This window comes from Vibrio sp. YT-15 (assembly GCF_033337445.1).
In the GTDB taxonomy this organism is placed as follows: domain Bacteria; phylum Pseudomonadota; class Gammaproteobacteria; order Enterobacterales; family Vibrionaceae; genus Vibrio; species Vibrio alginolyticus.
Map to the genome: position 1 here is coordinate 115,344 of NZ_JAWOQR010000010.1, position 53,654 is coordinate 168,997.

Annotated in this window: 54 protein-coding genes (1 of these 54 only partly in view); 29 read left to right on the forward strand and 25 right to left on the reverse strand. The window is 45.8% G+C overall.

Going from position 1 to position 53,654, the window contains the following annotated elements:
- The 3 genes in view from gspL to R7D93_RS17980 are tightly spaced (at most 7 nt apart) and all read left to right on the forward strand, a layout consistent with a single transcriptional unit that may run on beyond the window.
- Positions 1 to 308, forward strand: the 3' end of a protein-coding gene (gene gspL, locus R7D93_RS17970) for a type II secretion system protein GspL (RefSeq protein WP_213867102.1). The gene continues 895 nt to the left of window position 1, outside the view; 308 of the gene's 1,203 nt are visible here — the last part of the coding sequence; its start codon lies beyond the left edge, outside the window; the stop codon is at positions 306 to 308.
- A gap of 7 nt (positions 309 to 315) precedes the next feature.
- A complete protein-coding gene (locus R7D93_RS17975; protein ID WP_005383002.1) occupies positions 316 to 807 on the forward strand; it encodes a type II secretion system protein M in 492 nt (163 codons plus the stop codon).
- A gap of 1 nt (position 808) precedes the next feature.
- Positions 809 to 1,570 carry a type II secretion system protein N gene (locus R7D93_RS17980; RefSeq protein WP_137281636.1) on the forward strand — a complete coding sequence of 254 codons (762 nt, stop codon included), beginning with the start codon at positions 809 to 811 and terminating at the stop codon, positions 1,568 to 1,570.
- A 303-nt stretch (positions 1,571 to 1,873) separates the two neighbouring features.
- On the opposite strand, the gene cysQ is transcribed toward R7D93_RS17980, so the two are convergent.
- From cysQ to R7D93_RS18000, 4 genes are all read right to left on the reverse strand, one after another.
- On the reverse strand, positions 1,874 to 2,701 hold the full coding sequence (cysQ, locus tag R7D93_RS17985; RefSeq protein WP_005379308.1) for a 3'(2'),5'-bisphosphate nucleotidase CysQ: 828 nt from the start codon (positions 2,699 to 2,701) through the stop codon (positions 1,874 to 1,876).
- A gap of 44 nt (positions 2,702 to 2,745) precedes the next feature.
- Positions 2,746 to 3,315 (reverse strand): ADP compounds hydrolase NudE, encoded by a 570-nt coding sequence (nudE, locus tag R7D93_RS17990; RefSeq protein ID WP_005379309.1) that lies wholly within the window; start codon positions 3,313 to 3,315, stop codon positions 2,746 to 2,748.
- Positions 3,316 to 3,491: 176 nt separating this feature from the next.
- The gene (nfuA, locus tag R7D93_RS17995; protein ID WP_005379313.1) at positions 3,492 to 4,076 is read right to left on the reverse strand and encodes a Fe-S biogenesis protein NfuA; all 585 of its coding nucleotides are present in this window, start codon (positions 4,074 to 4,076) and stop codon (positions 3,492 to 3,494) included.
- A 97-nt stretch (positions 4,077 to 4,173) separates the two neighbouring features.
- The gene (locus R7D93_RS18000) at positions 4,174 to 4,899 is read right to left on the reverse strand and encodes an amidophosphoribosyltransferase (RefSeq protein ID WP_025998648.1); all 726 of its coding nucleotides are present in this window, start codon (positions 4,897 to 4,899) and stop codon (positions 4,174 to 4,176) included.
- A gap of 84 nt (positions 4,900 to 4,983) precedes the next feature.
- Here R7D93_RS18000 and bioH point away from each other — a divergent pair, with 84 nt between their 5' ends.
- Both bioH and R7D93_RS18010 read left to right on the forward strand, forming a co-directional pair.
- The gene (bioH, locus tag R7D93_RS18005; RefSeq protein WP_005384724.1) at positions 4,984 to 5,751 is read left to right on the forward strand and encodes a pimeloyl-ACP methyl ester esterase BioH; all 768 of its coding nucleotides are present in this window, start codon (positions 4,984 to 4,986) and stop codon (positions 5,749 to 5,751) included.
- A gap of 124 nt (positions 5,752 to 5,875) precedes the next feature.
- A complete protein-coding gene (locus R7D93_RS18010) occupies positions 5,876 to 6,340 on the forward strand; it encodes a hypothetical protein (protein WP_005379316.1) in 465 nt (154 codons plus the stop codon).
- Between the two features lie 104 nt (positions 6,341 to 6,444).
- Here the strand turns inward: R7D93_RS18010 and R7D93_RS18015 are convergent, their stop codons facing one another.
- The gene (locus R7D93_RS18015) at positions 6,445 to 8,766 is read right to left on the reverse strand and encodes a Tex family protein (RefSeq protein WP_213867103.1); all 2,322 of its coding nucleotides are present in this window, start codon (positions 8,764 to 8,766) and stop codon (positions 6,445 to 6,447) included.
- Positions 8,767 to 8,995: 229 nt separating this feature from the next.
- On the opposite strand from R7D93_RS18015, the gene R7D93_RS18020 reads away from it, so the two are divergent.
- The 5 genes from R7D93_RS18020 to envZ all read left to right on the forward strand — a co-directional run bounded on the left by R7D93_RS18020 (position 8,996) and on the right by envZ (position 14,230).
- Positions 8,996 to 10,876 carry an ATP-dependent zinc protease gene (locus R7D93_RS18020; RefSeq protein ID WP_086013892.1) on the forward strand — a complete coding sequence of 627 codons (1,881 nt, stop codon included), beginning with the start codon at positions 8,996 to 8,998 and terminating at the stop codon, positions 10,874 to 10,876.
- 117 nt (positions 10,877 to 10,993) lie between these two features.
- Positions 10,994 to 11,485 carry a transcription elongation factor GreB gene (gene greB / locus R7D93_RS18025; RefSeq protein ID WP_176311232.1) on the forward strand — a complete coding sequence of 164 codons (492 nt, stop codon included), beginning with the start codon at positions 10,994 to 10,996 and terminating at the stop codon, positions 11,483 to 11,485.
- 105 nt (positions 11,486 to 11,590) lie between these two features.
- The gene (locus R7D93_RS18030; protein WP_171343037.1) at positions 11,591 to 11,986 is read left to right on the forward strand and encodes a DUF1090 domain-containing protein; all 396 of its coding nucleotides are present in this window, start codon (positions 11,591 to 11,593) and stop codon (positions 11,984 to 11,986) included.
- Positions 11,987 to 12,115: 129 nt separating this feature from the next.
- The gene (gene ompR, locus R7D93_RS18035; RefSeq protein ID WP_005379333.1) at positions 12,116 to 12,835 is read left to right on the forward strand and encodes a two-component system response regulator OmpR; all 720 of its coding nucleotides are present in this window, start codon (positions 12,116 to 12,118) and stop codon (positions 12,833 to 12,835) included.
- Between the two features lie 102 nt (positions 12,836 to 12,937).
- The gene (gene envZ, locus R7D93_RS18040; RefSeq protein WP_017820700.1) at positions 12,938 to 14,230 is read left to right on the forward strand and encodes a two-component system sensor histidine kinase EnvZ; all 1,293 of its coding nucleotides are present in this window, start codon (positions 12,938 to 12,940) and stop codon (positions 14,228 to 14,230) included.
- A 71-nt stretch (positions 14,231 to 14,301) separates the two neighbouring features.
- Here envZ and R7D93_RS18045 read toward each other — a convergent pair whose 3' ends face one another.
- From R7D93_RS18045 to R7D93_RS18105, 13 genes are all read right to left on the reverse strand, one after another.
- Positions 14,302 to 15,690 (reverse strand): uracil-xanthine permease family protein, encoded by a 1,389-nt coding sequence (locus tag R7D93_RS18045; RefSeq protein ID WP_005379335.1) that lies wholly within the window; start codon positions 15,688 to 15,690, stop codon positions 14,302 to 14,304.
- A gap of 232 nt (positions 15,691 to 15,922) precedes the next feature.
- Positions 15,923 to 18,004, reverse strand: coding sequence for an ATP-dependent DNA helicase RecG (gene recG, locus R7D93_RS18050; protein ID WP_205391079.1), 2,082 nt, complete (start codon positions 18,002 to 18,004; stop codon positions 15,923 to 15,925).
- A gap of 253 nt (positions 18,005 to 18,257) precedes the next feature.
- Complete coding sequence (gene trmH / locus R7D93_RS18055; protein ID WP_017820702.1) at positions 18,258 to 18,941, reverse strand: tRNA (guanosine(18)-2'-O)-methyltransferase TrmH; 684 nt, start codon at positions 18,939 to 18,941, stop codon at positions 18,258 to 18,260.
- 52 nt (positions 18,942 to 18,993) lie between these two features.
- A complete protein-coding gene (gene spoT, locus R7D93_RS18060; protein ID WP_005379340.1) occupies positions 18,994 to 21,114 on the reverse strand; it encodes a bifunctional GTP diphosphokinase/guanosine-3',5'-bis pyrophosphate 3'-pyrophosphohydrolase in 2,121 nt (706 codons plus the stop codon).
- Between the two features lie 39 nt (positions 21,115 to 21,153).
- Positions 21,154 to 21,426: a DNA-directed RNA polymerase subunit omega gene (gene rpoZ / locus R7D93_RS18065; RefSeq protein ID WP_005379346.1), complete on the reverse strand. Its 273-nt coding sequence runs from the start codon at positions 21,424 to 21,426 to the stop codon at positions 21,154 to 21,156.
- Positions 21,427 to 21,607: 181 nt separating this feature from the next.
- Complete coding sequence (gene gmk, locus R7D93_RS18070; RefSeq protein ID WP_005379347.1) at positions 21,608 to 22,231, reverse strand: guanylate kinase; 624 nt, start codon at positions 22,229 to 22,231, stop codon at positions 21,608 to 21,610.
- Between the two features lie 448 nt (positions 22,232 to 22,679).
- On the reverse strand, positions 22,680 to 23,903 hold the full coding sequence (locus R7D93_RS18075; RefSeq protein ID WP_169644337.1) for a tetratricopeptide repeat protein: 1,224 nt from the start codon (positions 23,901 to 23,903) through the stop codon (positions 22,680 to 22,682).
- 9 nt (positions 23,904 to 23,912) lie between these two features.
- Positions 23,913 to 24,545, reverse strand: a complete 633-nt coding sequence (locus R7D93_RS18080; protein WP_005379353.1) for an energy transducer TonB — start codon at positions 24,543 to 24,545, stop codon at positions 23,913 to 23,915.
- Positions 24,546 to 24,549: 4 nt separating this feature from the next.
- On the reverse strand, positions 24,550 to 24,957 hold the full coding sequence (locus R7D93_RS18085) for an ExbD/TolR family protein (RefSeq protein WP_005379359.1): 408 nt from the start codon (positions 24,955 to 24,957) through the stop codon (positions 24,550 to 24,552).
- Between the two features lie 25 nt (positions 24,958 to 24,982).
- Positions 24,983 to 25,510: a MotA/TolQ/ExbB proton channel family protein gene (locus tag R7D93_RS18090; protein WP_005379363.1), complete on the reverse strand. Its 528-nt coding sequence runs from the start codon at positions 25,508 to 25,510 to the stop codon at positions 24,983 to 24,985.
- Positions 25,511 to 25,519: 9 nt separating this feature from the next.
- Positions 25,520 to 26,881 carry a MotA/TolQ/ExbB proton channel family protein gene (locus R7D93_RS18095; RefSeq protein WP_225496987.1) on the reverse strand — a complete coding sequence of 454 codons (1,362 nt, stop codon included), beginning with the start codon at positions 26,879 to 26,881 and terminating at the stop codon, positions 25,520 to 25,522.
- 3 nt (positions 26,882 to 26,884) lie between these two features.
- The gene (locus R7D93_RS18100) at positions 26,885 to 27,649 is read right to left on the reverse strand and encodes a DUF3450 domain-containing protein (RefSeq protein WP_005379365.1); all 765 of its coding nucleotides are present in this window, start codon (positions 27,647 to 27,649) and stop codon (positions 26,885 to 26,887) included.
- A 65-nt stretch (positions 27,650 to 27,714) separates the two neighbouring features.
- The gene (locus tag R7D93_RS18105) at positions 27,715 to 30,315 is read right to left on the reverse strand and encodes a TonB-dependent receptor plug domain-containing protein (protein ID WP_047103765.1); all 2,601 of its coding nucleotides are present in this window, start codon (positions 30,313 to 30,315) and stop codon (positions 27,715 to 27,717) included.
- A gap of 820 nt (positions 30,316 to 31,135) precedes the next feature.
- Between R7D93_RS18105 and R7D93_RS18110 the strand changes: the two genes are divergently transcribed.
- The 6 genes from R7D93_RS18110 (at position 31,136) to R7D93_RS18135 (ending at position 37,407) form a co-directional block, all read left to right on the forward strand.
- Positions 31,136 to 32,161: an ABC transporter permease subunit gene (locus R7D93_RS18110; RefSeq protein ID WP_005379368.1), complete on the forward strand. Its 1,026-nt coding sequence runs from the start codon at positions 31,136 to 31,138 to the stop codon at positions 32,159 to 32,161.
- A 1-nt stretch (position 32,162) separates the two neighbouring features.
- Positions 32,163 to 33,206 (forward strand): ABC transporter permease, encoded by a 1,044-nt coding sequence (locus tag R7D93_RS18115; RefSeq protein WP_005379369.1) that lies wholly within the window; start codon positions 32,163 to 32,165, stop codon positions 33,204 to 33,206.
- 38 nt (positions 33,207 to 33,244) lie between these two features.
- On the forward strand, positions 33,245 to 35,071 hold the full coding sequence (locus R7D93_RS18120) for an extracellular solute-binding protein (RefSeq protein WP_047103768.1): 1,827 nt from the start codon (positions 33,245 to 33,247) through the stop codon (positions 35,069 to 35,071).
- Between the two features lie 9 nt (positions 35,072 to 35,080).
- The gene (locus R7D93_RS18125) at positions 35,081 to 35,938 is read left to right on the forward strand and encodes an ABC transporter ATP-binding protein (protein ID WP_080960121.1); all 858 of its coding nucleotides are present in this window, start codon (positions 35,081 to 35,083) and stop codon (positions 35,936 to 35,938) included.
- A gap of 35 nt (positions 35,939 to 35,973) precedes the next feature.
- The gene (locus R7D93_RS18130) at positions 35,974 to 36,813 is read left to right on the forward strand and encodes an ABC transporter ATP-binding protein (RefSeq protein ID WP_005379372.1); all 840 of its coding nucleotides are present in this window, start codon (positions 35,974 to 35,976) and stop codon (positions 36,811 to 36,813) included.
- A 168-nt stretch (positions 36,814 to 36,981) separates the two neighbouring features.
- Complete coding sequence (locus R7D93_RS18135; RefSeq protein WP_025768316.1) at positions 36,982 to 37,407, forward strand: phosphate-starvation-inducible protein PsiE; 426 nt, start codon at positions 36,982 to 36,984, stop codon at positions 37,405 to 37,407.
- Positions 37,408 to 37,462: 55 nt separating this feature from the next.
- On the opposite strand, the gene R7D93_RS18140 is transcribed toward R7D93_RS18135, so the two are convergent.
- On the reverse strand, positions 37,463 to 38,329 hold the full coding sequence (locus R7D93_RS18140) for a YicC/YloC family endoribonuclease (RefSeq protein ID WP_005384776.1): 867 nt from the start codon (positions 38,327 to 38,329) through the stop codon (positions 37,463 to 37,465).
- 184 nt (positions 38,330 to 38,513) lie between these two features.
- Here R7D93_RS18140 and rph point away from each other — a divergent pair, with 184 nt between their 5' ends.
- Both rph and pyrE read left to right on the forward strand, forming a co-directional pair.
- Positions 38,514 to 39,230, forward strand: coding sequence for a ribonuclease PH (rph, locus tag R7D93_RS18145; protein ID WP_031780917.1), 717 nt, complete (start codon positions 38,514 to 38,516; stop codon positions 39,228 to 39,230).
- Positions 39,231 to 39,334: 104 nt separating this feature from the next.
- Entirely contained in the window at positions 39,335 to 39,976 is a 642-nt protein-coding gene (gene pyrE, locus R7D93_RS18150; protein ID WP_026000307.1) for an orotate phosphoribosyltransferase, read from the forward strand.
- An 84-nt stretch (positions 39,977 to 40,060) separates the two neighbouring features.
- Here the strand turns inward: pyrE and R7D93_RS18155 are convergent, their stop codons facing one another.
- The 3 genes from R7D93_RS18155 to coaBC form a co-directional block, all read right to left on the reverse strand.
- Positions 40,061 to 41,011 (reverse strand): Kdo(2)-lipid IV(A) acyltransferase, encoded by a 951-nt coding sequence (locus R7D93_RS18155; RefSeq protein WP_213868859.1) that lies wholly within the window; start codon positions 41,009 to 41,011, stop codon positions 40,061 to 40,063.
- 6 nt (positions 41,012 to 41,017) lie between these two features.
- The gene (gene slmA, locus R7D93_RS18160; protein WP_005379386.1) at positions 41,018 to 41,608 is read right to left on the reverse strand and encodes a nucleoid occlusion factor SlmA; all 591 of its coding nucleotides are present in this window, start codon (positions 41,606 to 41,608) and stop codon (positions 41,018 to 41,020) included.
- A 171-nt stretch (positions 41,609 to 41,779) separates the two neighbouring features.
- On the reverse strand, positions 41,780 to 42,979 hold the full coding sequence (gene coaBC, locus R7D93_RS18165) for a bifunctional phosphopantothenoylcysteine decarboxylase/phosphopantothenate--cysteine ligase CoaBC (protein ID WP_225496985.1): 1,200 nt from the start codon (positions 42,977 to 42,979) through the stop codon (positions 41,780 to 41,782).
- A gap of 193 nt (positions 42,980 to 43,172) precedes the next feature.
- Here coaBC and R7D93_RS18170 point away from each other — a divergent pair, with 193 nt between their 5' ends.
- The 8 genes from R7D93_RS18170 to R7D93_RS18205 all read left to right on the forward strand — a co-directional run bounded on the left by R7D93_RS18170 (position 43,173) and on the right by R7D93_RS18205 (position 49,513).
- Positions 43,173 to 44,846 carry a methyl-accepting chemotaxis protein gene (locus tag R7D93_RS18170; protein WP_213868857.1) on the forward strand — a complete coding sequence of 558 codons (1,674 nt, stop codon included), beginning with the start codon at positions 43,173 to 43,175 and terminating at the stop codon, positions 44,844 to 44,846.
- Between the two features lie 114 nt (positions 44,847 to 44,960).
- Positions 44,961 to 45,635, forward strand: coding sequence for a RadC family protein (gene radC / locus R7D93_RS18175; protein WP_025768320.1), 675 nt, complete (start codon positions 44,961 to 44,963; stop codon positions 45,633 to 45,635).
- A gap of 302 nt (positions 45,636 to 45,937) precedes the next feature.
- Positions 45,938 to 46,174 carry a 50S ribosomal protein L28 gene (gene rpmB / locus R7D93_RS18180; protein WP_005384783.1) on the forward strand — a complete coding sequence of 79 codons (237 nt, stop codon included), beginning with the start codon at positions 45,938 to 45,940 and terminating at the stop codon, positions 46,172 to 46,174.
- Between the two features lie 13 nt (positions 46,175 to 46,187).
- Positions 46,188 to 46,358: a 50S ribosomal protein L33 gene (gene rpmG / locus R7D93_RS18185; RefSeq protein WP_004410866.1), complete on the forward strand. Its 171-nt coding sequence runs from the start codon at positions 46,188 to 46,190 to the stop codon at positions 46,356 to 46,358.
- Between the two features lie 275 nt (positions 46,359 to 46,633).
- Positions 46,634 to 47,110 carry a hypothetical protein gene (locus R7D93_RS18190; RefSeq protein WP_025998646.1) on the forward strand — a complete coding sequence of 159 codons (477 nt, stop codon included), beginning with the start codon at positions 46,634 to 46,636 and terminating at the stop codon, positions 47,108 to 47,110.
- Positions 47,111 to 47,212: 102 nt separating this feature from the next.
- Positions 47,213 to 48,022: a bifunctional DNA-formamidopyrimidine glycosylase/DNA-(apurinic or apyrimidinic site) lyase gene (mutM, locus tag R7D93_RS18195; protein WP_182015995.1), complete on the forward strand. Its 810-nt coding sequence runs from the start codon at positions 47,213 to 47,215 to the stop codon at positions 48,020 to 48,022.
- 86 nt (positions 48,023 to 48,108) lie between these two features.
- A complete protein-coding gene (gene coaD / locus R7D93_RS18200; RefSeq protein WP_005379411.1) occupies positions 48,109 to 48,591 on the forward strand; it encodes a pantetheine-phosphate adenylyltransferase in 483 nt (160 codons plus the stop codon).
- The gene (locus R7D93_RS18205) at positions 48,578 to 49,513 is read left to right on the forward strand and encodes a glycosyltransferase family 90 protein (RefSeq protein WP_225496983.1); all 936 of its coding nucleotides are present in this window, start codon (positions 48,578 to 48,580) and stop codon (positions 49,511 to 49,513) included. The genes coaD and R7D93_RS18205 overlap by 14 nt, the downstream gene beginning before the upstream one ends.
- Positions 49,514 to 49,542: 29 nt before the next feature.
- On the opposite strand, the gene R7D93_RS18210 is transcribed toward R7D93_RS18205, so the two are convergent.
- Genes R7D93_RS18210 through R7D93_RS18220 form a run of 3 tightly spaced genes read right to left on the reverse strand, consistent with a single transcriptional unit; the run spans position 49,543 to position 52,186 of the window.
- Positions 49,543 to 50,331: a glycosyltransferase family 2 protein gene (locus R7D93_RS18210; protein ID WP_005379421.1), complete on the reverse strand. Its 789-nt coding sequence runs from the start codon at positions 50,329 to 50,331 to the stop codon at positions 49,543 to 49,545.
- Positions 50,328 to 51,095 carry a glycosyltransferase family 2 protein gene (locus tag R7D93_RS18215; RefSeq protein WP_005395793.1) on the reverse strand — a complete coding sequence of 256 codons (768 nt, stop codon included), beginning with the start codon at positions 51,093 to 51,095 and terminating at the stop codon, positions 50,328 to 50,330. The genes R7D93_RS18210 and R7D93_RS18215 overlap by 4 nt, the downstream gene beginning before the upstream one ends.
- Before the next feature lie 35 nt (positions 51,096 to 51,130).
- Positions 51,131 to 52,186 (reverse strand): glycosyltransferase family 9 protein, encoded by a 1,056-nt coding sequence (locus R7D93_RS18220; RefSeq protein WP_205461471.1) that lies wholly within the window; start codon positions 52,184 to 52,186, stop codon positions 51,131 to 51,133.
- A 107-nt stretch (positions 52,187 to 52,293) separates the two neighbouring features.
- On the opposite strand from R7D93_RS18220, the gene R7D93_RS18225 reads away from it, so the two are divergent.
- The 3 genes from R7D93_RS18225 to R7D93_RS18235 all read left to right on the forward strand — a co-directional run.
- Positions 52,294 to 52,701, forward strand: a complete 408-nt coding sequence (locus R7D93_RS18225) for a diacylglycerol kinase (RefSeq protein ID WP_005379424.1) — start codon at positions 52,294 to 52,296, stop codon at positions 52,699 to 52,701.
- Between the two features lie 11 nt (positions 52,702 to 52,712).
- On the forward strand, positions 52,713 to 53,423 hold the full coding sequence (locus R7D93_RS18230) for a 3-deoxy-D-manno-octulosonic acid kinase (RefSeq protein ID WP_064353533.1): 711 nt from the start codon (positions 52,713 to 52,715) through the stop codon (positions 53,421 to 53,423).
- 145 nt (positions 53,424 to 53,568) lie between these two features.
- Positions 53,569 to 53,654 (forward strand): NAD-dependent epimerase/dehydratase family protein (locus tag R7D93_RS18235; RefSeq protein ID WP_225497008.1); only part of this gene is annotated, 86 nt, incomplete at its 3' end.

The following is a 53,654-nucleotide window of genomic DNA, read 5'->3' on the forward strand; positions in this document are numbered from 1 at the left end:
CCGTTAGTTACCTCAAACGACAAATGGATGATGAAGAGCGCCGCTTATCTGGTGGAAGTGGTCAGCAGGCAATGTTGTCATGGTTGGCGGCATTACCCGCGACGCTTGGTCAGGTCAGCGACTTGGAGATCACTAGCTTTAAATACGACGGACAACGTGGCGAAGTACGTATTCAGGCTCGTAGTTCAGACTTCCAACCTTTTGAGCAGGCTCGTGTGAAATTGGCAGAGAAGTTTAATGTTGAGCAAGGTCAGTTGAACCGTAGCGATAACGTTGTGGTTGGCAGCTTTGTTTTGAAGCGTTTGTGAGGTGATGATGAAAAATTTAATTTCTCAAGCTCAGGTTTGGTGGAGCAGCATCTCGCAGCGTGAGCAGCGTTTGGTCATGGGATGTGGCGCTATTGCCGTTATCGGTATTATTTATTGGGGTTTATTACAACCAATGAGTCAACGTGCGGAGCTAGCTCAGTCACGTATTCAAAGTGAAAAGCAGTTGCTAGCTTGGGTACAAGATAAAGCGGATGGCATCACTGCACTGCGAAAAAGCAGCGGTGTGAGCTACTCTAGTCAACCGTTGAATCAGTTAGTTTCTTCTTCAGCTCGTCGTTATAAAGTTGAGTTGATTCGAGTACAACCTCGTAATGAGAGCGTTCAAGTGTGGATCAAACCACTCGCGTTTAATCAACTAGTGGATTGGTTACGTTACTTGAAAGAGCAACAGGGTATTGAAGTCGAATTTTTAGATATCGACCGAACAGAGCAAGCGGGCATGATCGATGTAAACCGCCTTCAGTTTAAGCGAGGTTAAGGTGAAGCGAGCAGTACTTTACGTTGTTATCTTTATCGTCTTTTTTTCAGTCAGTCTTTTAATGGGATTACCAGTCTCTTGGGTGTTACAACAAGCACCAACAGTGAGAGGTCTGGACATTCAAGGAGCCAACGGTTCGGTATGGCAAGGTCAAGCTTCTAGTATTCGTTGGCAGCGCCAGAACCTTGGAGAAGTTAATTGGGATTTCCAATGGTCGAGTCTACTGACAGGTAAAGCTGAGTTTGCTGTGCGCTTTGGTCGTGGTAGTGAAATGGACGTTCGTGGGCGCGGTTTTGTCGGCTATAGCTTAAGTGATGGCCCTTATGCCAAAAACTTAGTTGCCTCGATTCCGGCGGTAAAAGTTGTTGAGCAAGCGCGCCTCCCTGTGCCTGTTGGTGTTGATGGGCAACTTGAGCTGAATATTCGTCATGCGACTTATGCTGCGCCTTGGTGTAAGAACGGTGAAGGCACTTTAGTATGGAATGCCAGTGGTATTCAAAGCCCCGTTGGCAGCTTAGATCTCGGTCCTGTGATTGCCGATATAAACTGTCAGGATAGTGTATTGACGGCAACTGGTGAGCAGAGCAGCGAACAAGTCTCTGCGGCGTTCTCAGCAGAGCTGATGCCTAATCAACGATACTCAACCAAAGCGTGGTTCAAACCTGGAGCAGAGTTCCCATCCAGCATGGGGGAGCAATTGAAATGGTTGGGTAAGCCGAATGCTCAAGGTCAATATGAGTTTAATTACCAAGGGCGCTTCTAACCAATCGTGACAAAATCCAATATCTTAAAAGAGCTGCTATTGTGCAGCTCTTTTTGCTTTTGGATCATCGTAAGCTAAAACCTCTATTCGCTGTACATTCGATCTTGATTGGGAATGAGTGAAAGTTTAAAACCATGATTTTTAATTGATTTGTTTTCTTTCGTTCAGCTTTGCAAGCAATTGGAACATAGTGGGCCAAATACTCCAAGTGCTGTACAGAAGGTCAAAAAGAAAAGGCCACGAAGATATTCGTGGCCTTTCTATTGCTAGAATTTTGTGCTCTAAATTTTACCGATAGGGCGCTTAATCTTTGCGTTGTAAAATCTCATTCCAAGGTAAATCCGCATCACCAAGAACAATAAAGTTCGGGTTTTCTAGTGTTTCCCGCTCGTTATATGACAGCGGTTCTAATTGCGTGCTGAGAATACGTCCGCCAGCTTCTTCAACAATGCATTGTGTCGCAGCGGTGTCCCACTCACCTGTTGGACCTAGTCGGAGATAGCAATCTACCGCCCCTTCCGCGACGAGGCATGCTTTCAATGCTGCAGAACCGAGCGGTATTAAGTCGTAATTCCAGGCGCTACTCATACGGTTAGTAATACGATTGATGTCTTGGCGACGACTAATAGCAATTGCGATGCTTTGCTCTGGCTGTTCGTGTTTGTGTGTATGGATTTTGACGCTGTCCGACATGTCGGGAATTTTCCAGGCGCCTTTGCCATTATAAGCGTAGTAAGTCACGCCAGATACAGGGCCGTAAACGACGCCCATGGTTGGTCGATTGTTGTCGACCAACGCAATAATAGTGGCAAAGTCACCACTGCGAGCGATGAATTCTTGAGTACCATCAAGAGGGTCGACTAACCAATAACGTTCCCACTGAGCGCGTTGCTCTAAGCTTATGTCTGCGTCTTCTTCTGACAACACGGGAATGTCAGGCGTCAGATCACTCAAGCGTTCAGTGATGAACTTGTGAGCTGCAATATCTGCACTTGTTACGGGAGTTTCGTCACTTTTGGTGTAGGCCTCGTATTGCTTCTTTTCATATATTTCGAGGATCATTTGCCCAGCACTGCGGGCAATCTCGATGACTTGAGGAAGTAGGTGAGATAGATCTTTTGTCATTGGCATAAGTGATAGTCCTTACTCACAGTGTTATTCGGTTCTAATGACCGTTATTGGTTATGCTTGTGAGTGGTGTTTGGTAAGTGTTTCAGTGCCAACATTAGCGCTGTGATGCTTCGTGCTTCACAGAAATCCATGTGAGTTAATAACTCTTCGGCTTGCGCAAGTGGCCAACGCACAATTTCCAGTGGTTCAGGCTCATCGCCTTCTTGCTTCTCTGGATAAAGCGCCTGTCCTAAAAATAGAGTCATTTTGCTCGAAAAGTAAGATGGCGCGAGGATAACTTGTTTCAACGGGGTTAACTGATTACAGCCAAAGCCGATTTCTTCTTTTAACTCACGATCCGCAGCTTGGTGTGGTGTTTCTCCTGGGTCAATCAGCCCTTTTGGGAAACCTAGCTCGTAGCGTTCAGTTCCAGCGGCGTATTCACGCACCAGTAATAAATCGCCTTGTTCTGTTACAGGGACTACCATTACAGCATCTCGTCCACTTGGCTTCATACGCTCATAAGTACGGTGCTCACCATTGGAAAAACGAAGGTCGAGCGCTTCCACAGCAAACAGTTTGGATTTTGCAACCGTCTGGCATGAGAGTATCTCTGGTGGGGTTCGTTTCGGCATGACGCTGGCTCCTTGGTGTCGTTGGCGTTTACGAGATGCGTAAGATTCTTAATATATGAGAACTCCGCCTGAGTTTCTAGCGGATTTTACGAGTCGAGCTAAGCATCTCAGCATCACCTCAGTATCGATACAAAAATGGGAGACCGAAGCCTCCCATTTTCTGACAGTGTTTACTCTTAGTAGTAAGAGTGATCACCACGGTCATGTTCTGTAGCATCACGAACTGCGGTTAGTTCACCAATGAACTGGTTTAGCAGCTCTTTCTCGATGCCTTCTTTTAGTGTTACGTCAACCATAGAACAGCCATTACAACCGCCACCAAATGCAACAATCGCAACACCGTCTTCAGTGATCTCAACCAAGTTTACGTGACCACCGTGGCCAGCAAGTTGTGGGTTCACTTGAGTTTGGATAACGTACTCAACGCGCTCAACCAGTGGTGCGTCGTCCGCAACTTTACGCATTTTAGCGTTAGGTGCTTTTAGCGTTAGCTGAGAGCCCATTTTATCGGTAACAAAATCGATTTCAGCGTCTTCAAGGAATGGCAGGCTTAGCTCATCCACGTAAGCTGAAAAACCGCTGTAAGAGAGTTCAGTGTCGGTCGATTCTACTGCTTCTGGTGGGCAGTAAGACACGCCACACTCAGCGTTTTGTGTACCTGGGTTCACAACGAAAATACGAATGTTAGTGCCTTCAGGTTGTTGACCTAAAAGGTTAGCGAAATGCGTTTGCGCAGTTTCTGTAATAGTAATATTTGACACGACGAATACCCGAGTAAATTTGTAGGTTACTGCTGCTATTCTACTCTTGTTGACGTATGGGTCTAGTCTTTTTGATGCTAAGGCATGGCGAAGCGATCTAGAGAGAACGAGGAGCAGGTGTTCTGCAGATGCAGTAAATATCGATGCTTTCTACGCCAACTTCAAGTAGTAAATGACATAATTGTCGGACGGTACTGCCTGTGGTGACTACATCATCGACGATGGCAACATGGGAAGAGTGAGGTTGCTTATTGAGAATAAACGCGCCTTTTAAGTTTTGTTCACGGCTTGTTTTGGTATTACCACGCTGTGATTGGGCGAGCTTTACTCGACGAAAGACCTTCGCATCAAAATTAGTCTGCAATTGCTTGGCGAGGTGTCGGGCTAAAACATCACTTTGATTAAAACCCCGGCGCAGGTAACGCTGCCAGTGCAATGGCACACTGGTAATGATTGGAGCTGGCGTGGTGATGCGCTGTGCCAGTTGCTCGGTTAATGCTTTTACATGCCAAGACTCTCCGTGATCTTTAAAGCGTTGTACTTCCCGTGAAAGGGGAAAGTCGTAATCGCCTAACGTGTATAGCCTTTGCCATGGCGGTGGCTCTGAAAGACATTCACCACAAATACTATCCGTACTCATTTCTTCTTTCTGTAATGATAAACCGCAGCGTTGACATCGTTTTACCGGAGTTAGGTATTTTAAACAGTGCTCGCACCAGCGCAGAGTATTTGTGTGGCTTGGTGTTTGAATAGGGAACCGACACAGGCCGCATTGACTGCTCAATACACGATGCATGATGTTTTGCCAGTGATGAGATAACATAGCGTTTATTCATGATGATATTTTACTCAGCCTAACGCTTGGCTGAAGCCGTAGGGAATAAAATAAGTGGGAGAGATTGAGAGCATGAGCACGAAATTACACTGGCAGTCATTTGGTCAGGGACCAGATTTGGTGTTACTTCATGGGTGGGGCATGAATGGTGCGGTATGGCAGCAGACAGTCGAGTCTCTTCAACCTTATTTCCGAGTTCATGTGGTTGACCTTCCGGGGTACGGACATAGCGCCGAATCTCATGCTGAAGATTTAGACCATATTGCTAACTTGGTGGTGCAAGGTGCGCCAGAGAAAGCGATTTGGCTTGGTTGGTCCCTCGGAGGTTTAGTGGCGACGCATGTGGCATTAAATATGCCCGAGCGCGTGGCTAAGTTGATTACGGTTGCCAGCTCACCTAAATTTGCCGCAGAAAAACCGTGGCGTGGCATTCAACCGAATGTACTGAGTGCGTTCACCTCTCAGTTGCTAGAAGATTTCTCACTGACCATTGAGCGCTTTATGGCGTTGCAAGCGATGGGCAGCCCATCAGCGCGTAAAGACGTTAAACAGCTCAAGCAAGCGGTACTATCGCGCCCTCAGCCAAACCCTGAATCGCTGTTGGTTGGGCTAAACATCCTTGCTGATGTGGATCTGCGCGATGCGTTGACGTCTCTTTCTGTTCCAATGTTGCGTCTTTATGGCCGTTTAGATGGGTTGGTGCCAATTAAAGTAGCTAACGATTTAAGTGAACAGTTGCCTCATACCCAGCAGTTTGTTTTTAATCAGTCCTCTCATGCGCCTTTTATCACCGAACATGACGAATTTTGTGTTCAAATCCGAGAGTTTGCTCACGATTGAGCAAGTACGAGCGGAAATACCTCAAGTTGTTTAAAAAGTGGTCGATATAAAGGCTGGTGAGGTTTTATTAGCCAATAAAGCTAAGCCATATTGACGAGTTGGGCGACTCTGAGGAGGGTTCGCAATGATTGTGTCACCGACCAACGTAAGTGTGCCACTGATCGCCCCATCCGTGAATGTGCAGACGGAACAAGCAGCTCGCGACAATAAAGTCCGAGAGCCTGTAACGCCAACGGTCGCATTGGCCAAAACCAATGCAGAGCGAAAAGTAAAAGGTGATGACAAGCGCCGACGTCAGTCTTCTTGGGATCCTTCAGAGCATCCTGATTATGATATGGAAACGGAAGTCGACACGCGTTATCAAGAAGAGCCGGAAGATACACTAGAACGGCTTTTTAGTTTGCTTGCGCTCAAATCGTATAGTGAAGACCAGGGGAAAGGCTACGCGATCCGCTTTCGCTTACCAAAGCGCATTTTGGATGCTGCGATCAATGAAGGATTAATGGAAAAGCGCAGGAAGGTGATCAAGTTTCATTATGGTCATGCAGTCGCTCCCCATACACCGTCAGAAGTGATAGCAGTATTATGACGACTCAATATCCTACTCAAACAAAAACGCTCCAAGCAGGTTGACTGATTGGAGCGTTTTCTTTTTAGTTATGAAAGCTCGTTAGCGGTGAAGCCTAGGTAAGATTACTTTTTCGCTCTAGCAAACGCTGCAGCAAATGCACCGCCCATCGCGCTGTTCGATGACGAATCATCACGGCGAGGCTGACGACGCTGCGGTTGGTCATTACGACGCGGCGCTGCTGATGAGCGTTGGCTACGGTTGTCTTGACCCGGTTCGTCGTTCATACGCATCGATAGACCAATACGTTTACGCTGCACGTCAACTTCCATCACTTTCACTTTGACGATGTCGCCCGCTTTCACCACTTCACGTGGGTCAGACACATAACGATCTGTCAGTGCAGAGATGTGTACGAGACCATCTTGGTGAACGCCGATATCAACGAAGGCACCGAAGTTGGCTACGTTCGATACCACACCTTCTAGAATCATGCCCGGTTCCAAGTCAGATACCGAGTTTACACCCTCTGCAAACGTCGCCGTTTTGAATTCTGGACGTGGGTCACGACCCGGCTTGTCTAACTCTTTGATGATGTCTGTAATGGTTGGAACGCCGAAGTTATCGTCGGTGTAATCGACCGCATGCAGACCTTTAAGGAAGCTTGAATCACCAATCAGTGCTTTGATATCTTTGTTGTTCTTCTCAGAAATCGCTTTGACCACTGGGTACGCTTCTGGGTGAACCGCAGACGCATCAAGTGGGTTCTTACCATCCATGATTCGTAGGAAGCCTGCACACTGCTCGAACGCCTTAGGACCTAAACGAGGTACTTTCTTTAAGGTTGTACGTGCTTCGAAGCGGCCGTTCTCATCGCGGAAGTCGACAATGTTCTGCGCGATGGTACTTGATAAGCCTGCTACGCGCGTCAGTAGCGCCGCAGAAGCGGTGTTCACATCAACACCAACCGCGTTTACACAGTCTTCCACAATCGCATCTAGGCGTTTTGCCAACATAGATTGGCTTACATCGTGCTGGTATTGACCCACACCAATAGATTTCGGATCAATTTTCACGAGTTCAGCCAATGGATCTTGCAAACGACGTGCAATCGACACTGCACCACGCAGTGATACGTCCATATTCGGGAACTCTTTTGCTGCAAGCTCAGACGCTGAGTAAACCGATGCACCCGCTTCACTTACGATGATCTTCTGAACTTTCAGGTTGCCACGTTTGATGACGTCTGCGACAAAGCTGTCGGTTTCACGTGAAGCCGTACCGTTACCAATCGCAATCAAATCCACGTTGTACTTACGCACCAACTGCTCAACGATTTGTGCTGACTTGTCGTATTGTTTTTGTGGTGGGTGAGGGTAGATGGTTTCGGTTGCAAGCACTTTACCTGTTGAGTCGACAACCGCGATTTTTGAACCTGTACGCAGACCCGGATCGAGACCAAGTGTTGCACGAGGGCCAGCCGGTGCTGCCATCAACAAGTCTTTTAGGTTAGTGGCGAATACTTCAATCGCTTCGATTTCAGCGCGCTCTTTCATTGCGCCCATTAGCTCGGTTTCCATGTGCATCGATACTTTGATGCGCCATGCCCAGCTGATCACTTGCTTACGCCAGGTATCCGCCGGTGCGCTGCTTAGCGTTACGCCATAATGGTCGGCGATAATCGTTTCGCAGTAAGACTGACGAGCGCCTTCTTCCTGTTCTGGATCAGCGTTCATCGCCAATGTCAGGAAGCCTTCGTTACGGCCGCGTAGCATCGCCAGTGCGCGGTGCGATGGCACTTTGCTTAGGGGCTCGTTGTGGTTGAAGTAATCTTTAAACTTCTCGCCTTCTTGCTCTTTGCCTTCAACGACTCGTGAAACCAGTTCCGCATTGCGATTTAAGTGGTTGCGAATTTTTTCCAGTAAGTTTGCGTCTTCTGCGATGCGCTCCATGATGATCGCGCGAGCGCCATCCAATGCAGCTTTGGTGTCTGCGATGCCTTTGTCTGCATCAAGGTATTTGCTTGCTTCGCTTTCTGGCTCGGTTTGTGGATGATTCCAAAGTTGATCTGCGAGTGGCTCAAGACCAGCCTCAATCGCGATCTGACCTTTCGTACGACGCTTGGGTTTGTAAGGTAGGTATAAGTCTTCAAGACGAGTTTTGCTGTCTGCCTGCGCGATCTCTTGTTCTAGCTCTGGCGTCAGTTTGCCTTGCTCTTGGATTGATTTGAGGATGGTTTGACGGCGATCATCCATTTCACGAAGGTAAGACAGACGGCTGTCCAAAGTACGCAGCTGGGTATCATCAAGGCCCCCCGTCACCTCTTTGCGGTAACGTGCAATAAAAGGGACAGTGTTGCCATCATCAATTAGGGTGACAGCGGCGTTGACTTGCTCTGGGCGAACATTCAGTTCTTGAGCAATCATGCGACAGATAGCTTGGCTCATCCGTGTTTTCTCTTTTAATTCGGTTTGGGTTGTATAGAACATTGGGGTCATTCGAAGAATTTGCAATGTTTTAAATTAACGAGGCAAAAATTTACCGGGCGCTGGTGGACATCAGTCAGATTTATGTCAAAACTGTAATTAAATTGAGAACTTATATCCGCAGTTATCGACTAACCTAATTCCACGGTTGTTGATATCACTAAATGTACCTCGGCTTATACGGATAATCATGATGAAAAAAATGTCTTTGGCGTTAGCGCTTACGAGTGCCTTACTTGTCGCCCCGCTTAGTTGGGCGCAATCTATCTCAGGAACCACACAAGCTCCCGTTTATCAGCTCGATAACAAATTGGTACTAGGGCGTGTGGAGAGCGTCTACTACAGTGACATTCCGGAACTAAAAGCGGTGCCATTTATTGGCAAGATTGATACTGGTGCAGATACGACATCGATGCATGCGGAGAATATCCATGTCAGTAGCTCACACCCAGATTACCAAGATTTGAAAGATAACGAGTTACTTTGGGCGATTGTCGATGACTTAGGTGGTACGAAGGCAAAGTGGGACGCCGACAGCTTTAAGCCATATCAAGTAAAGGTTAGCTTTACGGTTCCTCACCCTTATACAGGGAAGGAAATACAGATTACCGATGATCTGGAAAGAGTGAGCGCGATTCGCAGCCGAACAAGCAAAAAGCCCATCCTACGCCCGACAATAAAAATGCCGATGACAATCGCTGGTCACACCGTTGATACGGAAGTGAACCTGACCAAGCGTACGCAATTCTCTTCTCCTATCTTGATTGGTAAAACCTATCTCGATGATAACGCATGGGTCTTCGCTGGTTACGATTACCTTCAAGAACAGCCACGCGCAAAAATGATTGGCAAAAAAGAGACGGTTGAAGTCGAAGGTGTGCCATATAAGATCAGCATCTCAACTTCTAGCCGTTATACCAACGTCCATGCACTGGACATCAAGGTAGACAAAAAGCATAACGAAGTCTCTTTTATGTTAGAGGGCGAGAATGGCAAGCGTCATCCAATGACATTACCCTTGGTACGAATGCTGAAAACGACCAAAAGCGAGCGCCCTTTAGTCTATTTACCCGTCAAAGTCGGCGAAAATGAAACTCAACGTTGGTTGGTGTATCTGCGTGATCGCAGTAAGTTCAGTTCGCAAATTCGCTTAGGTCGGGACGTCGCGAGTCAGCACTTTGTTATTGATACGGACAGAGAAAATCTACTGGGTGGCGTAGAAAAAACGTTCAAAAGCGCGCTCAAATCAAAACCTCTTGTCGTTTCACCAGAAGAACAGGTCACCATTGATGGTTATACCGTCCCTGCTTACCCCACTTTTACTGTGAAAACGCCATTACTGCGTGTAAATGGGTTTGAAGTAACAGAAAAAGGTAAGGATGAATCCGTCACGTTTTATTTAATGAACGATGAGGGGAAAGAAGAAAAAATCACCAAACCAGTGTTGAAAAAGCTCAAGGTTGGCAGCGCGGTTCGCCCTGTTGTCGAAGGAGACTTTCTTCTCGGTAGAAAAGACACATCAATGAAGTTTGCGCTCGATGTGCTTGATGAGGGTGACACTCAACCCTTTTTCGTCTTTGGTCATGACATAGCCAAGGGTGGTGTGTTGCTGAACACTCGCGCAGACCATCTACTAGATGCAAGGCCACTTTTCAAAGCTGGCCATATCGAAGTGGCTGAAGTTGAGGGGATGTCTTTCCCTGTGAAGTTAGACACGGGTGCAGATGTAAGCTCAATCAATGCTAAGAACATCAAGCAGTTTAAGAAAGACGGCAAAGACATGGTGAGCTTTACCTATGAGAACGATCTTGGCATGAAACAGGCGTTTACCAAGCCTGTTGTTGATGTCATGCGTATTAAAGCGAAGAAAGGCGAGAAAGCGAACGTACGCCCTGTGGTTGAAATGCATGTTAAGCTTGGCGAATTAGAGAAGAAGATCCGAGTCAACTTACAGGACCGAGGTCGCTTCCATTACAGCATGATTTTAGGTAAAAACTTCCTAAAACATGGCGCGGTTGTTTCGAGTGATACGAATTACATCGTGACGCAAAAACCGGATTACGAAAAGTAACACTCTGGCCGCCTTATCACCTTGATACCCAAAGCCTGAACAACGTTGGATCTTTGGGTATATCATCTCCTTAATGCTGCCAAAGAGCAGCATTTTTTAGTTGAGATAGGAGTTAATTTGAAAACTAAGCTGATTACACGAGAAGGTTACAACAAACTCAAACAAGAGCATGATTACCTTTGGAATGAAAAGCGCCCGGAAATCACCAAGATCGTCACTTGGGCGGCGAGCCTGGGCGATCGCTCAGAAAATGCGGATTACACCTTCAATAAACGTTTACTCCGTCAGATCGACCGTCGTGTCCGCTTCCTTCGTAAATTCCTGCCAGAAGTCACGATCGTTGACTATTCTCCGCAACAAGAAGGCAAAGTCTTTTTTGGTGCATGGGTGGAAATAGAAAATGAGGTAGGAGAAGTGAAAAAGTTTCGTATTGTCGGGCCTGAAGAGATTTATGGCGATGCGAAAGACTACATCTCTATCGATTCACCTATGGCGCGAGCGATGTTGAAAAAACAAGTGGATGAAGAGTTCACGGTACGCACCCCAGAAGGTGAAAAAGAGTGGTTCATCAACTCAATTGAATACACTCAACCGGCCTCGGAAGACTGAGGCTTTATCACCGATTCAAGTCTCATGAAGTTCACTAGAAGTGACTTGGGTCTCAACGTCAGAATATTTGGTATAAAGGCATGGTGCCTTTCTCGGAGAAGTAAAATGAACAAAGCAGTCATGTGTAGTGCTGCACTAACAATAGGTTTCTCACTTTCAGTTTTTGCTCAAGATGAAGTGAAAGGCTGTGACGCTAAAGAGTTAGCGGTAGAGCAGCAGCTTGAGTATGCAAAAGCGCAAGGTAATGAGCATCGCATTAAAGGCTTGGAGCAAGCACTTTCCGCTATCCAGAATGAATGCTCGGAAGGTGAGCTGCGCCAAGAGCTGCAAGCAGAAGTGGAAGAAAAGATTAAAGAAGTTGAGGAGCGAGAGGAAGAATTAGTCGAAGCTCAGCATTCAGGTAAAGCAGACAAAATTGAGAAAAAACGTCACAAGTTGGCGGAGGCACAGCAAGAGCTGCTTGAGGCCAAACGTGAACTGGAATGGAATTATGGTCAATAGTAGGTGCTGAAAATACCTGCTAGAGAGAGAATAAAGCGCTTAAGATAAAAAGAGTAACAATTTGCTTGAGCACGTTAGGAAAAACAGTGATACATTTTCGACAATAGACGCTTCTGAAAGGATGTTTCAATGCAAGAAAATCATAAAATTTTAGTGGTTGATGACGATGCTCGTTTACGTGCTCTATTGGAGCGTTACCTTTCTGAGCAAGGTTTTCAGGTACGAAGTGTCGCCAATGGCGAACAGATGGATCGCCTACTGACGCGCGAAAACTTTCACTTAATGGTGCTGGACCTAATGTTGCCAGGTGAAGACGGTTTGTCAATTTGTCGTCGTCTACGCCACGCGAACAATATGTTGCCAATCTTAATGCTCACCGCGAAAGGTGATGAAGTGGACCGCATCGTAGGTCTTGAGGTAGGGGCGGATGATTATTTGCCAAAACCGTTTAACCCACGCGAATTATTGGCTCGCATCAAGGCCGTATTACGCCGCCAAACTGTAGAGTTGCCGGGTGCACCAAGCACGGAAGAAAAAGTGGTGGAGTTCGGGGAGTTCCGACTCAATCTAGGCACTCGCGAGATGTTCCGCGGTGACGAGGCAATGCCACTCACCTCTGGAGAGTTTGCTGTTCTAAAGGCGCTCGTGATGAATGCACGTGAGCCAATGTCACGAGACAAATTGATGAACATGGCGCGTGGCCGTGAATATTCTGCAATGGAACGTTCTATTGACGTACAAATCTCACGTTTACGTCGCATGTTAGAAGACGATCCGAGCAAGCCGCGCTACATTCAAACCGTATGGGGCCTAGGTTATGTTTTCGTCCCAGACGGCAAAGAGGTGTAACCTCTTCACTCCATAGCCAGCACTTGGCTATAGCAACTTCAGCCTTCATTACCTTCCCTTTGAAGGCTGAAATTTCGCGATTAGGACCACTAGGAACGTTCCATGCGCATCCGAAGTTCACTGACACAATCTATTCTGCTGTTCATCTCTTTGCTTCTCGCGAGCCAAGTTTTCTCTTACTACGCCGTTTTTAACTACGCGTTGATGCCGAGTTTGCAGCAGTTCAATAAAATTCTCGCCCATGAGCTCAATTTGGTGCTTGATGATGAAGGACCTTTAAAGTCTGATGCACCGTTAAGGCGTCAATTGTTAGAAAGATTAGGGGTGACGGTTCATAGTCTCGATAGCGATAAGGCGATTGAATTTCATCACGCAATGTCGATTGATTTGATGTCTGAAGAAATGAGCCAAGAGCTGGGTTCGCCCACAGAAGTGCGCTTATTGCTTGGCGATGAAAGTTACATTTTGTGGATGCACATCGAAAAGTTGCCGAACTCCATCATTCGTATTCCGTTATCTGAGCTGCAAGAAGAAGATTTTGCCCCGCTGTTTCGTAACAGCTTGATTATGGCGCTGCTGATCATTGCAGGTGGTTGGTTGTTTATTCGTTTGCAAAACCGTCCACTTTTGGCTTTAGAGAGAGCCGCGAAAGACGTCGGTCGAGGTGAGATCCCGCCCCCCTTAGCAGAGAAAGGCGCATCGGAGATTCGCTCTGTAACTCGAGCCTTTAATCAAATGTCGAAAGGTATTCAAGAGCTAGAAGAAGACCGAGCCTTATTAATGGCAGGGATTAGCCATGACTTACGAACACCTCTGACGCGTATTCGCCTAGCGACAGAAATGATGTCTCCTGAGGACAGCTATCTTGCGGAGGGGATCATTAGCGATACGGAAGAATGTAATGAGATCATCAGTCAGTTTATGGATTACCTCAAACCGGTGAACCAAGAATCGTTTGAAGCGGTTGATATCAGTACGATTGCCAGTGACGTCGCCAGTTCTGAAGGTGGTTATGAGGTTGAAATTGAAACAGATCTTAATCTTAACTTGCCGCCAGCCAAAGGAAGCGCGATTGCGATTAAGCGGGCGATCAGTAACTTAGTTGTGAATGCGCTACGCTATGGCAATGGCTGGGTCAAAATCAGCACTGGTGTGACAGCAGATAAGCAGCTAGTGTGGATTTCAGTAGAGGACAACGGACCGGGTATCGAGCATTCCCAAATCGCGAGGTTATTTGAACCCTTTACGCGTGGTGACACCGCTCGCGGTAGTGAAGGCACTGGGCTAGGGTTGGCGATTGTGAAGCGTATAATCAGCCAACATTCAGGCTCTGTGGTGATGCGTAATCGCAGTGAAGGCGGTTTAATCGCTCAAATCAGCTTTCCTACCAAGTAAGTCGATGGCCTGCACCCTTTAAACAAAAAGCCCAACCTAAATAGGTTGGGCTTTTCTTATTCTCAATAATCTTAAGACTCTTTCACTTCCTGAGGAAGTTCATCTTCGTCTTCCAGTTTCTCTGGCAGAAGTAAATTTAAAATGATCGCAGTGATGCCACCTGCTGCAACACCAGTTGAGAAAATACTCTTAATAAATTCTGGCATAAATTGCAGGATCTCTGGTTTTTGTGCGATACCAAGTCCCATTGAGAAGGATAAGGCCATGATCAGAATTGCGCGGCGATCGAGCTCAACACGAGAGATAATACGCACACCAGCGGCAGCAATCGTACCAAACATGACAATCGTTGCGCCGCCAAGTACTGGCTCAGGAATCAGCTGAACAAAGCTAGCGACGCCAGGAAACAAGCCAAGAATCACTAACATGCCTGAAATAAAGTAACCCACGTAGCGGCTCGCGACTCCTGTTAGCATGATGATGCCGTTATTCTGGCTAAACGTTGAGTTCGGGAAGCTGTTGAAAACGGCTGCGATTGCAGAGTTTAAGCCGTCTGCTAACACACCGCCCTTAATGCGTTTCATGTACACTGGGCCTTTTACTGGCTCACCAGACACTTCAGATGTTGCGGTAATATCACCGATGGCCTCTAGTGCGGTAATAAAGAAAATCAGTACCAGCGGAATGAACAGAGACCAGTCAAACGATAAGCCATATTGCATTGGTACGGGCAGTGCTACGATCTCGGTTGCGCCTAGCTGAGAAGTATCTACCATCCCCATAAAATACGCCATGATGTAGCCCACTAGCATCGCAATCACGATTGAAGCCACACGGATGTATGGGTTTTTCGAGCGGTTTAAAATCACAATTAATCCAAGTACCGTCCCAGCCAGAGCAAGTTTGTCTAAGCTGCCGAAGGTTCCTTCATTTAATGCTGCGTAGCCACCGCCCATTGATACTAAGCCGACTTGAATCAGTGTGAGACCGATAAGAGTGACGACGATGCCTGAAACAAGCGGAGTGATGATTCGGCGGGCATGCTCCAACACGCGAGATAGAAAAATTTCTGCAAATGATGCGACTAAAATCGTACCAAAAATGGCAGCCATCATGGTGCTGATGTCTGCTCCACCGGCTTTCAGCGATAGGCCTGCACCAATAATAGGACCTAAAAAGTTAAAGCTGGTGCCTTGAACAGAGAGCAAACCAGAGCCAATTGGGCCAACGGTGCGAATTTGAATAAACGAAGACACGCCTGACGCAAACAAAGACATGCTGATGATGGTATTCGTTTGGTCTGCTGGTACACCCAAAGACTGACAGATGATCAGTGACGGAGTGATAACCGCGACGAACATCGCCAATAAGTGCTGAAGTGCGGCAAAAATGGTTTGAGGCAAAGGTGGTCGATCGTTGAGTTGATAGACCAGTTCCGAAGATCGGTTTGAAGTTGTCATTGTTTGTCTCGCTAGTCGCAATATTTCCCTAGTTCTCGCTGAATGGGAGAGCAGGGTGGAGTTGACGTCGTTACCTGTGATTGCTGTTAATCAGAGTCAACTCAGGTTGGTGGAGTGTGATCTAACACACTTAAAAATTTGTGCGCGATTATAGAGAGATTTACTCAAAAAGCAAACGTTTGCTTTGTTTTTGGCGTATTAAAAAACGAGCCATTTGGCTCGCTTTCAATCATTACGCTTTGGAGTAAATATCCCGCTCACCCAACCAGCGATCGATAATCGCTGTTGCGTTAGTCGGGTAATTGTCATGAATATGACGCGCAATACGCTGAACTTCGGGAATCAGGCGTTGATCTCGAACTAAGTCTGCGATTTTGAAATCAGCAAGACCTGTCTGCTTTGTACCCAATAGTTCTCCAGGGCCACGAATTTCTAGGTCTTTCTGCGCAATGACGAAGCCATCGTTACTTTCACGTAGTACTCCGAGACGTTTTTGCGCGGTTTTTGACAGCGGAGAGTGGTACAGCAGCACACAATGGCTAGCAACGGAACCTCGGCCCACGCGACCTCTTAACTGGTGTAATTGTGCCAAACCAAGACGTTCAGGGTTTTCTATGATCATCAAGCTAGAGTTTGGCACATCCACACCAACTTCAATCACTGTCGTTGCGACCAGCAAATGCAGTTTATTGTCTTTGAAATCTTGCATCACCGCTTGTTTCTCTGCCGGCTTCATTCGTCCGTGCACTAGACCAATTTTTACGTCCGGCAGTTTACGTTGAAGCTCTTCTGCGGTATCTGCCGCGGCTTGCGCTTCTAATACTTCCGACTCATCAATCAGGGTACACACCCAATATGCCTGCTTGCCTTCGTTTAAGCAGGCATTTCGGACACGCTCGACGATGTCGTCACGTTTTGTATCAGGAATGGCAACGGTTTGAATCGGCGTTCGACCCGGTGGTAGCTCGTCAATCACGGAAGTTTCCAGATCGGCGTAAGCGGTCATCGCTAAGGTGCGAGGAATAGGCGTCGCCGTCATGATCAACTGATGTGGGTAGGCGCCTTGTTTTGCGCCTTTTTCACGCAATTCTAATCGCTGATGGACACCGAAGCGGTGTTGTTCATCAATGATGACCAAAGCAAGGTGATGAAATTCAACGTGCTCTTGGAATAGCGCGTGAGTACCCACTACCATTTGCGCTTCACCACTGGCAATACGAGCCAGCTCGGCTTCCTTTGCCTTACCTTTGAGTTTGCCCGCTAACCAACCGACTTGAATGCCCATGGTTTCAAACCAGTTTGCGAAGTTGATAGCGTGTTGCTCGGCCAATAGTTCGGTTGGCGCCATGAGTGCCACCTGATGGCCATGCTCAATGGCTCTAACAGCGGCCAAAGCGGCAACCAACGTTTTCCCCGAACCAACATCGCCTTGCACTAATCGCATCATTGGGTGCGGTTTTTCTAGATCGGCTTCAATCTCTTGTACGACTCGGGTTTGAGCGTTTGTAGGAGAGAAAGGCAGTTGGGCTAAAAGCTGCGTTTTTAGTTTATTACAAGGACCGAGAGGTAGCGCTGAATCCTTCTGACCTTTGCTACGCACCGCTAGCATCGATAAGTTTTGTGCGAGCAATTCTTCCATGATCAAGCGGATTTGGGCAGGATGTTTGCCTTCGTCAAACTCATCTAAATTAATGGTTGGTGGTGGGCGATGAATGGTGTGCAGCGCTTGCGACATCGTGATTTGATGGTCATACAACCCCGCTGGAAGTAATTCCTGCACTGCGGTTTTATCAAGCAGGGCTAAAGCTTGTTCGGTAAGGTTGCGTAATGTGATTTGGCGTAAACCATCGGTGGTGGGATAAACAGGGGTTAAGCTCTGTTCTACATCGGGCTTTTGCTCGCTGACGTAAAACTTGTAGTCAGGATGAACAATTTCCAAACCCATGCCACCGCGCTTAATTTCACCGTAAGCATGTACTAACTTACCTTGCGTGAAATTGTTCTTCATGGCTGCGGTAAAGTTGAAAAAGCGCAGCGTGATAGTGCCATTACCGTCGCTGATTTTTACCGTTAGCATTTTGCGCTTACCGAAGATGGTGTCGACTGCCATGACCTTACCTTGCACTGCCGCCCAAAGGCCAGCATGCAGTTTGGCAATAGGGTAAATACGAGTACGATCTTCGTAGCGTAACGGAAGGTGAAACAGCAAATCTTGAACGCTATGTAAGCCAACTTTGGCGAGTTTTTCTGCGACTTTCGCGCCAACTCCAGAAAGGGAGGTTAATGGGACGGCAGATAACATTTGGGCGGACATAGAGGGCTCAAGAAAATGGTTAACATAGCAGTATGTTAACCATGGAGCTGTGTTTTTGTACAGGAAAAAATAGTCATGCTTTAGTTAGTGTCATGATTTGACTGATAACCTATCATTCCGAGGAGCTTTAGCGACATCAGGATTCTATTTCCAACAAGTATGTCGCTGAAGTTAACACTATCAGCATCTGTATATTTGAGAATTAGATCCTGAACCACGCTCCTTCGCCGCCGTTCAGGATGACGAAAGTCTGTTACTTGCTTTGCATCTCTTGCCACCACGCGTCATCGGCGATGATTTGACCTTCTTCATCGAGTGGTGGGTAAACGAGCCCTTTTCGTTTCGCGACCTTTGCCAGCACTGGGTGACCACGTTCAAAGAGAATACGGTTGATTGTCTCTTTAGGCAGAGCGCTTTCTTCTCGGTCGTACATGCCTGCGGCTTCACGTTGACGTTGCGCTTCATACAAAATTACGGCACTGGCAACCGATACGTTTAGTGACTGCACCATGCCCACCATCGGGATAATAATGTCTTGATCAGCAAGCTGTTTGGCTTGCTCTGAAGCGCCAACCTTTTCGCTGCCTAAAATGATTGCCGTTGGTTTGGTGTAGTCGATCTCGCGAAAATCGACGGCGGTGTCCGAAAGATTGGTCACCAAAACCTGCATACCTTGCGCTTTGAGTTCGGTAATCGCAGTTTCAATCGAATCGTGAGTATCCACTTCAACCCAGTTACGCGCGCCAGCTGAGGTATGGCTCAGCGTACGCATTTTGTCAGGCCAAATTGCGTGAACTTTGTGTAAGCCTGTCGCGTCAGCGGTGCGGATCACGGCAGAGACGTTGTTTGGCTTATGTACTTCTTCGAGACAAAGTGTCAGATCAGTTTGGCGAGTTTTTAGGACTTGGTGAATACGGTTGTAACGTTCTAGGTTCATATTTATTGAGGTATAAAAAATCGCCACCTAACAGAGTAGGTGGCGATAGAGGTTAGTTCTTTCTGCGTCTGACTCGGGTTGCTTGAGGCATTGCCTTAATCTTACGCATGATACCAGCAAGGTGGACACGATCTTTCGTCGTCAACAGCACAGTCACAGTGTATAGACGACCATCACGTTCTTCCGTTGAAAGGCCATGAATGTTTGATCCTGTTTTCGAGATCACGTTGGTTAGTTCTGCAAGAGCACCTTGGTTGTTAAGCATGTCGACTTTAAGTTCAGCAATGAACTCTTTATCGTAGTCTTCAGACCAAGCGACAGCCATATAACGGTCTGGCTCTTTCTGATAACCACGAACGTTCGGACATGTTTCTCGGTGAACAACCAAACCACGACCAGGCGATACGTGAGCAATAATGTGATCATCTGGGATAGGATGACAACAATTTGCAAACGTCAGCAATAAGCCTTCTGCGCCACGAATCGGAAGCTTCTTCTTCGAGTCCGTTGGGATTGAACTTGTTGTCGTGAGCTCTTCGGTGTCACCAAGGAGACGACGTGCGATCACAATGCTCATCAACTCACCCAATCCAATAGCAGCCAATAAATCATCGATGCTTTCTAGGCGAAGATCATTCAAGACTTCTTGGATATTTTCTGGATAAATTGAATCAATCGAGTGACGGCCAAGTGCGTGATTAAGTAGGCGACGACCTAAAGTAATCGACTCTTCACGACGCATCGTTTTCAGTACTTGTCGAATCTTAGTGCGGGCACGAGAAGTCACGACATAGTTTAGCCATGCCGCATTCGGACGCGCACCAGGGGCACTGATAATTTCCACCGTCTGACCGTTTTTCAATGCCTTACTCAATGGGTAAGGGTTACGGTCAACACGAGCACCAACACAAGAGTTGCCTACATCGGTATGTACCGCATAGGCAAAGTCGACAGCCGTTGCGCCTAAAGGCAATTCAACGATACGACCTTTTGGTGTGAAGACGTAAATCTCATCTGGGAAAAGATCGGATTTTACGTTTTCAATGAATTCGAATGAGTTACCCGCGCTTTGTTGTAGCTCTAACAGGCTTTGCATCCAACGCTGAGCTTTCACTTGCGCAGTGGTGCCAGACTTGTCGCCTTTGTCTTTGTAAGACCAGTGTGCCGCGACACCTTTGTCCGCCATTTGATCCATATCTTCAGTACGGATCTGAACTTCAACAGGTACGCCGTGTGGGCCAACCATGGAAGTGTGTAGCGATTGATAGCCGTTCGCCTTTGGTACCGCGATGTAATCTTTCATGCGACCAGGACGTGGCTTATACAAGCTGTGTACTTGGCCTAAAACGCGATAACAAGTATCAGCGGTATCAACAACGACTCGGAACGCATAGATATCCATGATGGTGTGAAAGCGCTGTTCTTTGGTTTTCATCTTGTTGTAGATAGAGAACAGGTTTTTCTCACGACCAACGACGCGAGCATTCAAGCCAAAATCTTGCAGACGGCCTTCTATTTCGCTGTGAATGCGTTGGATCATCTCTTTACGATTACCACGTGCGGCTTTAACCACTTCTTTCAGTACGCGGTAGCGGTTGGGATATAGCGCCTCAAAGCCCAACTCTTCGAGTTCGGTTTTGATATTGTGAATACCAAGACGATGAGCGAGGGGCGCGTAAATTTCTAACGTTTCACGAGCAATACGACGCTTTTTATCTGGTCGAAGCGCGCCAAGCGTACGCATGTTATGCGTGCGGTCAGCCAGTTTGATCAGAATGACGCGGATATCTTGCACCATGGCCAGAACCATCTTACGAAAGTTCTCAGCCTGAGCCTCTTTCCTATCGCGGAATTTGAGTTTGTCCAGTTTAGATACACCATCAACCAATTCTGCGACAGTGTTGCCGAATTTCTCTTCGAGATCTTCTTTAGTTACATCACAGTCTTCAATGACGTCATGCAGCAAAGCAGCTTGGAGGGTTTCGATATCAAGGCGCATTTCGGCCAAGATACGAGCCACTGCGACAGGGTGGATGATGTATGGTTCACCGCTAGAGCGGGTTTGCCCTTCATGGGCATCTCTCGCTACCACATAAGATTGACGCAGAGCCTCAATCTGAGGCTCTGTTAGGTATTCTTGGGCAACGTCTTTGAGGCTATCGAATAGATACAAATTATAGGCCCGGGAGGTTGTTGAATTCTAAAGTCAGAATTAACGGTTGTGAGCGATGCTGCTTACTGCCGCTAGCTCTGCCGCTTCTTGCTCTTGCTGTTCTTGACGTTCACGAGCGTCTAGAACTTCTTTAGTAATTAAACCTTCTTCGATTTCGCGTAGAGCGATAACCGTTGGCTTATCGTTCTCTTCTGGCACTAGTGCATCTTTACCGCCAGTTTGCATTTGACGAGCGCGGCGAGCCGCAATCAGTACTAGGTCGAAACGGTTGCCAACTTTTTCAACAGCGTCTTGAACAGTTACGCGTGCCATGAGGACTCCAAATAGTTAACTAAAATTTTAGAATGACGAGAAAGTATACAACCTAACTACTTTATTTACTAGCAATTAGACAAGCCACCGTTTGTGGACTTTCTCAGGTAGTTTATTGTGTTTTTCGCACTGGGCAAAAAACGGGAAATTCTTTATGTTTTACAGCGTGACTTTTCTGAAGTTACTCTGCTAACAACGCGTCAAGCATACCTTTATATTTAGCAGCTTGCTTTTCTTCCTTCAATCTTTCAGCACGCAAGATAGCTTTAAAATCCATCAAAGCGGTATCAAAATCGTCGTTTACGATCACGTAGTCGTACTCGTTGTAATGAGAGATTTCCGACTTGGCTTCAGCCATACGCTTTGCGATCACTTCATCGCTATCTTGACCACGAGTGTTCAAGCGACGCTCTAACTCACCGTTTGATGGTGGCAGGATGAAGATGCTTTTGGCTTCTGGCATTTGTTCACGGATTTGGCGTGCGCCTTGCCAGTCGATATCTAGAAAAACGTCGATACCTTTATTTAGTGTTTCTTCAATCCATACACGAGATGTGCCGTAATAATTACCAAACACTTCTGCGTATTCTAGGAAGTCACCTTTAGCGATCAGGGCTTCAAACTCATCTTTCGCTACAAAATGGTAGTGGACACCATTTTCTTCACCAGGTCGCATGTTGCGCGTGGTGTGAGACACAGACACTTTCATTGCGTAGGTTGGGTTGCGTTCCAACATCGCTGAGATCAAGCTAGATTTACCTGCGCCGCTAGGTGCAGATACGATATAGAGAGTACCTTTGCCCATTGTACTGTTCCACTTTTGATTGGATTGATTGAGTGCCGAAGGAAAGTTCGACATTCTTATAACGATAGCACTGGCATTGAGAAATCAACCACCAAAGGGGTGGATATTGGTGATAATCCCGCCAGAAAAATGGAGGCGAAGAGTATCATGATCTCTATTTTGTTACCAGTTGATCTTTCTGTCTGTGATCGTCCCAGATGAAATAGTTACTTACGCCAGAGTGTTCCTAAACAGCGAAGAAGGAGCGTGGTACAGGACTTACCATCCGCGCACTCTGTTATTAAAACCATTTCTACAACCGTTTAGTGTGCTGATTTTAGGTTTAGAGTCCCGATTTGGCTTGCGTGAGTGACTCTGGTTAAAAATAGGGGTTAATAAAGATAAAACGGAAAAAAGGGGAAGCTTTCACTTCCCCAGGCGTGCGACTGACTCACACTTAATCTTCGAATTACCCTTGAGACTCTAGGAAATTTATCCAAGGGCTAACGGTTGACCTGAATTTTGGCGATTGAGCAGCGCCTTTCATCGCCTGCAAGGCCTTTTGTGGTTGCTTAAGCTCGAAATAGGCCATCCCGCGAATGTATTCAAGTTCTGCCTTTTGCTCTTTAGAGGCACTGGATGCCGCGCTTTCTACAAAACGAGTTGCTTCAGAATACTGCTTGTCTTGTATCATTAAGCGAGCAATCTGAATTTGCGTTTTAGCAGAAGGAGCGAGGTTATATGACTTTTTATAAGCGAGAATTGATTTATCTAGCTCTTTAGCTTGCTGCCAGAAACTGGCTAGGCGGTCATAGTTTTCCTTCGTCTTTTCAATGTTTCCAGCTGCCATTTCCTTTTCAAGAGTTTTGGCTGCTTTATATGGAATACCTTGATAAGCCAAGAAGTTTACAAAGCGTAAATATTCCTTTTCTCCTTCTAGTTTCCCCATTTTGTAAACCATTTCTAGGGTGGCTAGAGAGTTGCGCTCTTGACCTAGCTCCATGTAGACACCAGAAAGTTGCATCCAGTAACGCTTTTTCTGAGGGTACTTTGAAGTCAGAGTTTTGAGTACACTGGCAACGCTTTTCAGCTGGCCTAACTCGTAGTGAGATGCAACGAGAATTAAGTACCAAGACTCACTTGGGCTCTTGCTCATCGCGATGGCTTTTTTGGTTGGCGGGATTGCATTTTTGTAATCTTCCAACTGAACATAAGCGCTCGCTAACGTGATATAAGCATGAGCTTGAGGCTTCTCTTTGGTTGTTTCTGCAACCTTGAACCATTCCTTCATCGTTTTTACAGACAACGTATACTTTTCTTCAGCTAGGTAAAGCTGAGCCAAGCTGTAGCGAACTTGTTGAGCAACAGGAACGGGAAGTGCGTCGAGCTGTAATGCTTCGGCAAAGTATTTTGCTGCTTGCACATAATTGTCTTGTAGCGAATACAAAAAGCCAGTCTGCTGAAGTAAAACTGCTCGGTCGTATTTTTTCGAACTTGTGCTTTCTAAAGCGCTTGCTAGTTTTTCTTTCGCTGCTGAATATTTTTCAGTTGCGATCAACTCTTGCACTTTGTTAACGGTTCGAAATGTCCGATCTGATAACTGAGGAGCTTCTTTTGCCATCGTAGGAGCGGTCATTGCCACTCCTGCGAAGAGAATTAAAGAAGCCACTTTGCTTTTCCATAAACTTTTCATCGTGACTCCTTAATTGGTTGAGAACTCTATTTCTTGCGATAGGCGCGAGCTAACAGGTTTCCCGTCAACCAATTTTGGTTTAAATGTCCATTTAGAGACTGTTTTTCTTGCCGCTCGACCGAGGCCTAAGCGTCGTGGTTGCTCTTTAAGAACTTTGATGTCCTCTACGGCACCACGTGCGTTGACAGTAAACTCTAATAAGACGACCCCTTTTTCTATTCCTGCTTTCGCAGCTTTCCTAGGCATTTGAGGTTGGAATGTCGCTAGAGGTGTTGGACCTCCGCTACCCGCGAGTTGCGCACCTCCACCCTGGCTATAATGTCCAAGCACCGAACCACCTGTAACATTTACGGGTAGGTCAAGCTTTGGCATATCCATTGGGGTCTGCTCCATCACCGGTTTTACTGTCGCTGTCACTTTCATTTCTGGCGGCGGCGGCGGACGCTTAGGCGGTGGTGGCTTTGGAAGTTCGCGTTTTTTCTCCTGTATTTTTTCGTCTGGTTTAATGCGAATAAACTCGACCATACGCAGGTCATCATTCGACACTAACTCGTGGCGCTCTTTGTTTACTAGCTTGTCCATCCCCCAGAACAACCCGAGGGAGACAATGAGCGCCAGTGCAATTGAGGCCAGATACCGCATAAGCTTAATCCTTATTGGTTGCGGCAATGGAGATGCTTTCTACACCTGCCATTTTGATCTGGTCCATAACCTTCACGACTACGCCAGCATTTGCTTCAGTGTCGGCTTGGATAACAACTGCGCCATCAGGGCTTTCTGCACGAAGACGTTCAATATTCGCGCGAACCGCGTCCACTTCGATGCGGCGTTTATCAACCCAAACATCACCCGCCGCACCAACTGCGACCATGATGTTACCTTTTTTCACGGTTTGCGCAGAGCTTGCCGTCGGGCGGTTTACTTCTAGACCAGCTTCTTTTACGAACGATGTTGTTACGATAAAGAAGATCAACATGATGAATACGATGTCGAGCATCGGTGTCATATCGATAGCGGTTTCATCACTGCTATCACTGCTATAGCGTCTTTTCATGACCTATACCTCTAATTCCATTTACTCAGGCAATATGCTTTAGCTTATCTTCCAGCTTTTGCGTTGTGACTTTGGCTAAATGATCAAGACGTGAACTAAAGAACAGTCCTGATAGAGAAGCCACCATCCCGGCTAAAGTTGGGATTGTTGCCTTTGAGATCCCCGAGGCCATTGCTCGAGGGCTTCCTGTTCCTGTTACCGCTAAGATGTCGAATACTTGGATCATGCCAACAACGGTGCCGAGCAAACCCAGTAAGGGACAAAGCGCAATCAATACTTTGACGATTGGTAGGCCCTTTTTATTCTCAATGTCCTGACGAGAAACAATTTCTTGTCGGATCATCTTAGCGTTCCAGCTCTGGTGCTCTGATCGCCCCTGCCATGAGCCAACGGCTTTTTTCATGGCTTTTGGAGCGACGGCAGCAAAATAGAACCAACGTTCTAACAATACTGCCCAAAGCATAAAGCTGAGGATGAAGATGGCGACGAGTACATCGCCACCCATTCCCAAGAAGCGCCTAATTGATTCAAGTTCTCCAACTAACCACCACATAACGCCTCCTTAGCTTTCGGCTTTATGTAGTTTTTCCTGATAGCGAGCGATGAAGCCTGCACTCTGTTCTTCAAGAGTTTGAACCAAACGACGACCTTTACTGTGTACGATGGTGTACAGGAACAGTAGAGGAATTGCGACAACCAGACCAAGCATCGTAGTAACAAGTGCTTCAGAGATACCGCCAGCCATTAGCTTAGGATCACCTGTACCAAATAGTGTGATTGCTTGGAACGTACCGATCATACCCATAACCGTACCCAGTAGACCTAGAAGTGGTGCTACAGAAGCGAACAGTTTGATTGAGCTGATAAAGCGTTCAATGCTCGGTGCGTTACGTAGGATGATTTCGTCCAGTTTCGCTTCAAGATCTTCAAGGTTGTCACCTTTGTGTTCTTGGTAAGCTTGGATAACTTCACCCAGAGGGTTACCAGGAATCACGGTTTCTGATTTCGCTTGCCTACGCATTTTACCGCCAATCACTTGAAGGCGTAGGAAGCAAACTAGAGCAATGATAGCGCCAACTGCACCCATACCAAGGATGACGTAACCTACAATGCCACCTTGATCAATACGTTCTTGAACGGTAGGGCTTTGTACAAGTAGAGACAGAATTACACCACGGGATGGGTCAATAAACAGTGGCTCATAGCTGTTTGACGCTGACTCAAAGCCTGCAACATGACGTGTAATATTGGTGCGAGGCTGTCGAGAGAGTTCTTCGAACTTACCTGTTTGAGGTACATAAGTAACGTACTTACCATCGGCAATCGCGTTAAATTCACCGACAAGAGTAACATCGCGAACCGCTTCTTTACCTTCGCCATAAACAACCGTTGCTTGGGTTGTTGCTGTCTCGCCTGAGGCAACCACTTGTTGAAGAATGGTATGCCAGAATGCTTCTAGCTCTTGTGTTGATGGCAGTTCTTTGCTTTCAGCCAGTTTCGTTAGTAGAGCGTCACGCTCTGGGAACTGAACAGCGTTTTGAGAGGCAGCAAATAAGCCCTTAAACTCGCCCGCATATTGGCGGACCACACCAAACATTTCGCCCAAAGTACCAGAGCGAACACGTAAGGTTTCTGTTAGTTCAGTCAGCTGCTTATCGTTTTCATCAAATGTCGCTTTAAGTTGATCGCCCAGTGCTTGCTGTGAAGCTAGCTCTTCACGAGCCTGTTGCAATAATGCCGCTTGCTTATCTCGGTTGTTCTTGAACTCAGCTTCACGGGCTTTGTTCTCTTTTGACTCAACGATGCTTTCTGATTTTACGTTTTTGAGTAGTTCAGATAGGTTTTTAGGCGTTTCTGCTTGTACGCCTGAAACCATAAATAAGCTCGCTAGTAGACCAGCGGCTAGAGTTTTGAATCCTTTCATCTCTTATTCCTCCCCAGCATATACAGGCAATTTGATTAGCGCTGGTGGCGCTTGCTTCTTCGCGATACGAAGGCCTTGCTGTACCGCTATGCGGTAGCTTTCCGGTAATGTTTCCCATTGACGTGTTTGTTGGTTCCACATACCTGTCTCACCACCGTCTGGAGATTGGAATAAAAGCGCCGTGCGACCAATACGTAGGAAGTCGTAAGTCACGGTTTCCCCATTTCTATCTAGGCTAGCTTTGTAAGATTCAATTGAGCGAGAGAAGCCTTCTTCAATTTGGTAGGCTTCCATCACTTTACGGAATTTCTCAGAAGTCGTTACGTCGGCGCGATCCATGAGACGACGCAGTTCTTGGACACGTTTATTACGTTCTTTTTTCTGGAAAGGCAGATCGAGAGTCACAAACTCATCGAGTGCATCGATCATTTTAAGTGTTAGTGGCACTACTTCTGTTGCCGTTTGATCGATCTGAGCTATTTGGTTATTTAATGAGTCCAATTCACCTTGCTGTGATTGAACCATACGATTAATTTGCTCGTTGTAGACTTTCATGCTGTCGATTTGACGTAGTAAGCCTTTGTATTCTGCCAACATGCCTTCAGTACTTTCGGCATAATTGTCGATTTTTTGTTGCGAAGCTTCTGAAGATTGATTTGCTTTTGCTTGTGTGGAAACGACAGCACCAGAGTTGGCCGCTATAGAGCTACTACTGATAGTAAGCAATGCTGCAGCTATGGCACTGAGACCAAATTCCTTGAATTTCATGGTTGCATCCTTGTCAGTGTTTTAGTCAGTCGAAAAGGGCGCGGAAAACCCGCGCCAAATATTTTTTAGAAGTCGTATGATGCCTCGACGTATAGCTGACGTCCGATTGGATCGTCATACCCAGTTGCATAGAATGGAGAGGTATCGCTTAGAGGATCTGCAGGCGGTACTTTGTCAAACATGTTGATAGCACCAAGAGTTACACGACCACTCTCGTTGAATTGGTAAGAAGCCGTTAGGTTCCACGTTGTCATACTAGCGATTTCTGCTTTGTAACCCGCTTTTTTAGCAGAATCACAGTCATCAAAGTAGTAACGGTTTGCGTAGCTTGAACACATACGGTCGCGGTATTTACCAAATAGGTTGATAGCGACATCTTCATATGCCCAGCCAAGATTTAACGTTGCGGTGTATTCAGGCATGAAATCTCTTTCATCCGTTACAGGCTCGCTGTCGTTTTCTTGATATTCAGCAATCAAGATCTTCGTTACAGCAACACGCGTGTTAAATGAACCGAACTCATTAGTGTCGTATGCGTATTTGATCGCTAGGTCAATACCAGAACGCTCTTCATACGACTGGTTCACTGGACCATAGGATACCGACTTGATGGTGCCATCTGGGTTACGAACGACTTCAGTACCTGGGTATTTACCTGGATCGTTAATTACGTCTTGGTAAGTTGGTGCTGTTACGACGTCTTCCATCTTGATGTGGTACCAGTCAACAGTTACACCAAGATCATCCACAGGCTCCCACGCTAGGCCCAAGTTAATGTTTGTACTTGTTTCTTCTTTCAGCTCAGAGTTAGGGCCATTAAGCGTATCGAAGTACTGAGTATCACACTCTGGGTACTTATCTTTATCTTGTGGGCCGCTACCACCAGCGTTGGCACAAAGCACAGGGTCAAAACCAGAACCAAAGCCTCGAGTTTGATCACCAAATAGTCGCTTCAAGTCTGGAGCTCGGAAGCCTAGACCGTAGCTACCACGTAGCAATAGGGTGTCAGTAGGACGGTATGCTAGGGCTACTTTAGGAGTGAATGCGCCGCCAGTTGCCGAGTCGTCGAAGTAGTGGTCGTAACGACCAGCGACAGTCATTTCTAAATCTTCAATGATAGGAATAAGAGCTTCAACACCAAGACCAATCTGATCGCGGTCACCGCCGCCTGATGTTCCACCTAGACCAGAGAAACCACCCGCTGCTGTTGTAGCATCAATCGTCTCATTGTAGTCAGTACGGTTCCATTCACCATAAACAGCAAAGCCAGACATACCTGCAGGAAGTTCAACCAAATCACCAGCCAGTGAGCCGTTAACAGAGTAAAGCTTTGAGTAAGCTTCTTTGCTTGAAGTGCCGCTGTATTTGTCTACAACGTCTTGAGAGATAGGCCCTAGAAGATCGACATCACCATTTTGTACAGCTTGGTCGAGAGTTAGGAAGATTGCTGGGTTGCTTGTTTCAACGCTTTGCTCAGAGTAACCAGCTGATAGGTCCCAATCATACGTATCAGCAAGCAGGCCGTTCAAGCCTAAGGTTAAGCCAAAAGAATCGGCTTCAGTGTTACTTTCGCGTGGTCCAAATTCGACCATACGGCGAGTGTATTCGCCTTCGCCGCGGAAGTGAGTGGCATCAACTTCTACGCTGTAAGGGTTAGGTTCGAATTCAGATTCTGTAGACTTGTAGCCAAAACGGGCTTCTGCCATGGCAGTGACATTGTCGTTAATGTCCATTTCACCACGTAAAAGTAGGTCTACTTGTTTGTTTTCTGGTTTTAATGTTCGGTACGCAGAGCGGTTAACACCACACTTTCCATCCGCTCGTTCAATCGCGGCATCACCAACGACTTCTTTACATGAAGAACCTGCATCAGCTGGTGTTAGAAGTGTTCCGTTGGCGCCTTCAAAGTTTGCACCGTAGCTAGAGTAGCCACTTAGCTGAGAACGGCTAGAACCGTCATCGCCAGCCCAATCATCTCGGTCAGATTGCTTTAGCATTTCGTTGCCCGCAAATTGGCCAACGAAGAGAATACGTTTGTCGTCAAAGTTTTTGCCAGCTACAACGTCTAAACGACCATTTTGGTAACCACCATCCGTCGCGTCACCCGCGCGTACTTTTACAGAAACGCCATCAAAGTCTTTCTTTAAAATGAAGTTTACGACACCACCGATTGCGTCGGAGCCGTAGATAGCAGAACCTGAGTCGGTCATTACTTCAACACGCTCAATGGCGGCGACAGGGATTTGGCCGATATCTTGGAAGTTAGATGTACCATTTTGTGCTAGCGGGTATTGAGGAAGACGACGGCCATCAATAAGAATCAATGTGCGTGACGCGCCAAGGCCACGTAAGTTGACTGACTGCGCTGCTGGTGTAAACGAGAAAGAGTCTGTTTGAGCCATTACACCACCTGTGTTTTGGGTCAAACTGTTCAATACGTCTTGCGCGCTGTTAAAGCCTTTAGACTCAATGTCTTTACTATTAATAACAGTAACTGGTGAAGGACCTTCCATATCCGTCGTGGAGATACGCGAACCAGTAACTTTCATCTTTTGAAGTTTTTCAACTTGCTGCTCTTCTGCCAGTGCTGTTGCTGGGGCTGCAACTGCTGCCGTCCCCAAAGCAAGGCTTATCGCAACAGATAAAGCGGTTGTGTTTTTATACATCCTTGTTGCTCCGATTATTATTATTTCCTATGTCTGGCCGCATAGCGGCCAAATGTGACGTTAATATTTCGTTAACGTTCGGCCAATGTATAACCGAGATGAAAAAAGGAAGTCAAACCAGTGGTAAACGGGGATGCTTAAATGTAAAAAAGATGTAAATAACCAGGCTTTGTTTAAAAGGCGGAATAAAAAACCGAATAATGTTTATGAATCGATATTAAATTTCAATAAAACACCGTATTTTGTGTTTCTTATAAACTTTAATGACTTATCTTGCCTATGGTTTTTTAGTGGGTAATTGAATCTGGAAAAAGATATTTTTCCAGTGAATTGTTCTGAGATGAGTTTTATATCGAATCCATACTTTGTTAGCTCGAACTTATTAGGTGGTATCAAAATATGATACCCATTGCGGTTAAAGGGCTCACTCGTATTTTTAGGTCAAATATAACCTTGGATTATGTGTCTATTTATGTGTGTAGGGTGCATTTTTATGTAGGGTTTTGGCTCTAAACAGCCTAGATTGATATTCTGTATGAATTATTTTTGTGGTTTTTTATAATTTTTTACAAAAACATTTCTGTTTTTCGACATCGAAGGAAGTTTGTCATGTTTTGGTTTCAAACACTTGAAGCTGATGTGGATTCAAGATAAATATGACGCTGAAATTATTGCAGTAGTAGAAAAGTCTAGCTCTTGAGGCGCAGGGAGTGTGCTTCAACAGTTTTAGTTACTACGAGATAAATATGCACCATTTTGGGCGGAAAATATCCTCTTTCACTCCGTTTGAACTGGACAGTAGACAAGGAGCAAGTTGTATATGCTGTCGTACTTTTTACGCCGTTTGGCGTTGGTTATCCCAACGTTTCTCGGGATAACTATTCTCATCTTTGCTATCACTCGTTTCGTGCCTGGCGGACCTGTTGAACGCATGTTGTCACAAATGCAGTCCCAGGGGGACGGCGCCGCATCAATGACGTCTGCGGGTGGTAACACGGCCCTTTCTGACGATCAAATCGCGGAGCTGAATGCGTTTTATGGCCTGGATAAACCTGTAACGGAAGCGTACGTCGAGTGGTTAAGTCGTTTGGTAATGCTAGATCTTGGCGAGTCGACGCGTTACTACGAGCCTGTCTCGGACATGATCGCAGAGCGTTTGCCAGTGTCGTTGTTTTATGGCGGCATGACCTTCTTTATTAGTTATTTTATCTCGATTCCTCTTGGTTACTATAAGGCGCTCAAGCACGGTTCTGTGTTTGATTCCGCTTCTTCAGTACTCATTTTCGTAGGCTACGCGCTACCAGGTTATGTGGTGGGTGTATTGCTGATCACGTTATTTAGTTATCACTTGGAATGGTTTCCGATGGGAGGCTTTGTCGGCGATGACTTCGACGATTACGAAACCTTCTTTGAACGCACTAAAGACATTATGTGGCATGCGGTGTTGCCTTTGATCTGTTACCTCATCGGTGATTTTGCCACGCTGACGATGACAATGAAAAATAACCTGATGGAAAACCTTTCCTCAGATTACATCCGCACCGCAATTGCGAAAGGATTACCTTTCAAAAAAGCAGTTCGTAAGCACGCGTTGCGTAACAGCTTAATTCCAATCGCAAGTCACTTTGGTAACTCTTTGTTGTTCTTCATGACCGGTGCCTTCCTGATTGAAGTTATCTTCAATATTGATGGCATTGGCTTATTGGGTTACGAATCAATCATGGAGCGTGATTACCCTGTTGTTATGGGTATTGTCGCCATTAATGCGCTGTTGCTGCTCATTGGTAACATTATTTCAGATATTTGTGTTGCTTTAGTCGACCCACGTGTGAAGTTTGGAGCGTAACATGATTAAAGTTAGTCCATTAACTCAAAAGAAAATTCGTCACTTTAAAGAGATCAAACGAGGCTATTGGTCGTTTGTTGCTCTTTCTATCATGTTGATCCTTTCTCTATTCGCCGAACTTTTGATTAACAGTAAAGCGCTAGTCGTCAAGTACGATGGTAGCTACTATTTTCCTGTTGTCAGTGACGTACGTTTAGGTAGCGAATTCGGCCAAGAGTCATCCAGCGAAGCGGATTATCGCGTACTGCAAAAAGCGTTTGAGGCCGAAGGGGGCGACAACTTTGTTATTTTGCCGCTTGTGCCATGGAACCCATATGAACAAGATTTTAGTGGTGATTTCCCGCCAACAGCACCTAGCGCCGAAAATAAGCATTATTTAGGTACAGATGTGATAGGTCGCGATATTTTGGCGCGACTTGTCTACGGATTCAGAACGGCGATGGGATTTGCGTTGCTTACGATGGCCATTTCCTACGCGATCGGTACTGCAGTCGGTTGTGCTATGGGTTTTTGGGGCGGTAAATTTGACTTGTTTGTACAGCGACTTATCGAAATCTGGTCAATGGTCCCGTTTTTGTACGTCATTATGATTCTTGTCTCAATCGTTCAACCGACGTTTGCTCTCTTTGTCGCTATTAACGTGCTTTTCACTTGGATGGGGATGACATGGTACATGCGGACCATGACCTATAAAGAAGCGGCACGAGAATACGTAATGGCGGCACGTGCTTTAGGGGCATCGACTGGACGTATCTTGTTTAATCACATCTTGCCAAATACGATGGTGATGATTGTAACCCTAGCACCTTTCACTATTGCAGCTAACATCACAGCATTGACTGCTCTCGATTACCTAGGCTTAGGCTTGATGCCACCAACACCAAGTTGGGGGGAATTACTGCAACAAGGTAAGTCAAACTTAGATTCGCCATGGATTGTTGCGTCAGTAGTGACTTCTATTGTTCTGGTTCTGGTAATGGTGACCTTTATTGGTGAAGCCATTCGAGCGGCTTTCGACCCGAAAAAATTCACACGCTATGTTTGAGCGAGCATTGTGAGCAAAACATAAAAAAGGGAAGTTTTATGAAGAAATTATTTTTAGCGTCCACGCTGAGCGCCCTGAGTTTTGGTGCAATGTCAGCAACGCTTCCGACTGACTTAAACTGGCAAACAAACTGGGATGAGCCTCAATATGGTTCGCCAGAAGCGAAACGTGGAGGGACTTATCGCACCTTTATGTCAAGTTTCCCGCAGACGTTACGTAGTGTTGGCCCAGATGCTAATGCAGGGCTACGTTCTTTTATCTTAGATGAAACACCAGGCTTGGTGGTCCGCCACCCAGATACTTTAGAGTTCATACCTGAGCTTGCTAACGAGTGGGCGTTAGCAGGTGACAACAAAACGGTCTATTTTAAACTCAACCCTGAAGCCAAATGGTCGGACGGCAAACCTGTGACTGCCGACGATTTCGTGTTCATGCTGAAGTTTTATCGTTCCAAGGACATCTTGGAACCTTGGTACAACGATTACTACAACAAAACGATTGCGGATGTTATCAAGTACGACACTCATACGTTTGCTGTTAAGGCGGCGAAAGAGTTCAATCCGGAAGAGTTGCTGTTACGAATGGGGGCTCTGCGCCCACGCCCCGCACATTTTTATGCTAACCCTTCAAAAGATGAAAATGGTGACGGTATACATGACAACTTTGTCCGCTACTACAATTTTAAAAGTGAACCAACGACCAGTGCATACTACCTAGATGACATTAAAAAAGGTAAAAGTGTTACCTTCAAACATGTTGGTGAAGACTGGTGGGGTTACAGCAATAAGTATTATCAACATCGTTATAATGTCGACAAAATCCGCATCACAGTGATTCGCGACAGTGATATCGCGATGAAGCACTTTGAGAAAGGGAAGCTGGACGCATTTGGTCTTGTTTTACCAAGCTTATGGCATGATAAATCGAATACGGAACCTTACCAAAAGGGATACATTCAAAAGTTCTGGGGTTACAACCAATTTCCAGTTGGGGCTGGTGGTGTATGGATGAACACCGCGATGCCTTTGCTGGATGATTTAAACATTCGCAAGGGCATTACTTACGCGATTGACTTTGATGGCATGATAGAGAATGTCATGCGTGGCGACTACTCCCGTAAACCGAACCCGACCGGTTATGGTCATGGTAAATACACCCTACCAGATGCTAAGGCACCGAAGTTTGATCCCGCAAAAGCGGCCGAGGCATTCGAAGCCGCAGGTTTTAACAAAATTGGTTCTGATGGTATTCGTGTTAATGATAAAGGTGAGCGCTTAAGCTTCGAGCTGACCTACGGAACACCTGTTCATACTCCTCGTATTGCATTTTTGCGTGAGCAAGCCAAGCTAGCAGGGCTGGATATTGAGCTCAAGTTAGTTGATGGCTCATCCATGTTCAAATACGTACGTGAGAAAAAGCACGATTTGGCTTTCTTAGATATGGGTACGTCTGAGATCCCAACGTATTGGGAGTACTTCCATTCTGTCAATGCGAACAAGCCGCAAACTAACTCTTTCACAAACTACAGCACGCCTGAACTGGATGAAAAGATCATCGAGTATCGTTTTGGCATGGATATGGATAAAAAGATCCAGCTAGGTCATGAGATTCAGCGTGACATCATTGATGCTCACGTTATCGTCCCAGGCTACATGGTTCCTTATGTCCGCTATGGTCACTGGCGCTGGTTAAAGTTTCCAGATAAGCCAATGAATCGCATGACAGAGGCGCTGTTCAGTGGTGCAATCATAGGCGATGGCACTTACTGGATTGATAGTGATATCAAAAAAGAAACGAAACAAGCGATGAAGTCAGACAAAGCTTTTGAACCTGTCGTTGTCGTAGATGACACTTATAAGCTGTAAGGATTGGTTATGGAAAACGATGTAATCCTAAGTGTTAAAGATCTCGAAGTTGAATTTACCACCGATGATGGTCCAGTGAAGGTTCTGCATGGTGTGAACTTTGATGTGCGAGCTGGACGTACACTCGGCCTGGTGGGAGAGTCAGGTAGTGGTAAGAGCGTAACCTCAATGTCGATCATGGGGCTATTACCTAAGCCATATGGAAACATCATTAAAGGTGAAGTGAATTATCGCGGCACCAACCTAGTTGATTTGCCTGCGGAAGAGATGTACGCCATGCGTGGCGATCGCATTTCGATCATCTTCCAAGACCCGATGACTGCGCTCAACCCAGTGCACACCATTGGTCGTCAAATATGTGAAGTGCTTGAGCTCCATCGACCTGAGCTCGACAAAAAGGAGCGGGAGGCGTACGCGATTGAGATGCTGGCAAAAGTAAAAATTCCAATGCCAGAGAAGCGATTGAATGAGTATCCCCATAACCTATCTGGTGGTATGCGCCAGCGTGTCATGATCGCGATGGCATTGGCCTGTAAGCCGGATATTCTGATTTGTGATGAACCGACTACAGCGTTGGATGTTACGGTTCAGGCGTCTATCCTTGAACTGATGAACGAGCTTCAGGAAGAAACGGGCATGGCGATGATCTTCATCACTCACGATCTCGGGGTTGTGGCAGAAGTGTGTGATGATGTTGCCGTGATGTATGGCGGACGTATTGTCGAAAAAGCAGAAATTTTTGAGTTGTTTGATAACCCGCAGCACCCATACACAGAGCGTTTGATGGGGTTGATGCCGAGCTTAGATAATGAGCCGAAGCAGATGATCGATATCAAGCCTATTGATGCCAGTATGTTTGCCAGTTAACTGGGCAAAGTGAACCAGTCATAAAAGAGGATGTTATGGCAAAAGAAGTATTAAGAATTGAAAATCTTAAGCAGCACTTTGTTTCTGGTAAAGGGCTGTTCAAGAAAGGCTACACCATCAAAGCGGTAGACGGGGTTTCACTGTCTGTTTCTGAAGGTGAAACACTGGGGCTAGTTGGTGAGTCAGGTTGTGGTAAAAGCACCCTTGGTCGCACGATCTTAAAGTTATACGAGCCAACAGAAGGTAAGATTTTCTTTGAAGGTAAAGACATCACTAAATTGTCTGTTAAAGAGATGCGCTCGCTGCGTAAAGACATGCAAATCGTCTTTCAAGACCCAATGGAGTCACTCAATCAGCGTCATACCATCGGTATGATTCTGGAAGAACCGTTTGTTATTCATAAAATTGGCACGCCAACAGAGCGTAAACAGTGGGTAAAAGAGCTTTTAATCAAAGTGGGATTACCAGAAACGGCAGTAAACCGTTATCCACATGAATTTTCAGGCGGACAACGGCAGCGTATCGGTATTGCTCGCGCGATTGCATTGAAGCCTAAATTACTGATTTGTGATGAATCGGTATCTGCGTTAGATGTGTCGGTACAGGCGCAAATCTTGAACCTATTGCTACAGCTGCAACAAGAAATGAACTTGGCGATCATATTTATCTCTCACGATCTCTCGGTGGTGAAACATGTTTCTGACAAAGTTGCCGTGATGTATTTTGGTAAAGTGGTAGAAGCAGGCAGTGCTAAAGAAATTTATGCAAACCCGCAAAACGAATACACCAAAAAACTCCTATCTGCGATTCCGATCACTCACCCTAAATATCGGAAGAAAAAGCGCGTAGCTGAAAAAAAGCAGCAAGTGGCGTAAGTGATGCCACAGGTCCTATAACACAAAAGCGCTCCGCCAAATAAGCGGAGCGTTTTTATAAGCAAATGCCAGGACTTGGAGTCGATTCGCACTGATGTTTATTCTGATTGATTGAAGATCGTTGCATGCTAAACTCAAGGCCTATTTTCTTTTTTTGGATAATGGACCATGCCGTCGAATTTACCGAAATCCTTTAGTCGACCTTTCCTGAAAATCTTCCATATTTTGGAGGCGGTGTTATTAGTCTCTATTACCTTGGCGACGTTGTACGCCATGATGCAAGAGTTTGTGCACGTATTTGTAGAGAAGCGTGTCTTACTCACAGATATTCTTTTGATGTTTATCTATCTGGAAGTGCTCGCCATGGTGCAGCAGTTCGTGATGAACGGTAAAATTCCGGTACGCTATCCTATCTACATCGCGATGATGGCGATCGCCCGCTATATCACTCTCGGAATGAAAGAGCTGGATGCAGTTTTGGTTGTGTGGTTATCTCTGGCTGCGTTTATTTTGGCTGCGGCTACTTTGCTGATCAGAATTGGACATCATTATTGGCCCTACGTTGATAACAGTACCTTGGAAAAAGACGAATAAAAGAAAGCCCCGTATTAGCGGGGCTTTTTTGTTTCAATACTCGATGACTTTTAGATCATTCAATGTTTTGGATCTGCTCACGCATCTGTTCAATTAGAACTTTCAGTTCAACGCCCGATGCGGTGATGTCGGTGCTGATGGATTTCGACGCTAGCGTGTTCGATTCACGGTTGAACTCTTGCATCATGAAGTCCAGACGACGACCGACTGCGCCACCTTTTTTCAGAATGTTTGTGGTTTCTTTTACGTGAGAATCAAGACGGTCTAGCTCTTCTGCTACGTCTGATTTCTGTGCCAGAAGGATAAGCTCTTGCTCAACGCGAGATGGGTCTAGCTCTACTTTCGCATCTTCAAATTTAGAGAACAGACGCTCACGTTGCCACTCTAGTATTTCTGGCATGCGTGCGCGCACTTTCACAACTTCTGATGTGATCGCTTCTAGGCGTTGCTCAATCAGCGCCTTCATGTTCTCGCCTTCACGAGCGCGCGCTTCAATAAATTCATCCATTGCGCCATCAAACGCTTCTAGTAGCACTTTATTTACCGCATCCATGTCTTGCTCTGGCGTTTCCATTACCCCCGGCCATTGCATGACTTGAAATGGATTGATTCGGCTCAGTTCACCAGTCATGTGCATGACTTGTTCAGCGGCTTTAATTACCTGGCTAGCAAGCGCTTCATTGATGCTAAGCTCACCTTTTGCGGCAGGGTTTGCTTCAAAACGTAGATTACATTCTACTTTTCCTCGCGCTAAGCGCTTACGAAAACGCTCGCGTAAAACGGGCTCTAATCCGCGAAATTGTTCTGGCATGCGGAAGTATGTTTCTAAATAACGCTGGTTCACGCTGCGGATTTCCCATACCGCAGAACCCCAATCGCCTTTTACTTCTTTGCGTGCATACGCTGTCATACTGTAAATCATCGAATTTTCCTGTCTTCATTTTTTGAAAATTACTTCAAGAGTGTATCACGCTGCGTCGATAGGTGCGCGGGATGTATGGATTGTTTATGTTGTGCCAGAGGCGTAACCTATGAATCCGGAATCGATTCCGTTATAATCTTCGCCCAACCAAATCGTCTTCTCCTCATATTTAAGGTAGATGCCCATGCGTCCAAACGATCGCAAGGCGGATCAAGTTCGCCCTATCAAAATTACTCGTAACTACACAGCTTACGCTGAAGGGTCAGTGCTAGTTGAGTTCGGTAACACCAAAGTGTTGTGTAATGCGACCGTCGAAGAATCTGTGCCACGTTGGCTAAAAGGTCAAGGTAAAGGCTGGGTTACAGCTGAATACGGCATGCTACCTCGAGCAACACATTCTCGTACTCGTCGTGAAGCGGCAAGTGGAAAGCAAGGCGGCCGTACGATGGAAATTCAGCGTCTTATCGCGCGAAGCCTACGTGCAGTTGTCGATCTAAAAGCCATGGGTGAGTTCATGATCACCGTTGACTGTGACGTTATCCAAGCTGACGGTGGTACGCGTACTGCATCCATCAGCGGCGCAAGTGTTGCAATGGCCGATGCATTCCAACACCTAGTAGATAGCGGCAAGCTAAAAGCGAATCCAATGAAAGGCCACGTAGCGGCAGTTTCTGTCGGCTTGCTAGGCGATGAAGTATTGTGTGATCTTGAATACGTTGAAGATTCAGCGGCAGACACAGACATGAACGTCGTAATGACCGAAGAAGGCAAGATGATTGAAATTCAGGGCACCGCAGAAGGTGAACCGTTCAGTCACGAACAGCTGATGGCATTGCTCGAGTCGGCGAAAGTCGGCATTACGGAAATTGTCGCAGCGCAGAAGGCGGCGTTAGCCAATTGATTTAGATAGCTCCCATTATGGGGGCTATTTTTTTATCTCGACAATAGAGAAATGAATGATTGTCGAGAAGAGACACAAGAAACCAAGGATATAGAGAGAAAATAATGAAAGCATACCAGCGTGAATTTATTGAGTTTGCACTTGAGAAAGAAGTTCTTAAGTTTGGTGAGTTTACTTTGAAATCTGGCCGTAAAAGCCCGTACTTCTTTAACGCTGGTCTTTTCAATACTGGTCGTGACCTAGCGCGTCTTGGTCGTTTTTACGCAGCCGCGCTCGCTGATTCAGGCATTGAGTTTGATGTGCTGTTTGGCCCTGCGTACAAAGGGATTCCAATCGCGACGACAACAGCAGTCGCGCTGGCGGATCATCATGACGTCGACACGCCTTACTGCTTCAACCGTAAAGAAGCGAAAGATCACGGCGAAGGCGGTAACCTTGTAGGCTCTGCGCTTGAAGGTCGTATCATGCTAGTAGATGACGTAATCACAGCAGGTACTGCGATTCGTGAATCGATGGAAATCATTCAAGCAAATGGCGCAGACCTTGCTGGTGTGTTGGTTGCGATTGACCGCCAAGAAAAAGGCAAAGGTGAGTTGTCTGCGATCCAAGAAGTGGAGCGTGATTTTGGTTGTGCAATCATCTCAATCGTTAGCCTGACTGACCTTGTGACTTTCCTTGAAGAGAAAGGCACAGACAAAGAGCATCTAGAAGCAGTCAAAGCGTACCGCGCAGAATACGGCATTTAATTGGTTACTTTTTCTGAAAAAGTAAAAAGGGCAGATGGATATTCATCTGCCCTTTTTTGTTTTTGGATTTATCGCCGTGACCACTTACTTATAGCGAATGCCTTTCTCGACATGCTCATCTTGCATCGTTTTATAGCGTTTATGGAGCCACATCCATTGCTCTGGGGCGCGTAGAATGACCTCTTCCACATACTTGTTCATATAAGCAGCAGCGGCGACTTCGTCTTTTTGTGGGTAGTCGGCTTCAATGCACTTATCGGCGATGATGTCGTATTTCCCTTCGTCATTGCGAAACCCTGAGCCTGGGATGATCGCACATTTTGAGGTATACGCCAGAATGCTCGTGCCTGTTGTTGTACACGCATCGTCTACGGCAAAGAAGGGCACAAATACTGATTTTTTGCGACCGTAATCGTGATCCGGTAAATAGAACAGACGCTCACCACTGCGTAATACACGAATCATCTTTTTCACATCTTTACGATCAATCAGTTTATTGCCGTTATGTGTCCGTCCCCAATACTGGATAAAGTTATAAGCAGGATTATTATGCGGACGAAACGCGCCGTACCCGGCCACGCCTAACACGGCGAAAGCACGCGCAGTGATCTCTAGATTAAGAGCATGGACACAACAAAGTAGGACGCCTTTACCTTCTTTGGCTTTTTCACGCAGTGCGCCGAGATCTTTCTCGACGATCAGGTTTTTAAAGCGCCAAGTCGGCCAGAACCAAGTGATTCCGGTTTCTATCAGTGCCATACCGGTATTTTTGAAGTTCTCTTCAACAATATGTTGAATCTCTTCAGTTGTTTTGTCTGGAAAGGCCAATTCTAAGTTACGCTGAGCAACGTGGACACGCTTTTTACCGTAGCGCATGCCAATTTTACCGAGTGAACGACCTAATGAAAGCAGCAGCCGATAAGGAAGAATATTGACGAGGATGGCCAACAGACCAAAACCAAGCCATACGCCCCAGTTACGAGGGTGAAGAAGTGAAAGAGAAAACTCGGGCTGCGTGTATTTGTCTTTACTCATAGTCTTTTACTTTATTTGTGCACTCAAAAGCGCCCAGTACTCGTCAAAGTTTGCAGTCGGCTGGTATTTAAAGTCGCTACGCACAAAGCGGTTTAGGCTCCCCTCAACTTGTCCCAGAATTTGCGCGGCTAGGATGCGCTCTTCGACAGGGAAAGACTTCCCTTCACGAATCTTACGTTCACGCAGGATTTGGCGCAATTGTGTTTCTATACGCTCAAAGAGTTGATTGATGCGTTCACGTAGACGTTCATTTTCAAACATTAGAGCATGACCCGACAAAATGCGTGTCAGACCTGGGTTACGTTCAGAGAACGCCAAAATAAGGTGCATCACCATACGAATACGCTCTAGTGTATCTTTTTCGTCGTCTAGAATACGGTTGATACGTGTCATCAAGGCTTCTTCAATGAACTCAATCAGCCCTTCGAACATGCGCGCTTTACTTGGGAAATGACGATACAGCGCGGCTTCTGAAACGCCGACTTGCTTGGCCAGTTTTGCCGTAGTAATGCGTGAAGCGCCATCTGTTGATTCAAGCATTTCTGCCAATGCTTGTAAGATCTCTTCACGACGGTTGGATTTTTTACTGCCGGCCATTAGTTACTTCCTTTCAAAATACAAAGTTGAGCGGAGGGGATTATAAGACGCTATTTCGCCTCAAACTAGACCACTAAGGGTGGAATGGGAGATTTAACACCCTTAGTTGTCATTTTTGTACCAAATTTATGCCAGCTTTTGTAAAAAATTGGCAGGGTTTTCAAACGTTAGTTACATCAATTGATGCATTTTTTCGAGAATTTTAAAGCTCAATGCTTCTTTTGATTCTAAAGCGAGCGCAAGTTCACCTTCAGGCCAGTAAAGGGTAATTGCGTTGTCGTTGCTGTTAAATCCTTGCCCTGCAACCGAAACGTCGTTTGCACAGATCATATCGAGGTTTTTCTTTGTTAACTTGCCTCGAGCGTAGGTCTCTACATCATTGGTTTCAGCCGCAAAACCGACGGTAAACGGACGCTTCTCCGTCATTGCTGCCACAGATGCAACAATATCAGGATTTTTAACCATATTAATGACCATTTCGTCGTTGTCTTCTGTCTTTTTCAACTTTTTAGACGCGATCGTTTGTGGGCGGTAGTCGGCAACGGCAGCGCAGCTAATAAAGGCATCATGCTGGTTTGCATGTGTCATAACGGCTTCGTGCATCTCTTGGGCACTGGAAACATTTATGCGCTCAACACCTACGGGCGTATTTAAACTGACAGGACCGCTCACGAGGGTGACTTTTGCTCCCATCTGCGCTGCGGCGCTCGCCAATGCATAGCCCATTTTCCCGGAGCTATGGTTAGTAATGTAACGCACTGGATCAATCGCTTCGCGAGTTGGTCCGGCGGTAATGAGTATCGACCTACCTTCTAGCAATTTTGGTTGAAAGAACTGTTCACATAGATGTACTAGCTGCATTGGTTCCAGCATTCGACCTGGTCCTACATCACCACAGGCTTGCTCTCCTGCCGCAGGGCCCCAGATGTGCATACCACGACGCGCTAACGTAGCGATGTTCTCTTGGGTTGCGATATTGCGATACATCTGTTGATTCATCGCAGGAGAAACAGCAACAGGGGAATCCGTCGCGAGCACGAGCGTGGTAAGTAAATCGTTCCCCATGCCTGCGGACATGCGCGCGATTAAGTCCGCGGTCGCGGGCGCTAATAGCACTAAATCTGCCCATTTGGCCAATTCAATATGGCCCATAGAGGCTTCCGCTGCTGGGTCTAGTAAACTGTCCGAGACAGGACGGCCCGAAACGGCTTGCATGGTTAAAGGGGTAATGAACTCTTTTGCGGCTTTCGTCATTACAACTTGAACTTGCGCTCCTCTCTCTATGAGGCGACGGGTTAGCTCCGCACATTTATACGCGGCAATACCGCCACTGATGCCGAGTAGAATTTTCTTTCCTGCTAGTGTTTGCATGTGAGATCTCCAATTTGATGACCGGATTTTAACACAATTCAAAGTCTGACCGCCCGAGCATATATAACGAGAAGATAATTCACATCAAACTCCAGAGTATTAATCTGACCGAGGAAGGGAAAATTCTCGCCTACCTCACAGACAAGTTGCGCGGAGTTTGCAAGTCTGAAAAGAAAAAGAGGTAGTGGAAACCATGGTGTTGAAAAGTCGAAACAAATTGCTGCTGATAACCCTAATTCCGCTGTTGTTGATCACTACGTTGATCTCAGTGGTGTATTACATCAACAGCAGTAAAAGTTTGGAAGCGGAGCTGGCAAGAGACAGGCAAGAGCTCATCGAAACGAAAAAGAAAGAGTTACAAGCCTACATGATGATGGGCGTGACGGCGATAAAACCGTTATACGACGAGGATGTAAATGGAAGTAATAAAGAGGCAGCAAAAGAAATTCTGAAAGCCATGCGCTTTGAAAGCGATGGCTACTTTTTTGCCTACGACTCTCAAGGTGTGAATACGTTGCACGCCATCAAACCTGCATTAGAGGGTAAAAACCTTTACGACTTAAAAGATGAAAATGGGGTCGCAGTTATTGCGGGCTTGATTGACGCTTCTCAAAAAGGGGATGGGTTCCTCTATTTCTCGTGGCACAAACCGACCATTGACGCACAAGCGCCTAAGTTGGGCTATGCAGAATATCTATCGAAATGGGACTGGGTTTTAGGTACTGGCGTTTATATTGATGACATCGACCAGCAAGTTGCGATGCACAGAGAGTTAAAGACTCAAGAGCTAAAAGAGCATACGTTATCTGCCGTGTTGATTTCCGTTATTGGATTGATCATTACCAGTGTTCTCACCAGTATCGTGGTGTCTAAAGGCATTCAGCCATTACAACATGTCGCGGCTTCATTAAAAGATGTTGCCGCAGGCGGCGGTGACTTAACGGCTCGTTTAAAAGTCGAAAGTCAGGATGAAGTCGGTGAAGTGGCGGCGGCGTTTAATGAGTTTATGGATAAGCTGCATCCACTGATGCAGGACATTCATCGCTCTGCGACGACAGTACAGACCGTTTCCCAAAGCCTGAACATTCAGACCAGCCAAGCGAGTGGTCAAATGCAGGATCACTGTTTAGAGACGGACAAAGTCGTGACGGCAGTGACGCAAATGAGCATGACTGCCAAAGAAGTAGCCAGCAATACCAATGCGACCGCGCAGGCAATTGACGATGCCAACAGTCAAGTCACCGCCGCTCAGCATGAGGTCGAGCAAGCAATAGAAGGCATTACCGAACTCGTGACGGAGATAGACAGCACGTCAGATGCAATTTCTGAGTTGAGTTTACAGACCGAAAAAATAACCAAAGTGCTGGATGTGATTGGCGAGATAGCCGAGCAAACGAATTTGTTGGCTCTAAATGCGGCGATTGAAGCGGCTAGAGCCGGTGAGCAAGGTCGAGGGTTTGCCGTCGTTGCGGATGAAGTGCGCTCGTTAGCCAGTCGTACGCAAAATAGTACTCATGAAATTGGCGACATGCTCAAGCAGTTACAAAATGGTGTATCAAGAGCGGTCAGTACGATGTCGGTAAGCCAAAAACGAGGTGTCAAAACGGCGGAAGAATCTGCGCTCATTCAGCAATCTCTTTCTGGTGTTCATCATTCTATCGGAACAATTCGAGATATGGGTATTCAAACCGCGTCTGCCGCAGAAGAACAAAGCGCGGTTGCAGAAGACATCAACCAAAACTTAGTGGCTATTCAACAGATCGTGAACAACATTAATGAGACGTTGCAGCATGCCGAGTCAATCAGCACGCAGCTATCACAGTCTGGAACGGAAATTCACGGCTTGGTTGGCAACTTTAAACTCTGATGAACTGTTAAGTTGCATGGAAAGCACTGATGGTACGAAGAAAGCGAAAGTCATACTCGACTTTCGCTTTTTGTTTTGTGGAATAGGGACACTTTCCATATAAAGAGACATCAGATGATATTGAAAGCTTTGCCAAATGAGTCCATGCCCAGAGAGAAGCTACTGCAACGAGGGCCGCAAGCTTTGACCGATGCTGAGCTACTGGCCATCTTCTTGCGCACAGGCACCCGCGGAATGAACGTGATTGAGCTCGCAGACTTCCTTATTCAAGACTTTGGTTCGCTCAGACAACTATTTTCAGCATCAGAAGAAGAGTTTTGTCGTCACAAAGGATTGGGGCAAGCCAAGTATGTTCAATTGCAAGCTGTACTAGAAATGACACAACGTTACTTGGCGGAGACGCTAAAGCGTGGTGATGCCTTAACCAGCCCCGACCAAACTAAGTTATATCTGTCTTCTATTTTAAGGGATCGGCAAAGAGAGGCTTTTTATATTCTTTTTCTCGATAACCAGCACCGAGTGATAAAAGATGAAATTTTATTTGAAGGAACGTTGGATGCAGCGTCGGTGTATCCGAGAGAAGTTGTTAAGCGTGCTCTGCATCATAACGCGGCGGCTTTGATTTTGGCGCACAATCATCCTTCAGGGGTTGCTGAGCCGAGCCAAGCTGACAGAAGGATTACAAGGCGTCTCACCGACGCATTAGCATTGGTGGATATTCGCATTTTGGACCATTTCGTCATCGGAGATGGGGAAAGTGTCTCTTTTGCTGAAAGAGGCTGGATATAACTGTGCGTTTTTTAGGTTGTTAGTTGCTAAAAATCTGCTATCATCCACGCCACTAAATTTTTAACTGAATTCAGCTTGGACTGCTAAAAAAATCTGCTGTCTAAAAAAAGATCACGAAAACCTGTAAAAAGGATCTGTTCGGGTCTTGAGCAATGCATATCAAGTTAGTATAATGCGCGACCTTTGATAGCCTTGTATGGATTTTCCATAGCGGTTCTTAACCTCTAACTTCTTTTCGAGAGATAGAGAGGTTCGGCCACCAAGGTTGATATCGAGCTGAAACGATTTTGGAGAAGACATTCATGTCACGAGTATGCCAAGTAACTGGTAAGCGTCCAGTAACGGGTAACAACCGTTCACACGCACGAAATGCTACTAAGCGTCGTTTTCTGCCGAACCTACAAACTCATCGTTTCTGGGTAGAGAGCGAAAAACGTTTTGTTAAACTACGTCTATCTGCTAAAGGTATGCGCATCATCGACAAGAAAGGTATTGATACTGTTCTTGCAGACATGCGTGCACGTGGCGAAAACGTTTAAGAGGAAATAAGCAATGGCAAAGAAAGGCGTTCGTGAGAAAATCCGTCTAGTATCTTCTGCAGGTACAGGCCACTTCTACACAACTGATAAGAACAAGCGTAACATGCCAGGCAAATTTGAGATCAAAAAGTTTGATCCAGTAGTTCGCCAGCACGTTATGTACAAAGAAGCAAAAATCAAATAATTGGTTTCAGTCTCTTTGATGAATTGAAAAACCCAACTTTCGAGTTGGGTTTTTTATTACCTGAATAAAAGTGCTGAAGATAAAGTGTTCAGTACGTCATCGGATTATAAAGTACTGCTGAAGTTACTTTACTGGTCCGACTCTATACTCGAATTTTTGATTGATCGCTCTCTGCCGCTTAGTCACCACTCCCTACTCCCTTGCACACCGTTGTTCTAGTCAAGCTCAATACTCTTTGGTAATTTACTCATAACGATAAGAGAGTAGAGATGGTTATGCGTGTGAGTCCGGCTCGTCGCCGCCGATGGAACAATATTCTTATTCTGGGCATTATCGCGTTTATAGTGATCTTAAATGCGCCGATGTGGATCAAAACTTACCTATTAACAGACCAAGCAGACCCTTACCCAAATGTACTTCGCTCCGACTATACGGTGGAGTCTTTGTACTATAGTGGCTGGGAGTTCGAGCTGCATGATGGACGGTGGCAATCCAACATCAAAGTTGATGCACCGATCAGTGAGCTTGTATCACGCTGGCAATCATTAGAAGGGACGGAGCTTACCTCAGAACAGTACGACCATTTAAAACCTAACCTAGCGGTACCTGAAACGGTAGAAGTCTGGTATCAGGATCTCGAAGAGCCGCAGCGGGTGACTTTCTTTCGTTTACCTGATTTTTGGCTATTTAAAACCTGGCAAGACAAATGGGTCGCTATCTCCGTTGATGAAAACTACCTTATGCCAGAGTAAAGCCTTTTTGCGTCTATACCCCTAATAAGCTTCCCTATTTATCGTTTTTCTTTTCGATTATGCTAGCAGCGAGAACTATTAGCCGGTGAATTGGAGAATCTAATGCCTGAGTTGCCAGAAGTTGAAGTCAGTCGTATGGGGATTAGCCCCCACATGGTTGGACAAACGATCCAGTCGTTTACTTTTCGAACGCCTAAATTGCGCTGGGATATTCCTACAGAGCTTAAAAAATTGGAAGGGCAGGTGATCCGTGCGATTAGCCGTCGTGCGAAATACTTACTGATCGAGACAAACACAGGTACAGCCATTGTTCACTTGGGCATGTCTGGGTCTTTACGTGTCCTAGATGCTGACTTTCCGCCAGCAAAGCACGATCATGTGGATCTCAAACTAAGCAGTGGAAAAATACTGCGTTATAACGATCCGCGTCGTTTTGGGGCATGGCTGTGGTGTGCTCCTGGCGAGTCACATGCTGTGCTAGCAAACATGGGGCCTGAGCCTCTAACTGAAGAGTTCAATGCGGAATATGTAGCGGAGAAAGCTAAAAATAAGCGTGTTGCCGTCAAGCAGTTCATCATGGACAACAAAGTCGTGGTTGGTGTCGGAAATATCTACGCGAATGAGTCGTTGTTTAAATCTCGAATTCACCCTTCAAGGCCTGCAGGTAAGCTAACTTCTCAAGAGTGGAGGTTACTTGTTGAAAATATCAAAATGACACTTGAGATTGCCATTACGCAAGGTGGGACTACTCTGAAAGATTTTGCGCAAGCCGATGGAAAACCGGGTTACTTTGCACAAGAGTTATTGGTTTACGGAAAAGCCGGAGAGCCATGCCCAGAGTGCGGCGAACGACTTCAAGAGCTAAAGATTGGCCAACGTAATACCTTCTTTTGTAGTGAGTGTCAGAAGTAAGTCGAGCTATTATCGAGCTTAAGTTGTTGTAATCTTGCGTTCGAGCCTCAATAATTCAATCAGTTTCGAATAACTTAGTAAATTATATGAAAGTCATTTATCCGGGCACTTTTGATCCAGTGACTAATGGTCACCTCAATCTAATAGAACGTACTCACGAAATGTTTGATGAGGTTGTGATTGGCGTAGCCGCAAGCCCATCGAAGAACACTATGTTTTCATTGGAAGAGCGCGTTGCACTGATGCAGGACGTTGTAGCGCATTTACCTGGTGTGACGGTAAAGGGATTCTCCGGGTTATTAGTGGATTTCGCGAGAGATGAGAAAGCTAAGGTTCTTATTCGTGGTTTACGAACAACGGTAGACTTTGAATACGAGTTTGGACTGACCAACATGTACCGAAAGCTATTACCAGGAATCGAGAGCGTATTTTTAACTCCTGAAGAAGAGTTTGCGTTTTTATCGTCGACTATCGTGAGAGAAGTAGCGATTCATGGCGGAAGTATCGAACAATTCGTTCCCAAGCCAGTAGCCATCGCGATTGGGGAAAAATTGAATGAAAGACAGTAAGTTCCCTTATTATTTCTCAAACGCTCTCTCGATACTTATCCCTCGCTTTGTATATCGAGCACAAGCCAAGCGTTTACTTTCGAATCTGACCGAAGCAGAGCAGCAAGGCTGTATTGAGCGGGTGAACTATTACAATAAGTGTGAAACGCCGTTTTCAGTTGATAGTCGAGAACAAAGTTACTCGACCATCGATACATTCAAAAAAACGAAAGGTTGGACGTATTTTTTCGATCTTCGCCAAGCTGTACGCTATTTCCCTTCCAGTTTTGCGTTTAACTACATCAACGGCGATGTTACACACATCCCCAATGTACCGAGCTTTATAAAAAGCCGCCCTATTTTGGGTAACAACCAAAATTCAGTGGTGTTGAAACTTAATCAAGTTCGTCATTTTAAATTTATTGATGATCCTGTTCGCTATCAAGATAAAAAGGACATGGTAGCGTGGCGCGGCGTGGGTTTTCAGCCGCATCGTAAAAAGGTGATTCATGCGTTTTACAACCATCCGCAATGCAATATTGGCCAGACCCGCCCGGTAGAAGGGAAACCATGGGAAAAGGGCTTTATGAGTATTGAAGAGCAACTGCAGTATAAGTTTTTGCTCTGTATAGAAGGCAATGATGTGGCCACCAACCTTAAGTGGGCTATGTCGTCTAACTCCTTGGTTATTATGTCAAAGCCAAAATATGAGACTTGGTTTATGGAAGGTAAGTTAGAGGCAGGCGTCCACTATGTTGAAGTGAAGGATGACTATTCGGATTTGCCCGAAAGGATGGATTATTACCTAGCGAATGAGCAAGAAGCATTAGCGATCATTGAAAATGCGCACCAGTGGGTTGAGCAGTTCAAAGATAAACGTAAAGAGCGTTTGATCTCATTGATGGTTGCCGATAAGTACTTCGCTTTATCTCAACAACAATAAAAAGGGGCGAAACGCCCCTTTTTATAATCTTAAGCTTCTAGAAATTGATCAACACCATTCTCACAGCGTTTAAGCTTGTTTTTAATGGTGTTTTCTAAAATCTCGTCATTTTGTCCGAGTGACGCACGAGAGTTTTCTACGTGGTACAAGTGGTAGCCTACACCTGCGAATTTTAGGTAAAGACGTGACTTACCCGCATTCAACATGCGATGAACAAACTCGCTGTCTTCGCGTCCCCATCCAACAAAATCTTGGTTGAAGCCATTCACCTCGATGACATCTTGTCGCCAAAACGCCATGTTGCAGCCGCGAGTGGCTTTATCGTTATTACGCTCGTAAGAGAACCATTTCGATAGCAAGGCGTTGGTGATGCAGTTTTTACGATTGCGAATGCCTTTGCTGAAAATGGAAGGCACTAAGCCGTTTTCCATGATGGCCTTGCTGCAGCTTTCATCCGTTAACACACGTCCACCCTGCACAAACCAATTTGGTTTTGCGACTTGCTTATGTGATTCAATAAACGTTTGGGACAGCACCATGTCGCCATCAATCATGATGAGGTAGTCACCTGATGCTTTGGCGATCGCACGGTTGCGGCTCATTGAAAGCTGAAAGCCATTATCCTCGTGCCAACTATGAATCAGTGGAACCGGAAAACCTTCACGCATTTGGTCAACCATTGCTTTGGTGTCTTCTCGAGAGCCATCATCTGCAACAATTACTTCGTCAGGCAAAACGGTTTGACGTTTCACGCTTTCTAACACCGCTTTTAATGCTTCTTTCCAGTTGTAAGTGGTGATAATTAAAGTCGTTTTCATGATTTTTTTGCCTGTTCACGTAAGTAGAGATCGATATATTTTACAAAAGTAGAGTGCATGCTTAGCCAAGCTAGAATGAAGCCATGTTTGCCATCAAGGAAACCTCGTTTGAGAACATACATCTTCAAAAAGCTCGCAAGAGCGTGAACGATAGCGGTCGTTAACCCCGCTTTCTTTTTTCCTTCCCGTTCATCTGTCCAGGCCTTGAGGTATCCAGTGGTTTTATTGATGTAATGATGAAGGTGCTCGTAAGTGTAGTGATGCAGTCGACCATCCAGTTTTTCAGTTTGATAGTTTTTCTCATCAACTTTTTCATGAACGAGCGAATCATTATATTGTGTATATTCGGTGCGATATAAGCGCACAATCCAGTCTGGAGACCAACCAGAATGGTAGATGAACTTACCAAACGCTGAGCTTAGTCGATTAAGTTTGTATAAAACGTTCGGCTTATTGGCTGATACCGCGTGTAAGATACTTTCTTTTAGCTCTGGAGTGACTTGTTCGTCCGCATCAAGCCACAAAACGTAGTCTGCTGTAACGTATTGCTGCGCCAGTTGGCGCTGTTTACCGAATCCTGGCCAATCTAGGTTGGTGTAAAACTTATCTGTGTATTGTCGGGCGATTTCTTCAGTGCGATCAGTGCTGCCCGAGTCTAGAAGGACAATCTCATCGACCCAATCTTTTACTGTGTCTAGACAAGCTTGTAAGTGCTTCTCTTCATTTTTTACAATTAAGGCAACGGCTAAGGTTGGTTTGGACAAGGTCATTTCCTTCTTAACAAATCAAGACAGTAAGTTTACTGGTATTGAGGATACAAATCTTCTAAGACTTGATCGAACATGCTCATTACTTGAGTGTTGGTAATGCGGTTCATTGCCGTTTCATCTTTAGCGCGAGTTCGCCAGCTTAACTCGTGACTGTTTTTGCCTGTTTCCGCAAAGATTGTTTCTTCATACACTGAGACAACGTATTTTAGATAACGGTAAGGTCCCACTCGCAGCGGATTATGGTGTGCATAGAGCCCGATGATTGGCGTTTTCATGGCATTCGCCATGTGTGCTGGTCCGGTATCGGGGGCGATGACCATTTCAACCTTATCTATTAACGCAAGCATTTGCAGAATTGAACTTTGTCCAACTAAATTTAGACACGGTTCTTCCAAGCGAGATTGAATGGCTTCTGCCAGATCCAATTCTACCTGAGCAGGGCTACCTGCCAGAATCACGTTCCAGCCTTTTGTTCTGGCGTGATGAATCACATCCACATAACCTTCCGCGTTCCAGTTTTTATAAGCTTTGCTCGCACCAGGCACAATCAGCAGGTTAGGTTTACTACGAGAAATATGAGACTCTGCCCAAGCTTGGTCGTGGTCTGAATAAGAAAGTACCCAGTCTAGTCCTGCCTTTGGTACCCCAATTTGATGGGCAAAGGCCATTAAGCCATCTGCGACATGCAGAGATTGCGGGGAAGGCACTTTGACATTGGTAAATAGTGTTTGAAAGTCCTGGCTTCTATCAAAAGAGAAACCAAGTTTGTATTTTGCTTTAATGCCCAACGTTGCGACACTCGCTCGAATCGCGTACTGCATATGCAATAGCGCATCAAACTCTCTGCCTTTCAGCTGTCGCCAAAGTGATTTGTAGCCATCAAGTCCCGCTTTTTTATCAAAAACAATCACTTCTACACCATCGATGGCGGCTAATAACTGGGCTTCAAGTTTACCCGTTATCCAAGTAATCTGGGTCGAAGGCCAGTGTTTCTGAATAGCTTGAATGGTGGCGATAGTATTGCAAACGTCTCCGATAGCGGACAAACGCAAGACGCATAGTGACGATGGGGCAGAAGTGAACATAATTATTGTCTGATTCGATGAATAGAGGCAGGTAAATTATGCAGACATCCCCAATAAATGTAAAATACACGGCTCGAATATAGCTAAGTACCGATAAGTGTTCTGCAATGTCAAAGACAACACCACATCAATCGCAAGAATCTGGCAAGCCGGGTAACACCGGGCTAAAGCGCATCGTTAAAGCGACGGGTTATTCGATCCAAGGATTAAAAGCGGCTTTTAAGTATGAAGCTGCCATTCGACAAGAGTTGGCTCTGTTGAGTATCGCCGTGATTTTGGCTTGGCTCGTGGATGTCGGCATGGTTGAGCGTATCTTAATGATCGGGGTCGTGGTGTTAGTCTTGATTGTAGAGCTTGTAAACTCAGCGATTGAGGCGGTAGTGGATCGTATCGGTATTGAACGGCATGAACTCAGTGGCCGAGCTAAAGATATAGGCTCTGCTGCCGTTATGGTTGCTTTGGCGTTTGCTGCATTTACTTGGTTGTATATATTAGCCAGCCGGTATTTAGGCTAGAGGGTGAGCGTATGATTCAACAGTATAAAAACAACAACCAAGTGATCTGGTTTGATGACGAGATCATTACAGACCCTAGCCAACCGATATTTGATGCGGAATACTGGCAGTCCTCCGACAAGGTGGTTGGCAGTGCGACGGGGCGAGGCACGACATGGTTTATCCAACTAGAGAACATGCAAGCGGCACTACGTCATTACCGTCGTGGCGGTTTGTTTGGGAAGTTAGTTAAGGATCATTATTGGTTCTCTGGCTGGGATAACACCCGTTGTGCGCAAGAGTTTCAGCTTTTGTTGGCGCTAATTGAGGCTGGGGTGCACGTTCCTCGTCCTATTGCAGCAAGAGCCGTAAAGTCAGGACTCTTCTATCAAGCTGATTTATTAAGTGAGCGAATCCCAAACGCCAGAGATCTGGTTAGTATCTTGCAAGAACAGTCTTTATCGGTAGAAATGTATCAGAAAATAGGGCAAGAAATTGCCAAGATGCATCAGGTTGGCGTTAACCATACCGATTTGAATATCCACAATATCTTGATCGACCACAAAGATAAGGTATGGATTATCGATTTTGATAAGTGTCGTTTTGAAACTTCTGGTGACTGGAAGCATCAAAATCTAAATAGACTTCTGCGTTCATTTAATAAAGAGCGTTTAAAGCGACAGATTATTTGGCAAGAATCCGATTTTGAACATTTTCAGGACGGTTATGCTTCTCAATCTTAATTGAGTTTTTTATCATTTTATATTGATTGCTCTAAGTAAGCCTTCTTGAGTCTAACGATGCTCGAGTGAGTCTATAAACTACAATAATCATAAAGTATTCATGTGTATCTGATGGCACAAAAAATTAACGTAGGTAACATTTGTAATGAAAATATTAGTAACCGGTGGAGCAGGCTTCATTGGGTCAGCTGTTGTCCGACATATCATTCGTGACACCCAAGATACCGTTAT

Bases quoted from the DNA above. Each gene is read 5' to 3' on its own strand.
- R7D93_RS17975 (WP_005383002.1), top strand. From the start codon at position 316: ATGAAAAATTTAATTTCTCAAGCTCAGGTTTGGTGGAGCAGCATCTCG.
- cysQ (WP_005379308.1), bottom strand. From the start codon at position 2,701: ATGCCAATGACAAAAGATCTATCTCACCTACTTCCTCAAGTCATCGAG.
- nudE (WP_005379309.1), bottom strand. From the start codon at position 3,315: ATGCCGAAACGAACCCCACCAGAGATACTCTCATGCCAGACGGTTGCA.
- R7D93_RS18000 (WP_025998648.1), bottom strand. From the start codon at position 4,899: ATGTTATCTCATCACTGGCAAAACATCATGCATCGTGTATTGAGCAGT.
- bioH (WP_005384724.1), top strand. From the start codon at position 4,984: ATGAGCACGAAATTACACTGGCAGTCATTTGGTCAGGGACCAGATTTG.
- R7D93_RS18010 (WP_005379316.1), top strand. From the start codon at position 5,876: ATGATTGTGTCACCGACCAACGTAAGTGTGCCACTGATCGCCCCATCC.
- R7D93_RS18015 (WP_213867103.1), bottom strand. From the start codon at position 8,766: ATGAGCCAAGCTATCTGTCGCATGATTGCTCAAGAACTGAATGTTCGC.
- R7D93_RS18020 (WP_086013892.1), top strand. From the start codon at position 8,996: ATGATGAAAAAAATGTCTTTGGCGTTAGCGCTTACGAGTGCCTTACTT.
- R7D93_RS18030 (WP_171343037.1), top strand. From the start codon at position 11,591: ATGAACAAAGCAGTCATGTGTAGTGCTGCACTAACAATAGGTTTCTCA.
- ompR (WP_005379333.1), top strand. From the start codon at position 12,116: ATGCAAGAAAATCATAAAATTTTAGTGGTTGATGACGATGCTCGTTTA.
- envZ (WP_017820700.1), top strand. From the start codon at position 12,938: ATGCGCATCCGAAGTTCACTGACACAATCTATTCTGCTGTTCATCTCT.
- R7D93_RS18045 (WP_005379335.1), bottom strand. From the start codon at position 15,690: ATGACAACTTCAAACCGATCTTCGGAACTGGTCTATCAACTCAACGAT.
- recG (WP_205391079.1), bottom strand. From the start codon at position 18,004: ATGTCCGCCCAAATGTTATCTGCCGTCCCATTAACCTCCCTTTCTGGA.
- trmH (WP_017820702.1), bottom strand. From the start codon at position 18,941: ATGAACCTAGAACGTTACAACCGTATTCACCAAGTCCTAAAAACTCGC.
- rpoZ (WP_005379346.1), bottom strand. From the start codon at position 21,426: ATGGCACGCGTAACTGTTCAAGACGCTGTTGAAAAAGTTGGCAACCGT.
- gmk (WP_005379347.1), bottom strand. From the start codon at position 22,231: ATGGGCAAAGGTACTCTCTATATCGTATCTGCACCTAGCGGCGCAGGT.
- R7D93_RS18075 (WP_169644337.1), bottom strand. From the start codon at position 23,903: ATGAAAAGTTTATGGAAAAGCAAAGTGGCTTCTTTAATTCTCTTCGCA.
- R7D93_RS18080 (WP_005379353.1), bottom strand. From the start codon at position 24,545: ATGCGGTATCTGGCCTCAATTGCACTGGCGCTCATTGTCTCCCTCGGG.
- R7D93_RS18085 (WP_005379359.1), bottom strand. From the start codon at position 24,957: ATGAAAAGACGCTATAGCAGTGATAGCAGTGATGAAACCGCTATCGAT.
- R7D93_RS18090 (WP_005379363.1), bottom strand. From the start codon at position 25,510: ATGTGGTGGTTAGTTGGAGAACTTGAATCAATTAGGCGCTTCTTGGGA.
- R7D93_RS18095 (WP_225496987.1), bottom strand. From the start codon at position 26,881: ATGAAAGGATTCAAAACTCTAGCCGCTGGTCTACTAGCGAGCTTATTT.
- R7D93_RS18100 (WP_005379365.1), bottom strand. From the start codon at position 27,649: ATGAAATTCAAGGAATTTGGTCTCAGTGCCATAGCTGCAGCATTGCTT.
- R7D93_RS18105 (WP_047103765.1), bottom strand. From the start codon at position 30,315: ATGTATAAAAACACAACCGCTTTATCTGTTGCGATAAGCCTTGCTTTG.
- R7D93_RS18110 (WP_005379368.1), top strand. From the start codon at position 31,136: ATGCTGTCGTACTTTTTACGCCGTTTGGCGTTGGTTATCCCAACGTTT.
- R7D93_RS18115 (WP_005379369.1), top strand. From the start codon at position 32,163: ATGATTAAAGTTAGTCCATTAACTCAAAAGAAAATTCGTCACTTTAAA.
- R7D93_RS18120 (WP_047103768.1), top strand. From the start codon at position 33,245: ATGAAGAAATTATTTTTAGCGTCCACGCTGAGCGCCCTGAGTTTTGGT.
- R7D93_RS18125 (WP_080960121.1), top strand. From the start codon at position 35,081: ATGGAAAACGATGTAATCCTAAGTGTTAAAGATCTCGAAGTTGAATTT.
- R7D93_RS18130 (WP_005379372.1), top strand. From the start codon at position 35,974: ATGGCAAAAGAAGTATTAAGAATTGAAAATCTTAAGCAGCACTTTGTT.
- R7D93_RS18135 (WP_025768316.1), top strand. From the start codon at position 36,982: ATGCCGTCGAATTTACCGAAATCCTTTAGTCGACCTTTCCTGAAAATC.
- R7D93_RS18140 (WP_005384776.1), bottom strand. From the start codon at position 38,329: ATGATTTACAGTATGACAGCGTATGCACGCAAAGAAGTAAAAGGCGAT.
- rph (WP_031780917.1), top strand. From the start codon at position 38,514: ATGCGTCCAAACGATCGCAAGGCGGATCAAGTTCGCCCTATCAAAATT.
- pyrE (WP_026000307.1), top strand. From the start codon at position 39,335: ATGAAAGCATACCAGCGTGAATTTATTGAGTTTGCACTTGAGAAAGAA.
- R7D93_RS18155 (WP_213868859.1), bottom strand. From the start codon at position 41,011: ATGAGTAAAGACAAATACACGCAGCCCGAGTTTTCTCTTTCACTTCTT.
- slmA (WP_005379386.1), bottom strand. From the start codon at position 41,608: ATGGCCGGCAGTAAAAAATCCAACCGTCGTGAAGAGATCTTACAAGCA.
- coaBC (WP_225496985.1), bottom strand. From the start codon at position 42,979: ATGCAAACACTAGCAGGAAAGAAAATTCTACTCGGCATCAGTGGCGGT.
- R7D93_RS18170 (WP_213868857.1), top strand. From the start codon at position 43,173: ATGGTGTTGAAAAGTCGAAACAAATTGCTGCTGATAACCCTAATTCCG.
- radC (WP_025768320.1), top strand. From the start codon at position 44,961: ATGATATTGAAAGCTTTGCCAAATGAGTCCATGCCCAGAGAGAAGCTA.
- rpmB (WP_005384783.1), top strand. From the start codon at position 45,938: ATGTCACGAGTATGCCAAGTAACTGGTAAGCGTCCAGTAACGGGTAAC.
- rpmG (WP_004410866.1), top strand. From the start codon at position 46,188: ATGGCAAAGAAAGGCGTTCGTGAGAAAATCCGTCTAGTATCTTCTGCA.
- R7D93_RS18190 (WP_025998646.1), top strand. From the start codon at position 46,634: ATGCGTGTGAGTCCGGCTCGTCGCCGCCGATGGAACAATATTCTTATT.
- mutM (WP_182015995.1), top strand. From the start codon at position 47,213: ATGCCTGAGTTGCCAGAAGTTGAAGTCAGTCGTATGGGGATTAGCCCC.
- coaD (WP_005379411.1), top strand. From the start codon at position 48,109: ATGAAAGTCATTTATCCGGGCACTTTTGATCCAGTGACTAATGGTCAC.
- R7D93_RS18205 (WP_225496983.1), top strand. From the start codon at position 48,578: ATGAAAGACAGTAAGTTCCCTTATTATTTCTCAAACGCTCTCTCGATA.
- R7D93_RS18210 (WP_005379421.1), bottom strand. From the start codon at position 50,331: ATGAAAACGACTTTAATTATCACCACTTACAACTGGAAAGAAGCATTA.
- R7D93_RS18220 (WP_205461471.1), bottom strand. From the start codon at position 52,186: ATGTTCACTTCTGCCCCATCGTCACTATGCGTCTTGCGTTTGTCCGCT.
- R7D93_RS18225 (WP_005379424.1), top strand. From the start codon at position 52,294: ATGTCAAAGACAACACCACATCAATCGCAAGAATCTGGCAAGCCGGGT.
- R7D93_RS18230 (WP_064353533.1), top strand. From the start codon at position 52,713: ATGATTCAACAGTATAAAAACAACAACCAAGTGATCTGGTTTGATGAC.